This window comes from Streptomyces sp. NPDC048001, from assembly GCF_043203115.1.
In the GTDB taxonomy this organism is placed as follows: domain Bacteria; phylum Actinomycetota; class Actinomycetes; order Streptomycetales; family Streptomycetaceae; genus Streptomyces; species Streptomyces sanyensis.
Window position 1 is genome coordinate 1 of sequence record NZ_JBIDBN010000017.1, and the last position, 57671, is coordinate 57671.

At 72.8% G+C, this 57671-nt stretch carries 47 protein-coding genes (1 of these 47 running past the window's edge); 39 read left to right on the forward strand and 8 right to left on the reverse strand.

Translation table 11 applies throughout. From position 1 onward, the window contains the following. Positions 1 to 283: 283 nt before the first annotated feature. On the forward strand, positions 284 to 1024 hold the full coding sequence (gene ppgK, locus ACGF15_RS26570) for a polyphosphate--glucose phosphotransferase (RefSeq protein WP_345612652.1): 741 nt from the start codon (positions 284 to 286) through the stop codon (positions 1022 to 1024). 39 nt (positions 1025 to 1063) lie between these two features. Here ppgK and ACGF15_RS26575 read toward each other — a convergent pair whose 3' ends face one another. Then, positions 1064 to 1696, reverse strand: coding sequence for a DUF6542 domain-containing protein (locus ACGF15_RS26575; RefSeq protein ID WP_392802558.1), 633 nt, complete (start codon positions 1694 to 1696; stop codon positions 1064 to 1066). Positions 1697 to 1892: 196 nt separating this feature from the next. Between ACGF15_RS26575 and ychF the strand changes: the two genes are divergently transcribed. The 3 genes from ychF to ACGF15_RS26590 all read left to right on the forward strand — a co-directional run bounded on the left by ychF (position 1893) and on the right by ACGF15_RS26590 (position 3716). Next, positions 1893 to 2981 (forward strand): redox-regulated ATPase YchF, encoded by a 1089-nt coding sequence (gene ychF / locus ACGF15_RS26580; protein WP_360644891.1) that lies wholly within the window; start codon positions 1893 to 1895, stop codon positions 2979 to 2981. A gap of 199 nt (positions 2982 to 3180) precedes the next feature. Next, entirely contained in the window at positions 3181 to 3465 is a 285-nt protein-coding gene (locus ACGF15_RS26585) for a type II toxin-antitoxin system prevent-host-death family antitoxin (RefSeq protein WP_345612656.1), read from the forward strand. Continuing rightward, the gene (locus ACGF15_RS26590) at positions 3462 to 3716 is read left to right on the forward strand and encodes a Txe/YoeB family addiction module toxin (RefSeq protein WP_009321768.1); all 255 of its coding nucleotides are present in this window, start codon (positions 3462 to 3464) and stop codon (positions 3714 to 3716) included. Before ACGF15_RS26585 ends, ACGF15_RS26590 begins: the two co-directional genes overlap by 4 nt. A gap of 175 nt (positions 3717 to 3891) precedes the next feature. On the opposite strand, the gene ACGF15_RS26595 is transcribed toward ACGF15_RS26590, so the two are convergent. Next, a complete protein-coding gene (locus tag ACGF15_RS26595) occupies positions 3892 to 5583 on the reverse strand; it encodes an AIPR family protein (RefSeq protein WP_392802563.1) in 1692 nt (563 codons plus the stop codon). A 918-nt stretch (positions 5584 to 6501) separates the two neighbouring features. Next, positions 6502 to 7263 carry a hypothetical protein gene (locus ACGF15_RS26600; protein WP_392802566.1) on the reverse strand — a complete coding sequence of 254 codons (762 nt, stop codon included), beginning with the start codon at positions 7261 to 7263 and terminating at the stop codon, positions 6502 to 6504. 546 nt (positions 7264 to 7809) lie between these two features. Between ACGF15_RS26600 and ACGF15_RS26605 the strand changes: the two genes are divergently transcribed. Both ACGF15_RS26605 and ACGF15_RS26610 read left to right on the forward strand, forming a co-directional pair. Continuing rightward, entirely contained in the window at positions 7810 to 8502 is a 693-nt protein-coding gene (locus ACGF15_RS26605) for a TetR family transcriptional regulator (protein WP_392802569.1), read from the forward strand. Positions 8503 to 9418: 916 nt separating this feature from the next. Further along, positions 9419 to 10090, forward strand: a complete 672-nt coding sequence (locus ACGF15_RS26610; RefSeq protein ID WP_345612666.1) for a ScbR family autoregulator-binding transcription factor — start codon at positions 9419 to 9421, stop codon at positions 10088 to 10090. A 63-nt stretch (positions 10091 to 10153) separates the two neighbouring features. Here the strand turns inward: ACGF15_RS26610 and ACGF15_RS26615 are convergent, their stop codons facing one another. Next, on the reverse strand, positions 10154 to 13531 hold the full coding sequence (locus ACGF15_RS26615; RefSeq protein ID WP_392802573.1) for a BTAD domain-containing putative transcriptional regulator: 3378 nt from the start codon (positions 13529 to 13531) through the stop codon (positions 10154 to 10156). A gap of 208 nt (positions 13532 to 13739) precedes the next feature. On the opposite strand from ACGF15_RS26615, the gene ACGF15_RS26620 reads away from it, so the two are divergent. The 4 genes from ACGF15_RS26620 to ACGF15_RS26635 all read left to right on the forward strand — a co-directional run bounded on the left by ACGF15_RS26620 (position 13740) and on the right by ACGF15_RS26635 (position 17904). Beyond that, complete coding sequence (locus ACGF15_RS26620) at positions 13740 to 14276, forward strand: SDR family oxidoreductase (protein ID WP_345612670.1); 537 nt, start codon at positions 13740 to 13742, stop codon at positions 14274 to 14276. 118 nt (positions 14277 to 14394) lie between these two features. Beyond that, positions 14395 to 15624: an MFS transporter gene (locus tag ACGF15_RS26625; protein ID WP_345612672.1), complete on the forward strand. Its 1230-nt coding sequence runs from the start codon at positions 14395 to 14397 to the stop codon at positions 15622 to 15624. 354 nt (positions 15625 to 15978) lie between these two features. Beyond that, entirely contained in the window at positions 15979 to 17187 is a 1209-nt protein-coding gene (locus ACGF15_RS26630; protein ID WP_345612674.1) for a transposase, read from the forward strand. Positions 17188 to 17214: 27 nt separating this feature from the next. Then, entirely contained in the window at positions 17215 to 17904 is a 690-nt protein-coding gene (locus tag ACGF15_RS26635) for a response regulator transcription factor (protein WP_392802578.1), read from the forward strand. A gap of 67 nt (positions 17905 to 17971) precedes the next feature. On the opposite strand, the gene ACGF15_RS26640 is transcribed toward ACGF15_RS26635, so the two are convergent. Further along, positions 17972 to 18724: an arylmalonate decarboxylase gene (locus ACGF15_RS26640; protein ID WP_345612678.1), complete on the reverse strand. Its 753-nt coding sequence runs from the start codon at positions 18722 to 18724 to the stop codon at positions 17972 to 17974. 237 nt (positions 18725 to 18961) lie between these two features. Here ACGF15_RS26640 and ACGF15_RS26645 point away from each other — a divergent pair, with 237 nt between their 5' ends. The 10 genes from ACGF15_RS26645 (at position 18962) to ACGF15_RS26690 (ending at position 28913) form a co-directional block, all read left to right on the forward strand. Next, positions 18962 to 20113 carry an isopropylmalate synthase gene (locus tag ACGF15_RS26645; protein WP_345612680.1) on the forward strand — a complete coding sequence of 384 codons (1152 nt, stop codon included), beginning with the start codon at positions 18962 to 18964 and terminating at the stop codon, positions 20111 to 20113. A gap of 76 nt (positions 20114 to 20189) precedes the next feature. Next, on the forward strand, positions 20190 to 20375 hold the full coding sequence (locus ACGF15_RS26650) for a lysine biosynthesis protein LysW (protein WP_345612681.1): 186 nt from the start codon (positions 20190 to 20192) through the stop codon (positions 20373 to 20375). Between the two features lies 1 nt (position 20376). After that, entirely contained in the window at positions 20377 to 21228 is an 852-nt protein-coding gene (locus tag ACGF15_RS26655) for a RimK family alpha-L-glutamate ligase (protein WP_345612683.1), read from the forward strand. Continuing rightward, complete coding sequence (gene argC, locus ACGF15_RS26660; protein ID WP_362606966.1) at positions 21225 to 22280, forward strand: N-acetyl-gamma-glutamyl-phosphate reductase; 1056 nt, start codon at positions 21225 to 21227, stop codon at positions 22278 to 22280. The genes ACGF15_RS26655 and argC overlap by 4 nt, the downstream gene beginning before the upstream one ends. A gap of 68 nt (positions 22281 to 22348) precedes the next feature. Then, a complete protein-coding gene (locus tag ACGF15_RS26665; RefSeq protein ID WP_392802701.1) occupies positions 22349 to 23170 on the forward strand; it encodes an acetylglutamate kinase in 822 nt (273 codons plus the stop codon). Positions 23171 to 23182: 12 nt separating this feature from the next. After that, positions 23183 to 23746, forward strand: a complete 564-nt coding sequence (locus tag ACGF15_RS26670; RefSeq protein WP_345612689.1) for a gamma-glutamyl-gamma-aminobutyrate hydrolase family protein — start codon at positions 23183 to 23185, stop codon at positions 23744 to 23746. 70 nt (positions 23747 to 23816) lie between these two features. Continuing rightward, a complete protein-coding gene (locus ACGF15_RS26675) occupies positions 23817 to 24947 on the forward strand; it encodes a Glu/Leu/Phe/Val dehydrogenase dimerization domain-containing protein (RefSeq protein ID WP_345612691.1) in 1131 nt (376 codons plus the stop codon). A gap of 26 nt (positions 24948 to 24973) precedes the next feature. After that, entirely contained in the window at positions 24974 to 26635 is a 1662-nt protein-coding gene (locus ACGF15_RS26680; protein WP_392802586.1) for an AMP-binding protein, read from the forward strand. 31 nt (positions 26636 to 26666) lie between these two features. Beyond that, on the forward strand, positions 26667 to 27983 hold the full coding sequence (locus tag ACGF15_RS26685; RefSeq protein WP_392802589.1) for a pyridoxal phosphate-dependent aminotransferase: 1317 nt from the start codon (positions 26667 to 26669) through the stop codon (positions 27981 to 27983). Between the two features lie 24 nt (positions 27984 to 28007). Continuing rightward, positions 28008 to 28913, forward strand: a complete 906-nt coding sequence (locus tag ACGF15_RS26690; RefSeq protein ID WP_392802592.1) for a fumarylacetoacetate (FAA) hydrolase — start codon at positions 28008 to 28010, stop codon at positions 28911 to 28913. Between the two features lie 145 nt (positions 28914 to 29058). On the opposite strand, the gene ACGF15_RS26695 is transcribed toward ACGF15_RS26690, so the two are convergent. Together ACGF15_RS26695 and ACGF15_RS26700 are read right to left on the reverse strand one after the other, a co-directional pair. Then, positions 29059 to 30060, reverse strand: coding sequence for a TIGR00341 family protein (locus ACGF15_RS26695; protein WP_392802595.1), 1002 nt, complete (start codon positions 30058 to 30060; stop codon positions 29059 to 29061). A gap of 95 nt (positions 30061 to 30155) precedes the next feature. After that, positions 30156 to 31286, reverse strand: coding sequence for a pyridoxal-phosphate dependent enzyme (locus ACGF15_RS26700; RefSeq protein WP_362606953.1), 1131 nt, complete (start codon positions 31284 to 31286; stop codon positions 30156 to 30158). Positions 31287 to 31490: 204 nt separating this feature from the next. Between ACGF15_RS26700 and ACGF15_RS26705 the strand changes: the two genes are divergently transcribed. The 7 genes from ACGF15_RS26705 (at position 31491) to ACGF15_RS26735 (ending at position 39375) form a co-directional block, all read left to right on the forward strand. After that, a complete protein-coding gene (locus ACGF15_RS26705; RefSeq protein ID WP_345612703.1) occupies positions 31491 to 33071 on the forward strand; it encodes a S8 family serine peptidase in 1581 nt (526 codons plus the stop codon). A 207-nt stretch (positions 33072 to 33278) separates the two neighbouring features. After that, positions 33279 to 34142 carry a DUF4190 domain-containing protein gene (locus tag ACGF15_RS26710; RefSeq protein WP_345612705.1) on the forward strand — a complete coding sequence of 288 codons (864 nt, stop codon included), beginning with the start codon at positions 33279 to 33281 and terminating at the stop codon, positions 34140 to 34142. Positions 34143 to 34452: 310 nt separating this feature from the next. Further along, a complete protein-coding gene (locus ACGF15_RS26715; RefSeq protein ID WP_345612707.1) occupies positions 34453 to 35205 on the forward strand; it encodes a GntR family transcriptional regulator in 753 nt (250 codons plus the stop codon). A gap of 236 nt (positions 35206 to 35441) precedes the next feature. Then, positions 35442 to 35612, forward strand: a complete 171-nt coding sequence (locus ACGF15_RS26720) for an SPOR domain-containing protein (protein ID WP_256524720.1) — start codon at positions 35442 to 35444, stop codon at positions 35610 to 35612. An 87-nt stretch (positions 35613 to 35699) separates the two neighbouring features. Beyond that, a complete protein-coding gene (locus ACGF15_RS26725; RefSeq protein ID WP_345612710.1) occupies positions 35700 to 36110 on the forward strand; it encodes a (deoxy)nucleoside triphosphate pyrophosphohydrolase in 411 nt (136 codons plus the stop codon). A gap of 135 nt (positions 36111 to 36245) precedes the next feature. Continuing rightward, positions 36246 to 36662 carry an ATP-binding protein gene (locus tag ACGF15_RS26730; RefSeq protein ID WP_392802602.1) on the forward strand — a complete coding sequence of 139 codons (417 nt, stop codon included), beginning with the start codon at positions 36246 to 36248 and terminating at the stop codon, positions 36660 to 36662. A gap of 148 nt (positions 36663 to 36810) precedes the next feature. Continuing rightward, complete coding sequence (locus ACGF15_RS26735; protein WP_345612714.1) at positions 36811 to 39375, forward strand: SpoIIE family protein phosphatase; 2565 nt, start codon at positions 36811 to 36813, stop codon at positions 39373 to 39375. 25 nt (positions 39376 to 39400) lie between these two features. Here the strand turns inward: ACGF15_RS26735 and ACGF15_RS26740 are convergent, their stop codons facing one another. Continuing rightward, complete coding sequence (locus tag ACGF15_RS26740) at positions 39401 to 41188, reverse strand: TPM domain-containing protein (protein WP_392802606.1); 1788 nt, start codon at positions 41186 to 41188, stop codon at positions 39401 to 39403. 261 nt (positions 41189 to 41449) lie between these two features. On the opposite strand from ACGF15_RS26740, the gene ACGF15_RS26745 reads away from it, so the two are divergent. The 12 genes from ACGF15_RS26745 to ACGF15_RS26800 form a co-directional block, all read left to right on the forward strand. Then, complete coding sequence (locus tag ACGF15_RS26745; RefSeq protein ID WP_392802609.1) at positions 41450 to 43807, forward strand: ABC transporter family substrate-binding protein; 2358 nt, start codon at positions 41450 to 41452, stop codon at positions 43805 to 43807. Between the two features lie 310 nt (positions 43808 to 44117). Next, on the forward strand, positions 44118 to 46025 hold the full coding sequence (gene typA, locus ACGF15_RS26750) for a translational GTPase TypA (RefSeq protein WP_345612720.1): 1908 nt from the start codon (positions 44118 to 44120) through the stop codon (positions 46023 to 46025). Positions 46026 to 46496: 471 nt separating this feature from the next. After that, positions 46497 to 48137, forward strand: a complete 1641-nt coding sequence (locus tag ACGF15_RS26755) for an ABC transporter substrate-binding protein (RefSeq protein ID WP_345612722.1) — start codon at positions 46497 to 46499, stop codon at positions 48135 to 48137. A gap of 97 nt (positions 48138 to 48234) precedes the next feature. After that, positions 48235 to 49161 (forward strand): ABC transporter permease, encoded by a 927-nt coding sequence (locus tag ACGF15_RS26760; RefSeq protein WP_345612724.1) that lies wholly within the window; start codon positions 48235 to 48237, stop codon positions 49159 to 49161. Beyond that, complete coding sequence (locus ACGF15_RS26765; protein WP_345612726.1) at positions 49154 to 50101, forward strand: ABC transporter permease; 948 nt, start codon at positions 49154 to 49156, stop codon at positions 50099 to 50101. Before ACGF15_RS26760 ends, ACGF15_RS26765 begins: the two co-directional genes overlap by 8 nt. An 11-nt stretch (positions 50102 to 50112) precedes the next feature. After that, the gene (locus ACGF15_RS26770) at positions 50113 to 51171 is read left to right on the forward strand and encodes an ABC transporter ATP-binding protein (protein ID WP_392802615.1); all 1059 of its coding nucleotides are present in this window, start codon (positions 50113 to 50115) and stop codon (positions 51169 to 51171) included. Next, positions 51164 to 52264: a dipeptide ABC transporter ATP-binding protein gene (locus tag ACGF15_RS26775; RefSeq protein WP_345612729.1), complete on the forward strand. Its 1101-nt coding sequence runs from the start codon at positions 51164 to 51166 to the stop codon at positions 52262 to 52264. Before ACGF15_RS26770 ends, ACGF15_RS26775 begins: the two co-directional genes overlap by 8 nt. A gap of 126 nt (positions 52265 to 52390) precedes the next feature. Continuing rightward, positions 52391 to 53338, forward strand: a complete 948-nt coding sequence (locus ACGF15_RS26780; RefSeq protein WP_360645054.1) for a GNAT family N-acetyltransferase — start codon at positions 52391 to 52393, stop codon at positions 53336 to 53338. A 68-nt stretch (positions 53339 to 53406) separates the two neighbouring features. Next, entirely contained in the window at positions 53407 to 55032 is a 1626-nt protein-coding gene (locus ACGF15_RS26785) for an ABC transporter substrate-binding protein (protein ID WP_392802619.1), read from the forward strand. 233 nt (positions 55033 to 55265) lie between these two features. Continuing rightward, positions 55266 to 56189 carry an ABC transporter permease gene (locus ACGF15_RS26790; protein ID WP_345612735.1) on the forward strand — a complete coding sequence of 308 codons (924 nt, stop codon included), beginning with the start codon at positions 55266 to 55268 and terminating at the stop codon, positions 56187 to 56189. Continuing rightward, entirely contained in the window at positions 56182 to 57168 is a 987-nt protein-coding gene (locus tag ACGF15_RS26795) for an ABC transporter permease (RefSeq protein WP_256524704.1), read from the forward strand. The genes ACGF15_RS26790 and ACGF15_RS26795 overlap by 8 nt, the downstream gene beginning before the upstream one ends. Positions 57169 to 57180: 12 nt before the next feature. Further along, on the forward strand, positions 57181 to 57671 hold the 5' end (the start) of the coding sequence (locus ACGF15_RS26800) for an ABC transporter ATP-binding protein (RefSeq protein WP_392802624.1). It continues 532 nt past the right edge of the window; the window shows 491 of its 1023 coding nt (coding positions 1-491); the start codon lies at positions 57181 to 57183; its stop codon lies off the right edge, out of view.

Below are 57671 nucleotides of genomic sequence, written 5' to 3' on the forward strand. Positions count from 1 at the left end.
CGGTGCCGGGACGTAGTGTTGGGGCGGGGCCGCGGGGCGGGGGTGGTGCTCCGGGGGGGCCCCCCCCCCCCGGGGGGGGGCCCCCCCCCCGGGGGGGGGGGGGGGGGGCCCCCGGGGCCCCGCGCCCCGCCGCGCTTTCGCGGTCCCCCGTCCGGCCGGCGCACCCGCGGAGGCTGCCGCGCCGGCTCCTCCACGGGCACGGCGATCACCTCCGGCCGACGCACCCGCGGAGGCTGCGCCGTCCCGGCGGTCACCGTCAGCCCCAGCCCGTAACGTTGGGTCCATGAACGTCTTCGGAGTGGACATCGGCGGATCCGGGATCAAGGGCGCTCCCGTGGATCTGCAACGGGGCGCCCTGGCCGAGGAGCGCCACAAGGTCCTCACGCCGCACCCGGCGACGCCGGAGTCGGTCGCGGACGGCGTCGCCGAGGTGGTCGGCCACTTCGGCTGGGCCGGCCCGGTCGGCATCACCTTCCCCGGCGTCGTCACCGGCGGCATCACGCGCACCGCGGCCAACGTCGACAAGGGCTGGGTCGGCCGCGACGCGGCCCGGCTGCTCGGCGACCGGCTCGGCGGCCTGCCCGTCACGATCCTCAACGACGCCGACGCGGCGGGCATCGCCGAGATGGCCTTCGGCGCGGGCAAGGGCCGCGAGGGCACCGTCATCCTGCTGACCCTCGGCACCGGCATCGGCAGCGCCGTCTTCACCGGCGGCCACCTCGTGCCCAACACCGAGCTCGGCCACCTCGAACTCCACGGCCACGACGCCGAGAAGCGCGCCTCCAGCAAGGCCAAGGAGGACCACGACCTGAGCTGGGCGCACTGGGCGCGCAGGCTCGGCAAGTACCTGGCCCATGTGGAGATGCTCTTCTCGCCGGAGCTCTTCGTCCTCGGCGGCGGCGTCAGCCGCAAGGCCGAGAAGTTCGTCCCGCTGATCGAGGGCGTGCGCGCGGAGATCGTCCCGGCGCAGCTGCAGAACAACGCGGGCATCGTCGGCGCGGGCATGGCCGCCGCCGGCCGCTGACGGAAGGCGGCCGCCCGCCGGGGCCGGAGCGCGCCGCCCTCAGTGGCGGCGGGCGCCGGCCCCCGCCGCGCTGCCGTCGCCCGCGGGCCCGTCCGGGCTCCCGGGGCGGACCCGGCGCCGGCGCCGGGTCATCACCCGCGCCTTGCGCACACAGGTGATCAGCCCGGCCACCAGCGTCCCCCCGTACAGCCAGCCCGCGTACACGGCGAGGGACGTCACCACCGCCATGGTCTGGCCGCCGAAGCCGCCCTCGCCGCCCGAGATCGGCACGATCCCGACGGTGAACGCGATCGGGACGATGACCGGCGCCATCACCAGGTCCGCCTCCCGTACCCACAGCGCGGTCAGCGCGCTCACCGGCAGGAACAGCACCCCGTAGACCACGGCGGAGCCGTCCAGCAGCAGCAGGTCGAGGAAGCCCACCACCAGCATCACGGCGCTCGCGAACAACCCGGCCCCCAGCCCGGTCAGCCGGGGCGAGGGCAGCCGGCGCACCGCGGCGACCAGCGGCGGGGCCGGCCGGGTGCCGCCGGGCCGCCGGTCCGGCAGGGGGCGGACGGTCACACCGTCGAGGCGCGGTCCGCCCCGGGCGGCGGCCGGTCCCTTCGAGGGGCCCTGCGTGCGCTGCGGGCCCCGGCGGGCCTCCGGGCGGCGTGTCCTGTGCTGCTCCACCCCCACAACGTAGGTCTCCCGATGCCGCCGCACAGGTACCAGACACGCCCTTTGGCCGACCTTGGCCGTGCGTTCGACCGAGGGCGGGCGTCGATGCCCGCCCCGGGCCGCCCGTAAACTGGTGGATCGGCCCACCCGCCGCGGTCCCCGAGGGGCCCGCGGTCCCCGACCACCCTCCACTCAGGAAGTCGCCAACGTGTCGCTCACGATCGGAATCGTCGGTCTGCCGAATGTCGGCAAGTCGACCCTGTTCAACGCCCTGACCAAGAACGACGTGCTGGCGGCCAACTACCCGTTCGCCACCATCGAGCCGAACGTCGGCGTGGTCGGCGTCCCCGACGCCCGCCTCGCCAAGCTGGCGGAGATCTTCTCCTCGCAGCGGATGCTCCCGGCCACGGTCGACTTCGTCGACATCGCGGGCATCGTCCGGGGCGCGAGCGAGGGCGAGGGCCTGGGCAACAAGTTCCTGGCGAACATCCGCGAGTCCGACGCCATCTGCCAGGTCATCCGCGCCTTCGAGGACGAGAACGTCGTGCACGTCGACGGCAAGGTCTCGCCCGGGGACGACATCGAGACGATCAACACCGAGCTGATCCTCGCCGACCTCCAGACCATCGAGAAGGTGCTCCCGCGCCTGGCGAAGGAGGCGCGGATCAAGAAGGACGTCGCCCCGAAGGTCGCCGCCGTCGAGGCCGCGAAGGAGATCCTGGAGCGCGGCGACACCCTGTTCTCCCAGGGCATCGTCCAGGGCTCCGAGAAGGCCGAGCTCCTGCACGACCTCCACCTGCTGACCACCAAGCCCTTCCTCTACGTCTTCAACGTCGACGAGGACGAGCTGACCGACGAGGCGTTCAAGGCCGAGCAGCGCGCCCTGGTCGCCCCGGCCGAGGCGATCTTCCTCAACGCCAAGCTGGAGGCGGACCTCGCCGAGCTGGACGAGGAGGACGCCATGGAGCTTCTTCAGTCCGTCGGCGCCGAGGAGCCCGGTCTGACCACCCTCGCCCGCGTCGGCTTCGCCACCCTCGGCCTGCAGACCTACCTGACGGCCGGCCCCAAGGAGTCCCGCGCCTGGACGATCAAGAAGGGCGCCACGGCCCCCGAGGCCGCCGGTGTGATCCACACCGACTTCCAGAAGGGCTTCATCAAGGCCGAGGTCATCTCCTTCGAGGACCTCGTCGCCACCGGCTCCGTCGCCGACGCCCGCGCCCAGGGCAAGGCCCGCATGGAGGGCAAGGAGTACGTGATGCAGGACGGGGACGTGGTGGAGTTCCGCTTCAACGTCTGAGCGGATGAGATAACACCACGTCGCTGACGTGGCAAACATGTAGGTCAGAAGGGGTCGACTCCTCCGGAGTCGGCCCCTTGGTGTTTGCCCGTGCTGGGATGGTGCTGGGAAATCTGGCTGCCCGTCAGCCGTATGACCCGCCTGATATGGGCCGAGAGTGGTACGTTATCGGGTACCACTTGAGGGGAGAGGTCAGGTCATGTCCATAACTGCGAGTGAAGCCCGCAAGGAACTCTTTCCGCTGATCAAGAAGGTCAACGAGAACCACGAGGCGATCGAGATCGTCTCCAAGCACGGCAATGCCGTACTTGTTTCGGCCGAGGACTATGCCGCGTTGCGTGAGGGCTCGTACCTGCTGCGCTCCCCGGCGAATGCCCGTCGCCTGCTCAAGGCGTACGAGAACGCCCTGGCGAACGTCAACGTGTCGGAGAGGGATCTGATCGACCCCGACTCGCCGGATGCGGCACGTGAGGGTGCCGCGTGAGGCTCGTCTTCGAGGATCAGGGCTGGGAGGACTACACGTCCTGGCTCAAGAACGACCGGAAGATGCTCGCTCGGATCAACAAGCTCATCGAGGACGTCAAGCGTGACCCCTTCACGGGGATCGGCAAGCCCGAGCCGCTGAAGTACCACTTGCCCGGGGCATGGTCGAGGCGGATCGACGATGAGCACCGCCTCGTCTACCTGGTCACGGACAAGGAAATCGTCATTCTCGCGGCTCGTTATCACTACTGACGTCCGGGACGTTTTCTTATGGGACGCAGCCCGTGCGCGGCGCAGGCCGGCGACGGAAGGCGCTGCCAGGGCCACAGTCAGGGAGTTATGTCGCCCGTGGCTTGCTGCGGTCGGGCGTGGAACCTTGAGTGTGCTGGGGTACCCGGCGGAGAGTCAATCCGCCGGGTACCGCCGGTCAGCCGGAACCAAACTTGGCCTCGACCTGGGTGACCAGGTCGCGGCACTTTGTGGTGTTCTTGAAGAGCGGCGCGAGATAGTTGTTCGAGTAGGTGTTCTCGATGGCCTCGGTCAGGTGCTCGAGAGCGATGCCGGTCACCTTGTGCACCCGCTTGGTCTCCTTGCCCCAGTCGTAGTTCGCATCGTCGACCTTGTCCAGTCTGAGTTGGTTGAAGACCAGCTGCAGCACGAGCCGGTTCCCGTGCGCGGCCACCGCGAACTCCCTGTCGACGAGATTCCTCCGGCGATCGGTCAAGTCTGCCTCGACCGCACGCATCACTTGAACGCAACGCCACACTCGATGCGCGCTGGTTCCGTTGTTGAACAGGTTTGTGTACGGTGCTCGTTCGGTGTTTTCGGACAGCCGGCCAACCGCGCTCTTCGCCAGGACTGTGTAGTACGGATTGTTGTGGGCGCAGGCAAGGGCGACGATTGCGTCTTCGACTGTGCACCCGTCACTCTCTGCGGGCACGTTTTCTCCGCGCTTGACGGAGTACTGCTTGTGCAGTGACAGAAGCATGTCCCGACGAATGCGTTCCTGCTGTTGATCAAGTGCGACGAAGTCGCGATTCTCAACACTGTTCTGCGTGTTCGTCGCCCGGGTCACATCCGTGGCAAAATCGGGTGGACATCCCTCGAGCGAGATGAATCGAACCCAAACGCGGGCCTCTTCGAGAGATTTCTCCTCCTTCTTTGCGGCCCGGTGGATGCTCGCCACGGTCTGTGCCCCATTTACCACGCTCACACCCTCGATCGTGAAGTCCCCGTACGCGTGGGTGGAGCCACCGCGAGGTGCCTTCTTGATGGACTCGCAGAGTGCGGTGATTCCGTTGTTGAAATACCAGAAGTTCTCGCCCTGGGTGAGGAGCGTGTGGGTCAAGCCCTCGTTTACCTCGGTATTGCCGAGCGACTTGCGCAGGTTCTGCGAGAAGAGTCGATCGCCGTGCTGTTCGAACCATGAGGCGATTTCTGTCGCCTGAACAAGTCCGTAGTACGCCTTATAGGGAAGGTCGACCTTGCCCCACTGCTCGATGGGTACGGTCAACTCGATCCGTGGTCCTGCTGTTCCTTCGACCACCATGGAGTGGAATTCTCGTAGGCCAAGTACTTCCAGGGTGACCACTGGATCGTTTTCGTTGGCTTCCGCCAGGAAGTCGGCGAACACATACTGGGCCTCCGCTGGCAGGGTGCTTCGGCCCGTAGTGGCGACAACCACGATGAAGGTGACCGCGGCATCACTCAAAGCTGCGGTGATTTCTGTGCGACGCGCTTGGAGCGTGGGGGAGAAGCGGTCGAACTTCATGTTGAACAGGTCGCTGCAGCCGTTCCGGATCTTGAGGGCGTCGGCCTGGGAGAGCCCAGAGTTTCCTGAACTGTCTAATTTTGACTGAACGATGACGATCCGGCGGTTTTCCTCATCGATGGCCAGAGCATCGATCCCGTTGTCGTGGAACCCGTCGGTCACGGCGGCGCCGGCCTCGTCGAGGGTGCAGCCCGTGAAGCGCTGTACGGCGCGAGCTGCCAATGCCCTGCTCAGGAAGATCGTGTCGGATTGGGCGCGCTGGCTGCCCGTCAGATCGCTCAAGTCGATCAGGCCGGTGAAGTCCTGGCTGAGTGAATCCTTGACGTGGTGAACATGCAGCGTCCGCACGGAGGTCCCGCCCCTCGTCGTCCCGTGAACCAAGATATTCAGCGTAACCCTTGGGAATGGTCCTGCCTTGGCCTTTTCGGTGAGGGTGGCGCAGCTGCCAAGTTCTTGCTGCGATCGCGATCGAAGCCAGGTGTGGGCTGCGTCAGCGGTGGCGGCGCCGAGGGAGGAGACCTGCGCTTGTCGCCACGGCGGGTGGCGACTGCCGCAGCTGCATCAGCTTGCTGATCGCCCGCTCGACGGTGTTGCGCTTCTCGCATCGCGTGGAGCCGAAGCCCGGGGGCGGCCGCCCGGCGAGGCCCGGCGCTGGCGTCCGGCCTTCTGGTCCTTCCTGTCGGGCGGCAGGCGGTGCGGGTGGCGCCTTCTTCGGGTGCTGCGGCGGCGTGTTGGTGCGGCACGCACCTGGGCGGAGTTGATGCTGAGGTCCGAGTCGAGACTCCGTCGGCGTCGGCCAGGGCCTCGACGTGCTGGAGCAACTGGGATGGAGCCCCCGTGCTGGGACCGTGCTGGGATGACGTCCGAGACAGCCGCATCTTCGCAGATGGGAGCTCTGCAGTAGACGTTCCGCTTCAACGTCTGAGCGGACGAAACAGCACCACGTCGCTGACCTGGCGAACATGCAGGTCAGAAGGGGTCGACTCCTCCGCGAACCAGCCTTCCGCGCGCGGCGGGCGCATCCAGTCGGGCAGAGCGGCTTCTCCTGTCGCTGACTGCGGCGCGGTGGAGGCGCCTCGGCCTGGCCGACCGGATTGCACAGCACGGGATCGCGGTCGCGGGCAGACGTCCGGGACTTTCCCCCCGGCTGGTGGCCGGGAGGGAAGTCGCGGTGCGGCGCGGAGGCGGTCCTGGACGGCGGGGTGGTCAGGGTGGCCGTCGAGGTGGTCGGAGGCGAGGGGCGTCGGGGACGGCCGGGTCGCGGGACTAGTGGGTGCCGCCCGTGCTGCGGTCGCCGACGGGCCCCACCGGGAGGCCGTCTGGCAGGGTGGTCGACTCGATCCGGTCGGTGCCGGAAGGGTCGAGTTCGCCGTCGCGGGGCGGGTGGGAAGCGGCCTCCGGGCGCGCGGCGGGGTTGAGAGCTGCGGCGACCGCGGGGGTGAGCGGGCGTCCGGCGAGGACGTGGCGGATGGGGCCGAGGGGGACGGGGCGCTCGTAGTAGTCCTTGAAGTGGGCCTGGACGGCCTCGGGGGAGCGGTCCGTGAGGAGGTGGAAGAGGAAGCCGGAGCCGTCCGGGTCCTCGCTGCCGACGGGAAAGGTGATGCCCGAGCCGGTGCGCCATGCGGGATCGTGGGTCTCGCGCCACAGGCAGGCAGTGACCCGGGGGGCGTCGATGCCCTCGTCGCGGAAGGCGGGCTCGTCCAGGAGCGGGCGAAGCGCGGCAGGCACGTCGTCGATGACTCCGGGCCAGACCTCCTCGTCGTCCGTCCCGTACGGACTCATCTCCGACTCGTGGTCGAACCCGCGTATGAGCACGCCGGCCGGAGTGAAGAGCACGGAGAAGTCGTCCCCCGAGCCGTTGTCCATCAGGGCCGCCTCCACGCCCGGGCCCCATGCGGCGTTGAAGGTGTATTGGCGGAACCGCGGATCGTCGCCGATCGCTGCGTCCAGGACGGCCAGTGCGCGCAGATGGGCACGGAGCTCGGCGGGGTCGGGCAGGAGGGCGGCGGTGTCGTGCGCAGTGCTCATGGCGTCATGGAAGCAGCTGCCACCGACAATCCGGTGAGGTCGGCCCGGAAACCGATGCCACTGCACCCGGCGGATGCCGACCGACCGCACAGGATCCTGACGCAGGGCCAGGTGTCGTGGACGGTGGGGCGATGACCGACGTGAACAGCCCGGACCACCGGTTCTCCGTTGTCGACCGTGTGGACGACGCGGCACCCGCCGACTCGTAGGCGGCAGCGTTCTGGCGGTGAGACGGGCGCCGTGGTGCTGCCCGCGAGGCGCTCGCCCGGATACTGCCCGACGACCGGCTTCCCACAGTCCCCTCCGCGGGCGGCTACCGGACCCGTACCGGCAACGTCGAGACCGACGCCGCGAGGGGGGGCGATCCGGGGCGCGGTCGTCGGGATCGCGACCCCGCCGGCCGGCCCGACCGGTCCGGGGCCGGTTCCTCGTCGTGCCGGGTCCGCGGGTGCGTCCGCCTCTGGGAGTCTGCAAGTGGGCCGACATCGGGAAAAGATTCCCGAGGGACTGTTATTTTCTGTCACGGGGAAACCACGGAGGGACGCCATGCCGAAGCAAGAGAGAGCTGCGAGGACTCATGAGCGGTTCCTGGACGCATCGGCCGACGAGTTCGCGCGGCACGGCTACGCCGGGGCGAACCTGCAGCGCATAGCGGCGACCGTCGGGATGACCAAGGGCGCGCTGTACGCCCACTTCCCGTCCAAGGACGCCCTCGCGGCCACCTTCACCTCGGTGTTCGACCGGGTCTGGCGCGAGTTGCTGCAGGAGGTCGACGACGCCGACCCCCCGCTGACGAACCTGTGCCGCATCACGGTCGGCTTCGCCCGCCTGATGAACACGGACGCGCGGTTCCGCGCCGGACTCCGGCTCGTCCAGGAGGAGGCCGCCACCCGGGGCGGGCTCCCGGAGGTGGTGACGGACCTGTCGGCCACGCTGACCCGGCTCATCTCCGACTCCCAGGCGCGGGAGGAGCTGGTCACGGGGCACTCTCCGGAGCTGATCAGCTCCCTGGTCCTGTCGTCGGTCTTCGGCGCCTACTACACCGTGCCGCCCTGCGGGCCCCGGGACGGTGCCGAACAGGTCTGCCGGCTCTGGCAGTTGCTCTCGCAGCAGGCTGCCCTGGCGGCGTCCGCCGCCCCCTCCGCGGAGGCGCCCCTCGCGCAGGAGGCCCCGTGCTGCCAGGCCTCGTACGGGCCGGCGCCCGATCAGCACCCGGGCGCCGGGGACCCCTGCCGGTAGCTCCCGTCCGCTCCCGTCCGCTCTTGTTCGGCGAGCTGCAGGCCGGGGGGAGCGCCGCTCGGTGCCGTGCGCCGCGCCCCGTGAGGACGGCGGAGCCGTGCGGACCGGGCGGCACGCCCCCCGGGGGACGGCGACCGGCGGAAGCGGCCGTACGGGCGCGGCGCTTTCGGACACGGATCCTCTCGCCGTCGGCGCAGGGCCGCGGGCTCGCGCTGGACGCCCCTGCTCTCAGGGCGGATTCACGCCAGAGCCTTCGGTTTCTCGCCATCCTCCAGTACGGTTCCTTCTCGACGGTAGTCATCGGGCCACCGGCCATGCCCGAGACCGGGGGAGGCGGGGCATGTGTGGTTACGTCGGCGGGCGGCACGACTGCCGCTCCGTGCAGGCCCGGTCGGCGACGGCCGCGGCCGTGAGGGCGCGCCCGGGCCTGGAGCACGGGGCGACCCGGTGACGGGCCGGCGGGATGCGCCGGGCGTCCTGCGGCGACACCGTCCGGGGCAGGTGGCCGGCAGGGTGGTCGTACGCCTCGGCGCGTGCGCGGCCCCTGTGCAACCACCCCCTTCGTGCACGCCTCCCGCGGACTGCGGGCGCCTCCGGCTCTCCGCGCCGGGGCGGTGGTACCCGTGGCCCCGCCGCCACCGGCTCCCACCGGGATGCGGCGGCCGTCCCAGAGTGCCCGGGCGTCCGTGAGGGCGGCCTCCGCCGGGGGCCGACCGGTGAACGAGCGGAGGGGGCGCCGTCTGCCGCAGGAAGGCGCGTGTTCCCGCCGCACCGGGACGGCGGAGGGGCCGGTCGCGGCCCCTCGTGTGCCGCGCACGGCCTCTCCGCCCGGGAGCGGGGCGGCGCCGTGCGGCACTCCACCCCGAAGCCGAATATACCTTCGAGCAGGTTTCAACAGAAGATGCAGAAGTTGACGATGACGGACAGCGCCGGCGAGTTCTTCGAGACGCCTCCCCCGCCCCCTGCCAAGGAGCTGAAGCAGGAACGGGCGGTCCGCACCCGCGAGCGGGTGCTCGCGGCCGCGGCGCAGGCGTTCGCGGCCAAGGGCTATCCCGCGGTCACCATCCTGGACGTGGCCCGGGCCTCGGGAATGACCAAGGGCGCGGTCTACTTCCACTACGAGAACAAGGACGCCCTCGCGGTGGCGGTGGTCGACATGTTCCACCGCCGTCTGTCGGCCGTCGCGGAGTCCGTGGAGGAGTTGCGGCTCCCGCCGGTGAGCGCGGTCGCCGAACTCCTCATCCGGACGGCGTCGGCCTTCCGGGAGGAGACCGTGCTCCAGGCCGGGGCGCGCCTGCAGGTGGAGCGTCAGTTGATCAGCGCCCAGCTCCCCGTCCCCTACCAGGCCTACACGGACCTGATCACCGGCTGGTTGTCGAGCAGGGAGCAGGCGGGCCCGGGGGATCTCGTGCCCCCGGCGACGCTCGCCGGTGTCCTGGTGTCCGCCTTCTTCGGTGCGCAGCACCTCTCGTGGGTGCTCAACGACCGTGCCGATCTGATGGAGCGCACCCTCGCGATCGTGCGGACGGTCATCCCCATGGCCGAGAGCGACCTCAGGCTGTGCCCGTCCGCCCCGAGACGTCCCTGAGGCGGCCCGGGCTCTGACGGTCCGGGTCCTCCCGGCGCCGCCCGCGGGAAGCCGGACGGCGCCTCAGCCCGTCCGGTCCGCGGTGCGGTCGAGTGCCGTGCGGGCCAGGCGCAGTGCCGCCTCGGCGGACAGCCCTGCCCCCTGCTCGAACGCCCGGGTGAAGGCGGGCCCGCCCAGAGTCGCCTCCGCCGCCGCCGCGATGCGGTCGGTGTCGCCGCGCTCGGCCGGGGGGAGCGGCGCCCCCACGCTCCGGCGTGCCGCGTCCGCCGCCCCCAGCAGCAGCCCGGCGCAGCGGGCGGTCTCCGCGCGCCCGTGCAGGGCCGCCGCGCCCGCGAGGCCCTCCAGGGAGAGCGCCAGCGCGCGCGGCTCCGCCAGGGAGCGTGCCACGTCCAGGCCGCGGAGGTGGTGGCGGACGGACAGCTCCGCATCGCCCCGCAGTTCGGCGATGAAGCCGAGTTCGGCGAGGAGCAGGTGGTCGCCCGTCTCCGAGGACACCCCGGCGTAGCCCTCCCGGATGCGCCCCAGGTGGGCTTCGGCCGCGTCGAGGTCCCCGGACCGGCGCGCGCCGAGCGCGAGGCCCATCTCCGAGTGGATCTCGCCGTAGGCGTAGCCCTGCTCGCTGGCGATGCGGCGGGCCTGCTCGTGCAGGTCGCGGGCCCGGTCCCAGTCGTGTCCGAGCAGCGCGAGCCGGCCGAGCCCGGACAGCCTGGCCGACACCTCGGCCTCCAGGCCCAGCTCCCGGGCCATGCGCAGCCCCGCGTGCTGCCGCCGGGTGGCGCCCTCGTAGTCGCCGCGGATCTCGGCGAGCGCGGCGAGCGCCGAGACGGTCTGCAACTCGCCCCAGCTGTCGCCGAGTTCGCGGAAGAGCGCGGCGCTCCGCAGGCCGTTGCGGCCGGTCCCGGCGAGGTCCCCGCGCACGAGTGCCAGCATCGCCCGCAGGCCCAGGGCGGCAGCGGTGCCCCACGGCTCGCCGGCCGCGCCGAAGCGGGCGAGGGCGTCGGTGTTCAGCGCGTCGCTCGCATCGGCCTCTCCCGCGCTGAACATGCCGTAGGCGCACAGCCACAGGGCGCGGGCGCCGCGGACGGGGTCGGGCACGGCGCGGGCCGCCGCGGCCGGGTCCGCCTCGGCGCGGTCGCCGGTGAGGAGGGCGAACGCCGTGTGGAGCAGGACCAGTTCCGGGTCGGGGTCCTCGGTGACCGCCAGTACGGCCGCCAGGCTGCGCCGTGCCTCCGTGAGGCGGCCGCGCAGCAGCCACCACCAGGACAGCTCGGCGGCCAGCCGTTCCGCCTGGGCGGACCGGCCTTCGGCGGCCCGGCGGATCCCCTCGTCGAGCGCGGCCCGGAGGTTGCCGCTCTCGGCGTCCAGCCGGGCGAGCCAGGCCCGCTGGTCGCCGCCGCGCAGCCGCGGCCCCGCCCGCTCGGCGAGCGCGAGGTAGTGGCGCAGATGGCGGTCGCGTACGGCGCCGTGGTCCTCCATCTCGTGCAGGCGCTCCGTGGCGTACGCGGCGACGGACTCCAGGAGCCGGTAGCGGGGGCCGGCGGGCCCGTCCACGGCGACCACCAGGGACCGGTCGACCAGCCGCGTGACCAGGTCGAGCACCTCGTCGGCGGCCACGCCGTCGCCCGCGCACGTCGCCTCGGCGGCGTCCATGTCGCAGCCGTCGCGGTGCACGGCCAGGCGGCGCAGCACGATGCGCTCCGGTGCGCTGAGCAGCTCCCAGCTCCAGTCGATCACGGCCCGCAGGGTCTGCTGGCGGGCGGGGACGCCGCGGTGCCGGGAGGTCAGGACCCGGAAGCGGTCGCCGAGGCGTGCGGCCAGTTCCCGGACCCCGAGGGCGCGTACCCGCGTCGCGGCGAGTTCGAGGGCGAGGGGGATGCCGTCGAGGCGGCGGCAGATCTCGGCGACGGCCTCCCGGTCGGACGGGTCGGAGCCCTCCAGGTCCATCGGGAACCCCGGGGCGGAGGCGACGGCCCTCTCGGTGAACAGCCTCACGGCGTCGGTGGTGCCGAGCGGCTCGACCATGAACACGACCTCGCCCGCGAGCCCGAGCGGTTCCTGACTGGTCGCGAGGACCCGCAGCCCCTGGGCCGTGCGCAGCAGCAGCTCGGCCAGTTCGGCGGCGGCGTCGACGACGTGCTCGCAGTTGTCCAGGACGAGCATGACCCGCCGGTCGCGCAGGGCGGCGGCGAGGCGGTGCGCGGGAGAGGAGCCGCCCCAGGCGCCGGCGGCGCCGGGCAGGGCGGAGGGGGCGTCGTCCTGGATGCCGAGCGCGGCGGTGACGACCTGGGCGAGGTCGGCGGCGGTGGCGCCGGCGCGGACGCCGGAGAACTCCACGCACCAGATGCCGTCGCACAGTTCGGCCGATGGCGTGCCCGTCGCACGGGCGGCGCCGGCGGTCACGGCGAGGCGCGTCTTGCCGACACCGCCGGGGCCGGTGAGGGTGACCAGGCGTGCCTCGGCCAGGAGCCGTGAGAGCTGTGCCAGCGCCTCCTCGCGGCCGATGAGCGGGGTGAGGGGGACGGGCAGGTTCGCATGGAGGCCCGCCACGGGCCCCGCCGTGCCCGGTGACGCCGTCCCGCGGGCCGCCTCGGCGGGGGCGGGTGCCGTACCGGGCCCCCCGGCCGGGGCCCGGGGGGCCGGGGGGCCCGCGGCGGCGGCCGGCCGGGTCCCGGGAAAGGGTGCGGCGGCGACGGCCGGGGAGGGGCCGAGGTCCGGGTCCTGGCGGAGGAGGGCCCGGTGCAGCGCGCCGAGTCCGGGCCCGGGGTCGACGCCCAGTTCCTCGGCGAGGCGGGAGCGCAGGTCCTCGTACGAGGCGAGGGCCTCGCTCTGGCGCCCCGCCAGGTACAGCGCCCTCATCTGGACGGCGCGCAGCCGCTCCCTGAGGGGGTGGCGGCACACCAGGTCGGTCAGCTCTCCGGCCAGCAGCGCGTGGTCTCCCGCCGCCAGACGGGCCTCGGCCTGCTCCTCCACGGCGGAGAGCCGCTGCTCCGTGAGGAGTTGCGCAGGACCCCGGGCGAAGGCCGCGTCCGCGAAGTCGGCGTATGCGGGCCCCCGCCACAGGCCGAGCGCCCGGGTGAGCCCTGCCGCACGGACGGCGGGGTCGGCCTCGGGGCGGGCCTCGGCGAGAAGGGCGCGGAAGCGGTCGGCGTCCACCTCGTCCGTCTCGCGGTCCAGCCGCAGCCGGTAGCCCGCGCCCTGCCGCACCACACGGTCGCGTCCGAGGACCCGGCGCAGCTGGGAGACCTTGGTCTGCAGGGCGCCCGCCGGTTTGCCGGGCGGCTCGTCGCCCCACAGGTCGTCGATGAGGCGGTCGACGGAGACGGGTCCTCCGCCGTGCGCCAGCAGATCGGCGAGCAGCGCCCGGACCTTCGCCTCGGGGACCCGGACCGGCTTCCCCTCGTCGTCCCGCACCGTGAGTGACCCGAGCACTCCAAACCGCATGCGATCAACGGTACATGCTGCCGCTTCGGGCAGGGGGCCGGGCTCCGCGGAGCCTGTTCGGGGCCCGTGGTGATGGGCCGTCAGCGGGCCGTCAGCCGTCCGTGAGCGGCTCCTGAGACTTTCCGGAGCGCCGGGCGGCACAGTCGTGCCAGCCGGGCGGCCCGCGCCGCTTCCGGCGGCGGAGGACGCCCGGGAAGGAGCGGCAGGCATGACCAGATACGCGGGCAGAAGGGCCGTGGTCGTCGGCCGGGCCACCGGTATCGGCCTGGCGATCGCCAAGCGGCTGGTCGAGGGAGGTGCGGAGGTCGTGCTGGCCGCCGGCACCCCCCGGGAGCGGGCGGACGCGTGCGCCGAACTGGGCTCGGCCGCGCGGGTGGTGGCAGCCGGTGCGCCGGGTTCCGCGGTCGCCGACGGCGTGGACTTCGTCTTCGCCGACGGGGTCGGCGCGGCACGTCCGCTGCTGCCCCTCCTCGCACACGGCGGCGCGGTCGTGCTCACGACCGCCGCCCCCTCCTCCTCCGCGGTCCGGGCGCTGGCCGCCGAACTCGCCCCGCGCGGTGTCCGCGTCAACGCGGTGGCACCGGGCTGCATCGAGGCGCCGCCGGGCGGCTCCGCCCCGCTGCCTCCGCTCGGCCGCCTCGGCTCGGCCGAGGAGGTGGCCCGGGCCGCCCTGTTCCTGGCGGAGGAGGCGACCTTCACCACGGGTGCCCGCCTCCCCGTCGACGGCGGTCTGGGCCCGCCGTGACCGGCCGGTGGCGGCGGCACCGCACCGCGGACCCCCGGCCGCGGGCACCGGGCCGCCGCCCGGCCCGGCACCCGTACGAGCACGCGCATCACGTCCCCCGACGATCCGGAGCACTCCTATGAGCACCTCACCCGACGCCGCCGTCCCGGAGGCGGCCACCCGCGCCCGGGACGGACATGCGGAGCAGCAGAAACTCCCGCTCTTCGCCCTCCTGGCGCTGTCCACCGCCGTCTTCATCACCAGCCTCACCGAGACCCTTCCCGCCGGTCTGCTCCCCGCGATGAGCGACGGCCTGCAGGTGAGCGAGTCCGCCGCGGGCCAGACGGTCACGATCTACGCCATCGGCACCGTCCTGACGGCGATCCCGCTGAGCGCGGCCACGGCGGGCTGGTCGCGCAAGCGGCTGCTGCTGACCTCCATGGCGGGCTTCGCCGTCGCCAACACCGTCACCGCGGTGTCCTCCGACTACAGCCTGACGATGGTGGCCCGGTTCGTCGCCGGTGTCGCGGCCGGCCTGGCCTGGGCCCTCCTCGTCGGATACGCGCGGCGCCTGGCACCCGTCCCCCTGCAGGGCAAGGCCATCGCCATCGCCATGGCGGGCATCCCGGTGGCGCTCTCCCTCGGTGTGCCCGCCGGCACCTTCCTCGGCAGCCTGCTCGGCTGGCGCACGGCGTTCCTGACGATGACGGCGCTGACGGTGCTGCTGCTGCTGTGGATCTTCGTGGCGGTACCGGACTTCCCCGGGCAGGAACGCGGCGAGCGGCCGAGGATGCTCTACGCGCTGCGTGTCCCGGGTGTCACGCCGGTGCTGTTCGTGGTCCTCGTGTTCGTCCTGGCGCACACCATCCTGTACGCGTACATCGCCACCTTCCTCGACGACCTGGGGATGGGCGGGGACACCGACCTGGTGCTCCTCGTCTTCGGCGGCGCCTCGCTGCTGAGCATCTGGATCGTGGGAGCGCAGATCCACCGCAGGCTGCGCTCCCTGACGATCACCAGCGCCCTGCTGGTCGCCGTGGCCGCGGCACTGCTCGGCGTGCTCGCCGACAACACGGCGCTGGTGTACCTCGCGTCCGCGCTGTGGGGCCTGGGCTGGGGCGGCGTTCCCACACTGCTCCAGACCGCGGCCGGGGACGCGGGCGGTGAGGCGGCGGACGCGGCGCAGGCGATGCTGGTGACCCTGTGGAACGTCGCCATGGCGGGCGGCGGCGTCATCGGCGGCGTGCTGCTCGACACGGTCGGCAGCGAGGCCTTCCCCTGGGCCGTGCTGGTGCTGATGGTGCCGGTGCTCGCGGTGGTGGCGGCAGCCCGCAACCACGGCTTCCCCGCCAAGCGGCCCGGGGCGTAGCACGGCCGGCGGCGGATCCATGGCCCGGCGCGACGGGCGCCGCGGGTCCGCCGCCGGTCCCGCGCCGGGCTCCCGGCCCCCGGGGTCCGCCCCCGGACCTCCTCGCTGCGGGGCTCCCGTACGGCCGCCGAAGGCATTCCACTCCCCCTGGCCTTCGGCGGCTCGCCCTGCCGTCGGGGCGTCTGCGGTGCGCCCCGTCCGGGATCGCATCACCGCAGGTCAGAGCGGCAACTCCTGAAGTCGTCGCCCTGACCGTGAAATTTTCCTTCGAGAAGGTATTTTTGTTCCTCATACGGAATGTCCACACCGCCATCGAGTGCGGACGGCACAAGTATGAGGGGGGCGCAGCTTTCCATGTCGCCAAGCGAGACGTGTGCAGCCGCGGAGGACGAAGTCGCGTGCAGACAGGCGTTCCTGGAGGACGTCTTCGGGCCACTCCACCGCGCGGAGCAGCGGCGCTGGGCGCGCGCCTACCTGCTGGGCCTGATCCAGGCCTCGGGAAGAAAGACGCCGCGCCGCATAGCGCGCTCCAACCCGCTCCCCCCGGCGGCGGCCCACGGATTACACCAGTTCATCAACGCGAGCCCCTGGGATTGGGAACCGGTGCGCCGCAGGCTCGCCCTGTGGGTTGCGGGACGTACTCCGCCCCATGCCTGGACGGTCACCGAACTCGTCATTCCGAAACGCGGGGAGCATTCGGTCGGCGTGCACCGCTGCCTGGACGCGCAGAGCGGCCGGACCGTCAACTGCCAGCGGGCCGTGGGCCTTTTTCTCGTCACCCAGGCGCACTGCTACCCGGTGGACTGGAGGCTGGTGCTCGACGAGTCCTGGATCCAGGACCCGGAGCGCAGGCTCCGGGCCCGGATACCGGACGCGGAGACCGCGCGCCCCCTGGGGGCCCATGTCCTCGACTACGCGGCCGACATCGCCGCCCGGCCGCGGCTGCCCCCCGTCCCCTGGGTGCTGGACCTCACCCCGTGCACCAGCGCCGGCCGGGTGCTGGCGGGGTTCGCCGGGCTGAGGCTGGACGTCGTGTGCGAGGTGGAGCCCGGCCAGGTCGTGCTCGCCGGGCGCCGTCCCCAGGCCGTGACCACGGTGGGCCGCCTGATGGAGACGAGGTACGCCCGCGACGCGCACCTGACGGCCGCCCAGGCACCGGCCTGCCGCGCCAGGACCGCGCCGATCCGGGCGTACGCCGGGACCGTCGCCCTGCCCCGTCCCGGCGGCTTCCGCGGCGGTGGCGCGAACCGCTACCGGATCCTGGAGGTGCGCGACCCGACCGGCCGGCATCCGGCCCGCTACTGGGTCAGCAGCCTGACGGACCGGAGCGTGGACGAGACCGTCGCCCTGGTGCGCAGCCGCGTCGCCGTCCGCTCGGCCGTCGCCACGCTGCGGGAGCAGTTCGGCGTACTCGACTTCGCCGGCCGCTCCTTCCCCGGCTGGCACCACCACATGACCATGGCCTCGGCCGCATACGCGTACCAGCACCTCCACGCCGCCGCCGGCCCCCTCACACAGGTTCCGGCGCCGGTACCGGCGCATCCGGCCAGAGCCGCGAGCTGACGCGACGTCGAGAGAGGTCCTGGGCACGTGAGAAACGTACTCGTGGTGGAGCGTGAACCCTCCGCCGCCGAATCCATGATGCGCGACCTGCGCCGGCAGGGATATCTCGTACGAAGCGTCGACACGGGGGCACACGCCCTGCGCACGTACCGCGACGCCGACCTCGTCCTGCTCTCCCTGGAACTGCCCGACATCGACGGACTGGACGTCTGCAAGTCCCTGCGGGAGGAGAGCGACGTTCCCGTGATCGCCTTCACCCGCCTCGACGACGAACTGGAGCGGGTCCTCGCCCTCAAGGCGGGAGCCGACGACTGCGTGGCGAGGTCCTGGGGCCACCGGGAGCTGGGGGCGCGCATCGAGGCCGTCCTGCGCCGCTCCCGCCGCGGCACGCCGCTGCCCCGGAGCATCTCCCTCCCCCCGCTCTCCATCGATCCGCGCACCCGGGAGGTGCGCCTGCGCGAGAAGGTCATCGAGGTCACGTCGAAGGAGTTCGAACTCCTCTACACACTCGCCGCCAGCCCCGAGACGGTGGTGTCCAGGAGGACGCTCATGGCCAAGGTGTGGGGGACGACCTGGTCGCAGACGAGCCGCACCCTGGACACCCATGTGAGCAGTCTCCGGGCGAAGCTCGGAGCCGGCGGGTGGATCCTCACGGTCCGGGGGGTCGGCTACCGCATGGGCCACGCCTGGCGGGTGCCGGAGGTGTCCGCCGGCTGAACGGCCGCACGCGAGCGCGGCCCCGGACCGCGCCCCCACGGGGCGCCGTCCGGGGCCGCGCCCCGGGTCAGCGTGCCCGGGCGTCCAGACGGCGCACCAGCGGGTGCGCGGCCTCGGAGCGGTCCCCGGCCAGGCGGCGGGCCCACCACGCGGACGCCAGGTTCGAGGAGAGCAGGACGCGGGAGGCGTCCTGCTCGGCGAGCTCGCCGAGGACGGTGAGCGTGCCCATCCCCGTACCGGTGAACAGCACCGCGCTGCCGTCGGCGAGCCGCCGGCCGCGCAGGCGGTCGCGTATCGCCTCCGCGGTCACCCGGTAGGGGTCGTGGACCTCACCGCCGTCCGCGTCGCGCGCCGCCGGGACGCGGACCACCGCGTCGACCCGGAGGCCGGCCCGCTCCCAGAAGTCGCGGGAGGTCTCGGTGAGCCACGGCTGGTAGGGCGAGACGAGGGTCAGACGGGTCACGCCCAGCGCCTCGCAGGCGGCCAGCGTCGCCTGGGTCGACGACTGCACGGGGTGGCCCGCACGCGCCGACAGCTCCTCGCACAGCGCGCGGTCCCCCTCGGGCGCCAGCAGGTAGTGCGAGGCGCTGCAGGCCACGACGGCGGCGTCCAGGCGCATGCGCCCGAAGGCGCCGAGGGTCTCGGGGAGCACACGGTTGTACGTCTCCAGCATTTCCCTCAGCCCCATGTCCGGCGTCACCGGGAAACGGGAGGTGAATACGTTCAGGCGCCCGTCGAGCAACCGGTTGAACTCGGGTTCCGCAGTCGGGTTCTCCGGAGGTACGACGATGCCGATTCTGGGCAGTGAGAACAGTTCCATATCGGCACACTAAGCCTCTCCCCGTGAAGTGGGGACGGCATGTCAGCGGAATTGACGGGCGTCGGACACGGGCCTTGCGGCACTTGTCCCTCTTGACATTCCCTGACAGTTCCGGACGGAGACCTGACATGCAACTCCTTGTTCTGCCCGGCCTTTTCGGGGGAGGTTGGAGCCCGAAGCCGCCGAGTCCTTCGATTTCGGCTCACCGACCAGATCCAGAAAGAAGGAGTGAAGGCCATGAAAAATCCGGAAGGACCGAAGGGGAAGGCGAGCCCTCCTCGTATTTCCGATGCGACGCTGAGGGACTCCGCGCACATGGCGGGCGTCGAGTTCGGCCCGCGGGACGCCGCACGCATCGCGGAGCTGCTGGTGAGGACCGGCGTCTCCCTGGTCGAGGTGGGCATGGTCTCCGGCCCGGACTCCAAGGACGCCGACCTCGTACTGGCCACCCACGAGGCCGTCACCCCGGAACGGAGCATGACGCTCCTGGTCGTGCGGGACCGCCGCCAGGTCGCGAAGGCCCTGGACGAGGCGGAGCGGCTCGGCGTACGCCACATCATGTACTCCATCCCCACCTCCGAGCAGCACGCCAAGCTCAAGCTGGGATCGCCGAGCGCCAAGTTCCTGCACACCACCGCCTGCTCGGCGATCTCCCAGGCCAAGGAGCGGGGCTTCCACGTCACCTTCAGCGGCGAGGACGGCGCCCGCACCCCCCGCGAGCGGCTCGTGCCCTATGTCACCGCGGGCTTCGAGGCCGGGGCCGACCGCTTCCGCCTCGCGGAGACCGTCGCCTGCCTCTCGCCGTGGCAGATGGAGGAGGTGATCGCCGACCTCACCGAGATCGACGGCTCCGAGATCGAGATCCACTCCCACAACATGCTCGGCATGGCGGTGGCCAACTCCCTCGCCGCCGTGCGGGCCGGTGCCCGGTGGATCTCGGCGACCGTCGGCGGCATCGGCGAGCGCGGCGGGAACGCCCCGCTGGCGGAGCTCCTCACCTCGCTGCGCGTGGTCCACGGCGACACCCGCTTCGACCTGACCCATCTCACCGAGCTGTCCCGGACCGCGCTCCGGGGTGCCGGCCTCGGCGAGGCCTTCCAGCCCGGGCCGACCACCGCGCACGCCTTCGCCTACGAACTGCCGGGCCAGCTGACCCACCCGGAGGCGTACGAGACGCTGCCCGCCGAACTCCTCGGCAACGCACGGGAACTGCGGGTGCGCACCCGCCTCACGCCGGCGCTCCTCCGGTGGGCCCTCGACGGCTCGGGCGCCGAGGTCGACGTCGACGCCTTCACGCCGTGGCTCGTCGAGCGCCAGGAACGGGACGGCGCACCGCTCCTCGACCGCGACGCCGTCCGCAAGGCCGCCATCGACTTCCAGGCCGCCTGATCCGGCGCCCGCCGGCCGGCCGCCTCCAACTCCCCCCGCCCTCCCGCACCACCACCACGACCTACGGAGTCACCCCATGACCACCGCCACCCTGAGCGGCATCTGCCCCGAGTGCGAGACCGACCTGACCGTGCCCCCGATCGTCCGGGGGGAGACGCTCTCCTGCCCCGAGTGCATGCTGACGCTGCGCGTCGAGGACGTCCGGGACGGCAGCCTCACCCTCCAGATGGTCGAGGTCCAGCTCCGCGACTGGGGCCAGTGAGATGGCCCCGCACGTAGCGATCGTCGCGGACCGCATCGGCTGGGAGGAACGCCGGCTGATCGAGACCGCCCCGGAGCACGGCCTGCGCATCGACTGGGTCAACGACGAGTCCCTGTGCCTCGGCCACCCCGAGGCCCCCGCGGTGACCGGCTACCAGGCACTCCTCGTGCGCAGCCGCAGCTACACCCGCGGCGGCCTGGTCGCCACCCTCGCCGAAGCGGCCGGAGTCCCCGTCCTCAACAGCGCGGGGGCCATCAACGCCTGCGAGAACAAGGCGGTCCTGCGCAGCGTGCTGCACGCCGCGGGGGTCCCCGTGCCGGACTTCCGGCTCGTGCTCTCCCGCAAGGACTTCACCGCGGCTCTCGGCGAACTGGAACCACCGGTCGTGCTGAAGCCGGTCTTCGGCGGCATGGGCAAGCGCGTCACCCTGATCCGGCACGCCGACACCGCCCAGTCCGTCTACGACTACGTCGAGGACCTCGGGCACGCCTTCGAGCAGGCGTGCCTGCTGGAGCCCTACCTGGACGGCGGCACCTCGGTCCGCTGCCTCGTGGTCGGCCGGGAACTGGTCGCCGCCGCCGAGTTCGCGAGCGCGGGCGAGGACTGGCGCAGCAACGCGGCCCTCGGCAACCAGAGCCGTGCGCTGGACCACGACCCGGACATCGGCAAGATCGTCGACGGGGTGCTGGGCGCCCTCGGTCCGGGCATCTACGGCATCGACCTGTTCCGGACCGCCGACGGATACGTCGTCAACGAGGTCAACCACGCCCCGGCGTTCAGGGCCGTCACCCAGTCCACCGGGGCGGACATCCCGCGGGCCGTCGCCCGCCATCTGCAGGAGATACTCACGTGATCCGTGTCGGAGTCGTCGGCGCCTCGGGCCTCGCCGGCGGCGAACTCATCAGGCTGGTCACCCAGCACCCCGACCTGGAGCTGGCCTTCCTCGGCGGCTCCTCCAACATCGGCAGGCGCCCGGCCGAACTGCACCCGGGCCTGCGGCTCGAACTCGGCCTGACCGTGGAACCGGTCACCGAGGACGTCGCCGACCGCGTCGACGTCCTGCTGCTGGCGACCCCGGCCCCGGTGTCGGCGGAACTGGCCGGGCTGCTCGCGGACCGGATCCCGGCCGTGGTCGACCTCAGCGGCGCGTTCCGCATCCGGACACCGGAGCTGCACGACCGGTGGTACCCCAAGGTCGCACGGCGCACCGACCTGGCGGACCGCTTCGTCTACGGCGTGCCCGAGCTGGTCGGCGACCGGATGGCGGACGCCGCGCTGATCTCCCTGCCCGGCTGCTACGCCACGGCGATCACCCTGGGCCTGGCCCCCCTCACCCTCGGCCTCGGTCTGGACCTCGGCAACGTGGTGGTGGACGGCAAGAGCGGCTCCAGCGGCGGCGGGCTGCAGCTGCGCACCGCGGACCTGCACCCGCTGCGCGCCGGTGCCATCGCCCCGTACGCCCCGGTGGGGCACCGGCACGCCGCCGAGGTCGGCGACTTCCTCGGCCGCGGCGGGCGGGGCAGCATCGGCAGGCTGTCCATGTCGGCCTACGGCGTCCCCCAGGTGCGCGGACTGCTCACCAGCTCGTACGTGTTCCTCGACGAGCCCGTGGACCAGCGCGAACTCCAGCGGGCGTACCTGCGCTTCTACAAGGAGCACCGGTTCGTGCGGGTGCGGCGGCACACCGAGACCCTGGTCCCGGTGCCCGACCCGCAGGCCGTCCTGGGCTCCAACTACTGCGACGTGACGGTGATGCACGACGAGGAGGGCGGCCGCATCGTCGTCCTCGCCGCCCTGGACAACCTGGTCAAGGGCGCCGCGGGCCAGGCCGTGCAGGCGGTGAACAGGCGGTTCGCGCTGCCGGAGGAGGCGGGCCTGTCGATGCTGCCCGTGATGCCGGCATGAACGGTGACGCCGGCATGAACGGTGACGCCGGCACGGACGGTGGCGCCGGCATGAACGGCGACGTCGGCATGAACGGTGGCGCCGGGACGGACGGTGCGAGGCCCGGACCGGCGCCGACCGTGGTCAAGCTCGGCGGCAGCTGCCTGGAGACCCTCGCCGAAGCCTGGTGGGACGACCTGGCCCGGCACGCGCGGGAGCACCCCGTGGTCCTCGTGCACGGCTGGTCCCGGCCGCTGAAGGCGCTCAGGCCCCGCTACCGCGACGGCTCGGCGATCCTGCGGGACCGGTACGGCAACCAGAGCAGGTGGACCACGCCCGAGGTCCTCGCGGACATCCGCACCGTCAGCGCCCGCCTGGGCGAGGAGATCCTCCGCCGCCTGGAGCGGCGGGGCCTCGCGGCGGAGCGGATCCTCGGCAGCGACGGGCTGGTCACCGCGGGCGAGGGCGAACGCTGGTGGTGGAAGGACCGCGAACTGGTCGAACTGGACAACCTGGTCGGCCCGATCACGGGGGTGGACCCCTCGCTGCTGAAGAACCTGGCACCGGGCCGCAGCTGCCTGGTCACCCCCCTGGCCCGCAACGGCGCCGGCCGGGAGGTGAACACCGACGGCGACCGGGCGGCCGCCGCCGTCGCCGGTGCCCTCGGCGCCGGGGGCCTGGTCCTCGTCACCGACGTCGCCCATCTGCTCGTCGACGGCGAACCGGTGCCCCGGATCACCGCCCGGGCCGCCGCCGAGTTCCGGGACAGGAAGGCCACCGGCGGGATGCGCAAGAAGCTGCGTGCCGCCGGCGAGGCACTGGACGCCGGAGTGGGCCGCGTCGTCATCGGCAGCGCGCCCGTCACCGAACTGCTCGCCGGGAGCACCGGCACCGCCATCACCCGCAACTGAGGAGTACCGAGCATGACGCAGCCCCGAGTGCTCGTCGTCAACAACGGCACGCTGTCCCTGAAACAACTCCGCGCCCGGCTGGAGCAGCTGGGCTCGGTGACCGAAGCGGTCGACGTGGCCTCCGTGCCCGCCCGCCTCGACGGCCGCTACCAGGCCGTCGTCCTGAGCGGCACCAAGGTGCGCGCCCACGACACCGCCTTCTACCGGCCGCTGACCGACCTCGTGATGGGCGCCGGGGTGCCGGTGCTCGGGATCTGCGGCGGCATGCAGCTGCTGGCGGTGGCGGCCGGCGGGCGGCTGGAGGAGGGCCCGCAGCGCGTCGGCGGCCACGAGGCGCAGGTGGACACGGAGGAGCCGCTGTTCACCTACGTCAAGCCGACGGTGACCGTCTTCCACCGGCACACCCTCTACCTCCGCGAGGCTCCCGAGGGCTTCCGCTCCATCGGCCGCTCCGCGCACGCACCCGTGGAGTTCCTCCGCTCCGACGACGGCCGGATCCACGGCTCCCAGGCCCATCTGGAGTTCCGCAGCGACGGCCTCGAGATCCTGCGCGGCTTCGCCCGGCTCTACCGGTGACGCCGCCTCCCGCCCGGGGCGCGCGCACCCCCCTCCCCCCGAACCCACCCCACTCACGGAAGGACCCGCAATGAGCGCCGAGGACAGTACGCAGGAACCCGCGTTCACCGTGCACCTGAACGGCAGCGGCGGCAGCCTCAAGGGCTGGGTGGTCGTCGACACCCTGGTCGACGGCCTCGCGATGGGCGGCACCCGGATGACCCCCGGCGTCACCGAGGAGGAGGTCGCCGGACTCGCCCGCGACATGACCGACAAGTTCACCCTCGCGGGGCTGCGCATCGGAGGGGCCAAGGCCGGCATCGCCTCCGACGGCACCGACCGGGAGACGACCTTCCGCACCTTCGGCCGCACCGTCAAGCCGCTGCTGCACGGCGGCATCCACCTCGGCATCGACATGGGGGTCACCCCGGCCGACCGCGCCGTCTTCTTCGCCGAGGCCGGCTACGACCCGCGCTACCGGCTGGGCGCCCCGGACATGCCCATCGACTGGCGGACGTACTACGAGCCCCTGATCGACTGCACCGGGCACGGGGTCGGAGTGGCCGCCGTCACCGCCCTGGAGGCAAGCGGCGGCACCCGTCCGGCGCGCGTCGTGGTGCAGGGCTTCGGAGCGGTGGGAAGGGCCGTCGCCCGCTACCTGGAGGACCGCGGCCACCGCGTCGTCGGCGTCGCCGACGTGCACGGCACCCTCACCGCGGACCGGCTGCCCGTGGCCGACCTGGTGGCCGTCACGGACCAGTTCGGGCAGATCGACCGCTCCCGGCTGCCGGAGGGCGTCACGGAGTCCCGCGAGCCGGACGCCTGGCTGGACGTCGACGCCGACCTGCTGGTCCTCGCGGCGCAGAAGTACGCGCTCACCGCGGAGAACACGCACCGGCTGCGCGCCCGGCTGGTCGTCGAGGGCGCCAACCTCGCCTCCAGCGACGAGGCCAAGGAGAAGATCGCGGCCTCGGGCTCCACCCTGGTCCCCGGCGTGATCGCCAACATCGGCGGCGCGGCGTCGGCCGCCCTGGCCGTCACCCGGGTCGTCCCCTTCGACCTGGCGGCGGAGGCCCGCAAGGCCTGGGTCTTCGACTGGGTCGCCGACCGGGTGCGACACAACACCCGGGACCTCCTCCAGATCGCCGCCGCGCGTGCGGGCAACCCGCTGCCCGAGCTGCTGGACGCCCGCCGCAAGGACCGCCGCGAGGGCCTGCGATGAGCCGGGCCGGCGGATCCTCCGCGGCTGTGCACGCCGCGGCGGCCACCGCGTCCGCCGAGGAACGGGCGGCGGAGTACCGGCGCCGCGGCTGGTGGCGCGAGGAGACCTTCCTCGACGACCTCTCCCGCCAGGCACGGGAGCGCCCGCACAAGCTCGCCGTCGCGGGACGCCGGGTCGCCGAGTCGCGCACCGACACCCTCACCTACGCCGAACTCGCCCGGCTGACGGAGCGCTTCGCCCTGGCCCTGGGCGGACTCGGGGTCCGCCGCGGCGACGTCGTCGCCGTGCAGCTGCCCAACCGGTGGGAGATGGTCCCGCTGATGTTCGCCTGCATGCGCATCGGCGCCGTCATCTGCCCGATCTCCCCGATCTGCCCGGAGAGCGAGCTGCGCCACCGGCTCGGCCTCACCGGGGCCCGGGTGTGCGTCACGCTCCCCCGGTGGGCGGGCACACCCCTGGCGCGGATCGTCACCGGGCTCCGGGGCGAACTGCCCTCGCTCAACCATGTGCTGGTCGTGGACGGGCCGGTGCCCGAGGGGGCGCTCTCCTTCCACGACCACGTCGCGGCCGAGGAGCGCGAGGCGCACGGGGACCCCGGGCCGCAGGGCCCGGCGCTGACGGCGGACGAGCCCTTCGTGGTCCTGTTCACCTCCGGCACCACCGGGGAGTCCAAGGGCGTGCTGCACAGCCAGAACACGGTCCACTCGGCCGTGCGCGGCTATGCCGGCGCCTTCGGCCTCGGCGACGACTGGGTCGCCGCCGTGTCCACGCCGCTCGTGCACTACTCGGGCTTCGCCCAGGGCGTGCTCGCCGGCGTCATGCTCGGCGGCACCGTGGCCTTCCAGGACGTGCGCAGGAACGATGCGCTCCTGGACCTCGTGGAGCGCTACGGCGCCACGCTCCTGTACGGCCCGCCCGCCACCCTCGCGGACGTGGCCGCCTCGCAGCGGTCCGCCCGCCGGGACACGAGCACGCTGCGCCACGTGGTCATCGGCTCCGCACCGGTCCTGAAGGCGCTGGCCGACGAGGTCCACGAAACGCTCGGCGCGCGCACCTACTCCCTGTGGGGCATGTCCGAGAACGGACCGGTGACCATGACCCGCCCCGAGGATCCCGAACTCCGGGCGGCGGAGAGCAACGGGCGCGCCATCGACGCCATGCAGACCCGCATCGACCCCACGGGAACCGACGCCACGGGCAGCCCCGTCGGCCGGCTCAGGGTGCGCGGCGCCTCGCTGGCCCTCGGCTACTACCGGCGGGAGGAGGCGTTCGCGGCGGAGTTCGGCGCGGACGGCTGGTTCGACACCGGGGACCTCGCGCGGGACGACGGCAGCGGCGGCATCCGGATCGTCGGCCGCGCCCGCGACGCGATCGTCCGGGACGGACGGGTGGCCCCCATGACGGAGCTGGAGGCCGTCATCGGCAGCCACCCGAAGGCCGTCGAGGCGGCCCTGGTGGGGCTGCCGTCCGGGGCGGACCGCGGCGGGACGGAGATCTGCGCCGTGGTCGTGCCGCACGGAGCCGAGGGGCCCTCGCTCGAGGAGGTCCGCTCCCACCTCCGGGAGTCGGGGCACGACTCCGGCTTCCTGCCGGACCGGGTGGAGCTGCTGCCCGCCCTGCCCAAGACGCTGACCGGCAAGGTCCGCAAGGCGGAGCTGCGGCAGCGGTACGCCCCGACGGCCGGCTGACGGCCCCGAGCCCTTCACCCTGGAGCTGGACATGCCCGAGTACACAGCGGTCCCCATGTCGGCGACCCTCGCCGCCGACGAAGCCCTCGCCCGCAGGCGCCGGGCGGGGGAGCGCGTCCTGCCGATGGCGAGCGGGGAGATCGGCCTGCCCGTGCTTCCCGCCCTGCGGGACCGGCTCGCCGCCGCGGCGGACGAGAACGCGTACGGCCCCGTGCCCGGCAGCGAGGCCCTGCGCACCGCCGCCGCCGGCTACTGGGCGCGGCGGGGCCTGGCCGTCGACCCGGGGCTCGTCGTGGCCGGGCCCGGCAGCAAGCCGCTGCTGTTCGCCCTGCTGCTCGCCCTCGGCGGCGACGTGGTCGTGCCCGTGCCGAGCTGGGTGAGCTACGCGGCGCACGCCCGGCTCGCGGGGGCGCGCCCGCTGCCGGTGCCGATCCGGCCGGGCGAGGGCGGGGTGCCGGATCCGGAGCGGCTGCGCGAGGCGGTCACCGCGGCCCGCGCCGCGGGCCGGGACCCCCGCACCGTGGTGGTGACCGTGCCGGACAACCCGACCGGCACCGTCGCCTCGCCCGGCACGCTGCGGCGCCTGGCCGCGGCGGCCCGCGAGCTCGACCTGGTGATCGTCTCCGACGAGATCTACGGCGACCTGCACTTCGACACCCCGGCCCCGGCCGGGTCCCCCGCCCGGCACGCTCCCGAACGCACCGTCGTGACCACCGGCCTGACCAAGAACCTGGCGGTGGGCGGATGGCGCACCGGAGTGGCCCGGCTGCCCGACAGCGACACCGGCCGTGCCCTGCACACCCGGCTCGTCTCCGTCGCCAGCCAGATCTGGTCGAGTCCGCCGGCACCCGTGCAGGCGGCCGCCGCCTACGCCTTCGGCGAGCCACCGGAGATCACCGAACGCATCGCGGCCGCGCGCCGGCTGCACGGGGCGGTGGCGCGCGCGGTCGCCGGCCGCTTCACCGCGGCCGGGGCGCTCCTCGCGCCGGTCCGCGCGACCTGCTACCTGTACCCGGACTTCGAGCCGCTGCGGGACCGGCTCGCCCGGACCCACGGTGTGGAGGGCGGCGAGGACCTGGCCCGGTTCCTCGGCGAGCGCCACGGCATAGGGGTGCTCCCGGCCGGCGCGTTCGGAGAGCAGGGACAGCTCCTGCGGATCCGGGCCGCCACCAGCCGCCTGTACGGCGACTCCGACGCACAGCGCACCGCCGCGCTCCAGGCGCCGGACCCGCTCGCGCTGCCCTGGATCCGGCAGGCGGTCGAGTGGGTCGGCGACGCACTGTCCGACCTCACCGGCGCACGGCCCCACCCGCACCGCCACAGCACCGCCCCCGCCCGCCAGTTCTGACCACGAGGCCAAGGAGGCCCTTCCATGTCTGTCCCGACCCTCTTCGAGGCCATCTACCGGGGTGCGCGCCATGTCGGCTTCGGGCTGCCCGAGCCGGGTGCGCCGCAGACCCTCCACCCGGTGGCCGACGGGCAGCTGGCGGCGGCCGTCGTCGCCGCCGGCGGCTCGGAGGCCGCCTTGCGCGCCGCGGTCACCGACGGCGCCGAGAGCGTCACCGTCACCGCCGGGGACCCGGAGGTGCGTCCGCTGCCGCCGCTGCTGCCCACGGCCTCCGGCCATGCGCTGCTGAGCGGGTTCATGGGCACCCACAAGAAGAAGTGGGGCGGTCTCAGCGCCCCCGCGGACGGGGACTTCACGCCGCCCAAGTGGTTCTTCAAGGGCTTCGGCGACTGGGTGCGGATGCCGGGCGAGGCACTGCACGTCCCCGCCGAGCCGGTGGCGCTGATCGAGGAGCCGGAGGTGGCCCTCGTCTACGTCAACGACGCCGACGGCAGGCCGCACTACGCGGGCTACACCTTCGGCAACGACCTGTGCGACATCGGCCTGCACCGCAGGGACCCCGGCTACAACCCGTACTGCAAGCTGTGCGACACCGCGCTGGCCCCCTGGCTGTTCCTGGGCGAACCGCCGCGCTCGGTGACCGGCCGGGTCACCATCGAGCGGGACGGTGCGGCCGCCTGGAGCGGGAGCTTCGACTGCGGCTCGGACGCCCTGTACTTCCGGGTGCCGGACATGGTGGAGCACCTGTTCTCGTTCCCCGCGGTGCGCCGTCCCGGCCTGGTCAACTACGTCCTCCTGGGCGCCGACGAGGCGAGCTTCCACGAGGGCTTCCGCATCGCCGACGGCGACCGGATCGCCATCGACGTCAAGAGCCACGGCGTCGCCTTCGCCAACACGGTGCGCCACGTCTCCCCGGGCCGCCCCGCCTGAGCACCCCCGGGTGCGGCGCCCGCCGGAATCCGGTGCCCTCCCGCCCGCGGCGGCCGGTCGCGAAGGCCGCCGCGGGCGGGCGCGCCCGGCCCCGCGGCACCGGGCGTCCCGCCCGTCGCCGGGGCGCCGCCCGCTGCCGGCCTCGTTACTGGCCCACCCGCCCGACCTCGACCCGCCTGCCGCGGGTGGACTCCACCACCACCGGGATGCCGTTGGGGATCTGGCCTTCCAGCCGCTCCAGCAGGCCGTCCACCGGAGGGAGGTCGTCCTTGGTGCGGACCTGGATGTAGAGCGTCCTGGAGGCGGCGCTCACCTGGGTGACCGTGGCTCCGGGGTCGTCCGCGAGCCACAGCTCGGCCTGGGTCTTGGCGCGGGCAGTCCAGGTGTTGATCAGCAGGGTGAGCGCGGTGTTGGCGGCCAGCGGTACGAAGACCACGGCGAACAGCAGGCTCATCGCCACGTACACGGTGCGCCGGGGCCGGCGCCGGCCTGCGGTGGGCTCCGCCCCGTAGCCCAGGGTCGCGAAGACCACGATGCCGCCGAAGATCAGGGCGAACAGGTTGGACACGAACAGCAGCACCGCGCCGAGCGCCAGCCACACCTGGCCGTGGCTGAGGCACACCCCGGCCACCACCAGGGGCGGGACCAGGGAGATCGCGATGGCCACCCCGGGCAGGACGGCGGCCACATCGCGGCGGGCGAGCGCCACGGCGCCGGCGAAGCCGGTCGCCAGGGCGGCGATCAGGTCCATCAGCCCGGGGGAGGTGCGGGAGGAGATCTGGCTGTTGGAGAGCAGGTCGTAGTTGTCCGGCAGCACGACGGACAGCAGGGCCCCGATGGCGATCACCAGGAGGCAGGAGGCGAGCACGGTCCTGATCGAGCGGGTCCGGCGGCTCATCACCGACCCGACGGCGATGCTCATGATCGGGGTGGACAGCGGAGCGATGATCATGGCGCCGATCACGGTCGCGGTGGAGTCCGTGAGCACCCCTCCGGCGGCGATGACCGCGGACAGGGTCAGCATGGTCCAGAACGCGGACCGCTTCGCCCCGGTGTCCCCGGACGACAGGTCGAGGTCGTCCGACAGCTCTTCCAGTGAGCGGCGCTGGGAGGCGGGCAGGACACGGTTGCGGACTCCGCTGAGCATCCCCCTCACGTATCACGGGCCGTGCGGGACCCGCGGCACGACACGGGGACCCGCGGCCCGGGACCCCCGCACGGCCCCCTCGCCGCGGGAGCGGCTCAGCGGGCCGGGCCGGACTTCGCGCCCGCCCCGCACAGCGGCACCACCGCCGTGCGGTCCGTCCAGGCGCCCGCGGCGGCCCAGCAGACCGCGGCGGTGGGCTCCACGAACAGCCCGCGGCGGGCGAGGTCGCGCCGGGCGGCGAGGACGGCGTCCTCCGGGACGGTCAGGATCCGGCCCCCCGACTCCCGTACCGCGCGGAGGATCTGACGGGCCCGCGGCGGCGCGGCGACGGCGATGCCCTCGGCGACGGTCGCGGGGGCGGCGGGGGCGCCCGCGGCGGCCTTCGCCCCGTCACCGGCCGCACCGCGGGGTGCGATCAGGTCCTCCGCTCCCGCCCGGTGGGCGGCGGCCAGCGGGGCGACCGCCTCCGCCTGCACGCCCACCAGGGCCGGTGCGGTGCCGATCAGCCCGTGGGCGCGCAGCTCCCCGATCGCGAGGGAGGCGCCGAGCAGCAGGGTGCCGTTGCCCACGGGGAGGACGAGCGTCTCCGGCAGGGTGCCGCCCAGGTCCTCCCAGAGCTCGTACACATAGGTCTTGGTGCCGTGCAGGAAGTACGGGTTGTATACGTGGCTCGCGTAGAAGACGCCTGGCCGGCCGGCGGCCGTCCGGGCGGCCTCGGCGGTGGCCTCGCGGTCGCCGGGCACCACCTCCAGCCGGGCCCCGTGCGCCAGGATCTGCCCGGTCTTCTTCGGTGAGGTGCCCTCCGGGACCATCACCGTGCAGTCGAGTCCGGCCCGGGCGCAGTAGGCGGAGATCGCGCATCCCGCGTTCCCGCTGCTGTCGGCGAGGACGCGGCGGGCGCCGAGGCGCCGCGCGAGTTCGGCCGGCATCACCGCTCCCCGGTCCTTGAAGGAGAGCGTGGGCATCAGGAACTCCACTTTGGCCGAAACCGTACGGGTCAGCGTGACCAGGGGCGTTCGCCCCTCGCCGAGCGAGCAGGTGGGCGCCGTGAAGGGCAGCGCCTCGGCGTAGCGCCACAGCGAGCCGACCCGCGCGCCCAGGTGCCCGCGGGGGACCGGTGCGGCGGGAAAGTCCAGGTCGAGGGCGCCCGCGCAGGACGGACAGCGCCAGATGGCGGCGTCGACCGGCCAGTGGCCCGTGCAGTCCGGGCAGCGGTAGCGCGTCATGGGCCGTTAGCATGGCAGGCCCGTGGCGCTCGTGTTTCCGGGCGTACGGGCCCCCTTGTGTGATTCCTATGGATCGGCCAACCTTTTCGCTCGACGGGCGGACGAGAAGTGCCGGCGCCTCGGTACGGATGTGTTGGCATGTCCCTGACGTCTGCTTGTCATGACCCCCACAGCAACGCACCACCAATGAGGAGGACCCCTCACATGTCTGTGATGCGTGACTCGCGGCGAAGAATCGCCGCAGCCAGCGCCATAGCCGTCGCCGCCCTCGTGGCCGGCGCCGCCTCCGCGCTTCCCGCCGGCGCGGCCGAGCCGTCCCCCGTCGGCGAGATCCAGAACGCCGGTGCTCCCGGCACCATCGAGGGCAGCTACATCGTGACCCTGGACGAGTCCGAGGCCGATGCGGGCTCCACCGAGGGCAGGAAGGTCGCGGCCGAGTACGGCGCGAAGATCAAGCGGACCTACAACGCGGCGCTCAACGGCTACGCGGTGCAGGTCAGCGAGGCGCAGGCCAGGAAGCTCGCGGCGGACCCGGCCGTCGAGTCGGTCGTCCAGGACCGCGTCTTCACCATCTCCGGCACCCAGCCGAGCCCGCCGTCCTGGGGCCTCGACCGCATCGACCAGCGGTCGCTGCCGCTCGACCAGAGCTACACCTACCCGGACTCCGCGGGCCAGGGCGTGACCGTCTACGTCATCGACACCGGCGTGCGGATCAGCCACAACGACTTCGGCGGGCGGGCCTTCAACGGCTACGACGCCGTCGACAACGACAACACGGCGCAGGACGGCCACGGTCACGGCACGCACGTCGCCGGCACGGTCGCGGGGTCCTCCTACGGTGTGGCCAAGAAGGCCAAGATCGTCGGCGTCCGCGTCCTCAACAACCAGGGCTCCGGCACGACCGCCCAGGTCGTCGCGGGCATCGACTGGGTGACCCAGAACGCCCAGAAGCCCGCCGTGGCCAACATGAGCCTCGGCGGCGGCGTGGACAGCGCCCTCGACCAGGCCGTCCGCAACTCGATCGCCTCCGGCGTCACCTACGCGGTGGCGGCGGGCAACAGCGGCGCGAACGCCTCCAACTACTCGCCCGCCAGGGTCGCCGAGGCGATCACGGTCGGCTCGACGACCAGTTCCGACGCGCGCTCCAGCTTCTCCAACTACGGCAGCGTGGTGGACATCTTCGCGCCGGGTTCCTCGATCACCTCGGCCTGGAACTCCAGCGACTCGGCCACCAACACCATCTCCGGCACCTCGATGGCGTCGCCGCACGCCGCGGGCGCCGCCGCGCTCTACCTCGCCGACAACACCTCGGCGACCCCGGCGCAGGTGTCCACGGCCCTCGCCGACTCCGCCACCGAGGGCAAGGTCGGCAACCCGGGCTCCGGTTCGCCCAACCGCCTGCTGTACGTCGGCGACGGCGGCACCACGCCGCCGCCGGACGGGGACCGCTTCGAGAACACCGGCGACTACGCGATCAGCGACAACTCCACGGTCGAGTCGCCGATCACGGTCAGCGGCGTCTCCGGCAACGCGCCCTCGGACCTCGCGGTGTCGGTGGACATCAAGCACACCTACATCGGTGACCTGAAGGTGGACCTCGTCGCCCCCGACGGCTCGGTCTACAACCTGAAGTCCTACGGTTCCGGCGGCAGTTCGGACAACATCCTGACCACCTACACGGTGGACGCCTCCTCCGAGGCGGCCAACGGCACCTGGAAGCTGCGCGTGAGCGACAACGCGTGGTGGGACACCGGCAAGATCGACGCCTGGTCGATGCAGTTCTGACCCGGCGCTGATCCAGCCTTCCCGAGGGAGGGGCGGCCGCTCGCGGCCGTCCCTCCCGCTGTGTGGCGGCCGTCCCTCCCGCTGTGTGCGCGCCGCCCCGGCCGCCGTGGGTGCGGCCCCGCCCCGCCCGCCCCGGCGGCCTGCCCCCGTCGTATGATCCGCGCGTCCGTTCGCACTGGTTCGAACGACGACCGAGGAGCAACGACCGTGGACCCCGCAGCCCAGAACGGGCAGCCGCCGAACCCGCAGCAGCCCTACGGCGCCCCGCCCGGCGCCCAGCCCCCCGCCCCGCAGCCCTACGGCACCCCGCCGGCGCCCTTCGGCCAGCCGGGCGCGGGCCCGTACGCGGGCCATCCGCCGCACCCCGCGTACGGCGCGCCGAGCACCCCCTACCCGGGGGTCCCCGGGCAGCGGCCGGTCAACGGACTGGCCGTCGCCGCCCTGGTGGTGGGCCTGGTGTGCTGCATCCCGCCGCTCGGCCTGGTGTTCGGCATCATCGCGCTGGCCCAGATCAGGCGGTCGGGTCAGCGGGGCAAGGGCATGGCCGTCGCCGGTATCGCCCTCTCCGCCGTCAGCACGCTGCTGACCGTCGCCTTCGTGGCGACCGGCGCCGCGGGCGAGTTCATGCGCGGGGTCCGGGACGGCCTGGACGCCGCGGCCAGCAGCCCCTTCGACCTGGCCGAGGGCGACTGCTTCGACATCCCCGGCAAGGAGGTCCCCGAGGAGTCGGAGGCCTTCTCCGTCCCGACGGTGGACTGCGCCCGGCCGCACGACGCCGAGGTCACGGGCAGCTACCGGCTGGAGGACGAGGGCGGCTACCCCGGCTCGGCCGCGGACGAGCGCGAGATGGAGGGGCGTTGCCACCTCATGAGCGAGGAGTACGTGCCGGACCCGGACGCCCTCGCCCCGCACATCGCCAACTTCTACTACCTGCCCACGCGGGAGAGCTGGTCGCTCGGCGACCGCACCGTCACCTGTGCGCTGGCCGCGACGGAGGGCACGCTCACCGGCTCCCTCAAGGACGGAGCGGGGACCGAGGACGGCGCCTCGGGCGGCGGGACCGGCGTCTGAGCCCGAGGCCGGTCCCGCCGTTCGGGGGCGGGCCGGCTCGGCGGCGGCGCGGCCCCCGGCCGGCCGCGGCGGTCGGCTCGCCGTCCGCCGTGTCCCCGTCCGGGGGGCAGAACCCCGAGGAAGCCATTGGCCTGGACCATCAGGGCCAAGGGGGCGTACCGGTGCGCCTCCCCCGGGGCCGTGCACACGGGTGCCAAACCCCCGCCGACCGGGAAGTCATCACATCGGGTGACACTTTGGCCCGCACTTGCGGACGGCAACCTACGGTTGCCAGGCTGTCGCCGTCTGTCAACGTGTTGGGGAGTGGTCAGTGGCCTTCGGTGAGCAGCCTGCCTATCTGCGTGTCGCGAGCGATCTGCGGGAGAAGATCGTGAACGGCTCGCTGCCGCCGCACACCCGGTTGCCCTCGCAGGCCCGCATCCGCGAGGAGTACGGGGTCTCGGACACGGTGGCCCTGGAGGCCCGCAAGGTGCTGATGGCCGAAGGGCTGGTCGAGGGCCGCTCCGGCTCGGGGACGTATGTGCGCGAGCGCCCGGTGCCCCGCCGTGTGGCCCGCTCCGGCTTCCGCCCCGCCTCCGGTGCCTCCCCCTTCCGGCAGGAGCAGGCCGAGGAGGGGGCGCGCGGCTCCTGGGAGTCCGGCAGCGAGCAGGAGCGCGCCACCCCCGAGATCGCGGACCGGCTGGGGGTCGGGCTCGGTGACCGGGTGATGCGCACCCGCTACCTCTACCGGGAGGCCGGCGAGCCCATGATGCTCTCGACCTCCTGGGAGCCGCTGGAGCTCACCGGCCGCACCCCCGTGATGCTGCCCGAGGAGGGGCCGCTCGGCGGTTGCGGGGTCGTGGAGCGGATGGCGGCGATCGACGTCGTCGTGGACAACGTGGCGGAGCAGGTCGGGGCCCGTCCCGGGCTCGCGGAGGAGCTGCTCGCCCTCGGCGGGGTGCCGGGCCATGTGGTCATGGTGATCGAGCGGACCTACTACGCCTCGGGCCGCGCCGTGGAGACGGCGGACGTGGTCGTCCCCGCCGACCGCTACCGCGTGGCCTACCACCTCCCCGTGCGCTGACCCCGCCCCTGCGGGGGCTGCTCGGCGGGGAGGGGCGTGCCCGGTCGGGCTTCCCGCGCCGGGGGGTGCTTCTCGGGCGTGAAGGGGGCGTATCCGGCCGGATGCGCCCCTCGTTGCTGTCTCTTTGTGAAAACCCGTATCCGCTCAGTGAAGGTCAGGCGTACGCTCAGGCATATGCGCACTGCGGTTTCCTGGCGAAGGTTACGGACACTCGGCACGACCGGGGGAGGAGCCCGATGACGGACGGCACCGCCTCGCTCCCCTGGCAGGTGATCCGGCAGGACGACAACGGCAACCGCTACCGGGTCGGCCGCTACGCCACCAGGGACGAGGCCCAGCGCATCGCGGACGCCCTCGTCGCCCGGGGGCGCGAGCAGCTCTACCGGGTGGAGCCCGTGGGCCAGTAGGCGCCCCGGCCCTGACGGCCCGTCGGTGAGCTCCGCCGGCCCTCCCGGCCCGCCCGCGCGCCCGCTGCCGCCCGCTAGGCTCCCGGGGTGACTGATCGTGTGGTGGTGGCCGGTGCCGTGTACGAGGAGGGCCGGCTGCTCGCGGCCCGGCGCAGCGCGCCCGCGGAGCTGGCCGGGCGCTGGGAGCTGCCCGGGGGCAAGGTGGAGGCGGGGGAGGCCCCCGAGGAGGCCCTGGTGCGCGAGCTCCGGGAGGAGCTCGGGGTGGAGGTCCGCCCCCTGGAGCGGATCCCCGGCGAGTGGCCCCTGAAGCCCGGCTACGTCCTGCGGGTGTGGACCGCCCTGCTGGTCCGCGGCCGCCCCGCCCCCCTCCAGGACCACGACGAGCTCCGCTGGCTCGCGCCGCACGAGGCGGACGCCGTCGACTGGCTCGCACAGGACCGGCCCGCGGTGGCGGAGGCGTTCCGGCTGCTCCCGGGAGGGCGCCCGGACCGGGGGTAGCGCCGAAGCGCCCGGGTGCTCCGCCTTCCCCTGCGCCCCTTCCGCCCCGAGGGTCACGGTAGTTCGCACCCGAAACGGGGTATGGGCCCATTAAACGCCCGAAAACGGGCGTGCGGGCCGTCGGTATCCGGGGAAGTGAGCGGCGTGATCGACACGGAGGACCACTGCGTCGAGTGGAACTTCCCGGCGAGGCCCGACGCGGTGCGGGCCGCCCGCCACGCCGTACGGGACACCCTGGGCGCGTGGGGCGTCGACGCCGCCGTCGGCGAGGTGACGGTCCTCCTCGTCAGCGAACTGGTCACCAACTCCCAGCGCTACACCGCCGGCCCCATCGGTGTCAGGATGCGGTGCGCCGCGCCCGACGGCACCCCGCCCACCCTGCTGGTCGAAGTCTCCGACCCGCTGCCCGACCCGCCCACCGAGCGCGCCCCGCGCCCCGAGGACGAAGGGGGCCGCGGGCTGCGGCTCGTGGCCTGCTCCGCGCGCCGCTGGGGCATACGGCGCGGGAGAACGGGCAAGACGGTGTGGTTCGAGCTGGCTCTGACGGGTTAGGAGTCGGGGAGGGACGACGATCACGGGGAACTCGGCCGGAAATGAACGAGACCTCTCTGTGATCGTGAACGCCGTGCCGACCGGGGCCGTAGTGCTGAATACTGCGGTCATGGCCGGTCCGGTGCGGTGAGCTGGAGGGGACGGTCGCGTGAGCGAGATACCTGGGACGGCGAGCGGTGTCGTGTGGCAGAGCAGCCCGCCTGGCTCGATCTATGACTACATCAAGGTCGCATCCTTCTCGATCGGCCCCGACGGCCTGGTCGACCAGTGGAGCAGGCGCGCCGCGGACCTCTTCGGTCTGACCGCCGAGCAGGTCAGGGGCAAGGACCCGGTCGAGGCGTTCCTCCCCGCCGAACTCCGGCTCCGTGGCCACCGCAAGGTCGCCGAGATCCTGGACGGCAAGGAGTGGACCGGGCTGGTCCCCTTCCGCGCCCCCGGAGGCCGGCGGGCCCACGGCCTCGCCGAGATCTACGTGATGCCGAGCGAGGCGCGGGACGGCCGGCAGGCGGCCCTGTGCATCGTCGTCGACGTGCGGGCGCTGCGCCGCATCGAGAGCGACCTCGCCTCCTCCCAGGCCATCTTCGGCCAATCCCCCTTCGGGTTCCTGCTGTTCGGCACCGACCTGACCGTGCAGCGCGCCAACCGCCGTTTCGCCGCCGTGTTCGGCGGCGAGGCCGAGCAGCACCGCGGCCGCACCGTGCACGACTACCTGCCGCGCGCGGAGGCCGAACACCTGGACGCGGCACTGCGCCGCGTCCTGGAGTCCGGCGAGTCCGTGACCGACCTCCAGGTCTCCGGGACCGTGCCCGGCGGAGGGGGCGAGCGCCGGCACTGGTCCGTCAACCTCTACCGCGTGCACGGGGGTTCGGGACGGCCGATCGGCGTGGCCGGGGTCGGCACCGATGTCACGCGCCGTCAGATCGCCGCCCGGGAGGCCGCCAGCGCCCGGCGCAACCTCGCCCTGCTCAACGAGGCCGGAGCCCGTATCGGCAACTCCCTCGACCTGGAGACCACCGCCCGCGAACTGCTGGACGTCGCCGTCCCCGGCTTCTGCGACCTGGCCTCCGTCGACCTCTACCAGGCCCTGCTCACCGGCGAGGAGGCCCCGCCGGGCCAGTTCGGCCCGGCCCACGAGAGCTACGGCGGCGGCAGCGCCGACCTGCGCCGGGTCGCCTTCGCCAGCGCCGTCTCCGACGCGCCCCTGGCCGCCTCCACCGGCGGGACGCCCCCGGTCGCGCTCGGAGAGGTCCACCGCTACCCCTTCAACTCCGCCTGCGCCACCGCGCTGCGCACGGCCGCCGTCCGGGCGCTGCCGGAGGGGGAGGGCGGCCTGGTGCAGTCCGCGCTGGCCGTGCCGATGGTGGCCCACGACACGGTCGTCGGGCTGGTCCAGTTCGCCCGGGCCAAGGGCAGCGAGCCCTTCGGCGAGCGGGACCGCGCACTCGCCGTCGAACTCGCCGCCCGCGCGGCGGTGTGCATCGACAACGCCCGTCTCTACCGGCGGGAGCACGAGAGGGCGCTCATCCTCCAGCGCAGCCTGCTGCCCCCCGGCGACCCCGAGGCCGCCGGGCTGGACATCGCCTGCCGCTATCTGCCGGGCACCACCGCCACCGAGGTCGGGGGCGACTGGTTCGACGTGATCGAGCTGCCCGGCCACCGCACCGCCCTCGTCGTCGGCGACGTCATGGGCAGGGGCCTGCGCGCCGCCGTGGCCATGGGCGAGCTGCGCACGGCGGTGCGCACCCTGGCCCTGCTCGACCTGGAGCCCGCGGAGGTGCTCTCCGCGCTCGACGAGATCGCCCGCGGTCTGGGCGGGCCCGGCACCCGCGCACAGGTGCGCCGCTCCGGCGCGGCGGGCCCGGACGCGGCGGAGCGGTCGGCCGACCTGGCCGAGGTCTACCTGGCCACCTGCGTGTACGCGGTGTACGACCCGGTCACCCGGCGCTGCACCTTCGCCAACGCCGGCCATCTGCCGCCCGTCCTGGTCGAGCCCGGGGAGGAGGCGCTGCTGCTCGACGTGCCGCCCGGGATGCCCCTCGGGGTGGGCGGCGAGCCCTTCGAGGAGGTCGAGGTCGAACTGCCCGAGGGCGCGCTGCTGGCGCTCTACACCGACGGCCTGGTGGAGTCCCGCGACCACCCGCTCGACGAGGGGCTCCACGCCTTCCGCGCGGCCCTGGGCGATCCGGGCCGTGCCCTGGAGGACGTCTGCGACCATGTGCTGACGACCCTGGACACCCGCCACGGCGAGGACGACATCGCCCTGCTGATGGCCCGTATCCAGGGTCTGCCCGCCGACGCGGTGGGCGACTGGCGGCTGCCCCGCGAGCCGCGCTCGGTCGGCCGGGCCCGCGAGCTGGCCCGTGCGCAACTCGACTCCTGGGGCCTGGAGGCGCTGGTCGACACCGTCGAACTGCTCGTCAGCGAACTGGTCACCAACGCGCTGCGCTACGGCGAGGGGGAGATCCGGCTCCGGCTCCTGCGGGACCGCACCCTGGTGTGCGAGGTCTGGGACGCGGGCCTGGTGCAGCCCCGCCGCCGCCGGGCCCGCGACACCGACGAGGGCGGGCGCGGGCTCCAGCTCGTCGGGCTGCTGAGCGCCGGCTGGGGCTCACGGCGCACCCCGCGGGGCAAGACGGTCTGGTTCGAACTCGGGCTGCCGGACGGGACGGGCCCGGCGGAACCGACCGTGGAGCAGCTGCTCAGCATGTTCTGAGCGAGCCGCGGTCGGGCCCGCCGGTTCAGGACCCGCCCTCGTCCTCCCGGTCCCCCTCGTTCGGCCCGCGGGCGGCCCCGCCGCCGAACCGGGCGGGCCGCCCGCCCCCGAGCACCCCGGTGGCCTCCGGGGGCGGCGGGCCGCCGGTGCCGGACTCCCCGGGCAGGACGATCCCGCCCAGCACCGCGCCGCCCGCTCCACCCGGCCGGGTCTCCGCCGCGCCGTCCCCGGGGACGCGCCCGCGCCAGGCCCGTACGTCGTTCCCGGCGAGCGTCAGCGCCTCCCGGGCGAGGGCGTCGGCCCGCTGCGCCTCGACCAGTGCCGAACGGGGATCACCCGCCAGGCCCCCGGGGGCGCCGGACACCCCGGCTCCGCCCGCCCCGGCGCCCTCCGGCCGGCCCGACAGCCCCTCCGCCCGCCCCAGGCGCCGGCGCGCCTCCGCCGCCCGGGTCCGGGCCTCGCCGCCCACCGCGCCCCGGTGCACCGCGATGGCGTCGTCCGCCGCGTGCACCGCCGCCCGCGCGCCCACCAGCGCGCGCTCCAGCAGGGCCCGGGCGCGCAGGGTGCCCCGGTCCGGGCCCGGGGCCTCGGCCAGCTCCCGGTCCAGCGCGCCGTCCGCCTCCTCGATCCTGCGGAGCGCGTCGAGGGGGTCCAACGGCCCGGCGTCCCGCTCCCGCCGCACCTCGGCCGCCACGGTCCCGGCGACGGCCTCCCTGGCCCGCAGCGGGCCGGAGGCGACCGCTCCGGGGCCGAGGGCGTCGAGCAGGGTGCGCGCCGCCGCCAGGTCCGCCTCGGTGTCGGCCAGTGCCTCCGGCAGTCTCCCGGCGGCCTCGGCGAGTTCCCGCGCCCGCCGGTCGACGGCCTCCACCAGGCGTCCCGCCTGGGCCACCGCGGCCTCGGCCGCCCGCACCCGGTCCGCCGCCGCCGCGGTGTCCCCGTCCCCGGCGGCCCGGTGGGCCTCCGCCAGGGCGCCGGCCGCGAACGCCAGCCGGTCCCGCGCGGTCACCACGACCCCGGCGACCGGGGCCGAGGCGGTGGAGGCGTACCGCTCCCGCATCACGCCCAGGGCGGCCTCGGCGTGCAGCATCCGCCCCTCGGCCTCGTCGTGGAGCCGCTGCGCCGCGGCCAGGTCCCGCAGCGCGTTGCGCCGCGGATCCCGCAGCCGGCGGAAGCCCCCCGCCTCGGCGTCCAGCCTCCGGCCCGCCCGGGTGCACCGGGCCACGATCTCGTCGAGCATCCGCCGCCGGGCCGACTCCCCGTCCGGGTAGGCGTCGTCGAGCTGCTGGCGCAGCCGGTACGCGGCGGTCAGCTCCTCCCGGGCGCGGGCGGCGGCCTCGCGGAAGGGCCGGACGGCCTCCTCGCCGCACAGGTCCGCGGCCGTGTGCAGTTCCTCCTCGCTGCCGAGCAGGGCGTTCTCGGTCCCGACCAGGGCGCGTCGGGCCCGGGCGTCGAGCTCGGGCAGCGGGAGGGGGCCGTCGAGGCCCCCGGGGCCGCCGTGGGGCGTGGTGCGGGTGGCGGTGCGGCGGCGGCGCCGGGCGTAGGCGTAGACCGCGAGCGCGCCCGCACCGCCGGCCACGGCGATGGGGAGCACCAGGTCGCCCGCTCCGGATCCGGCGCCCTGGGCGAGGGCGCCGGATCCGGGGGCGGCGGGCCGGGGCGGCGGATCGGGGCGGAGGGCCTCGGCCGGCCGGCCGCCGGCCCGGTCCGGGCCGGGGCGCGCGCCGGATGCGCCGGCGTCGGCGAGGGCGGGACCGGTCAGCCACCACACCGCGGCCAGCGCCGGGAGCAGGGCCTTCGCGGCGGTTCGCGTCACATTCCGGAGGTTAGGACGCGGCCGGGGCACCCGCGACCGGACGGTGACCCCGCCCCGTTCGCCGCCGCGGCCCGGGGGGCGGCCGCCGCCGCGCCGCGCCCGTCCGGGTGAGGGCGCCCGCGGACGGTCTTGGTCCGCGCGGGTGAGTTCACCGCCGCGGACCGCCGTGTCTGCCGCGGCCCTCGGGGACCGTCCACTTCAGTGGAGGAATCGGTGTGATCATCTCCAGAATCGACACAACAGGACCAAGAGGTGCAAGCCATGTCCCAGGTCGAGGTCCCCCGAGGGCGGACGTGCTCCCGAAGGCTTCGCTCCGTCGCCCTGCTCACCGGCGGCGTTCTCGCACTGCCCACCCTGTCGGCGTGCACCGCGGGGGACGACGGGGCCTCGGCCAGGCCGCCCGCCCAGGACATCGCAGCGGCCGGACGCGGCAGCCTCGCCGACGGCGGGACCGTGCGCTGGGCGGTCGACTCCGTCCCCGTGACCCTGAACGCCTTCCAGGCCGACGCGGACGCCACCACCGGCCGGATCGCCTCCGCCGTCCTCCCCGCGCTGTTCACCATGGACGAGCGCGGGCGTCCCGTGCGCAACCCGGACTTCCTGGAGTCCGCCGAGGTCGTCGAGCGCGAGCCGCAGCAGGTCGTGCTCTACAAGCTCAACCAGCAGGCGGTCTGGAGCGACGGCCGGGAGATCGGCGCACCCGACTTCCTCGCCCAGTGGCGCGCGCTGAGCGGCAAGGAGTCGGCCTACTGGACGGCGCGCAACGCCGGGTACGAGCGGATCGAGCGGATCGAGCGCGGCGACAGCGACCTCGAGGTCAAGGTCACCTTCGCCAAGCCCTACGCGGACTGGAAGGCCCTGTTCACCCCGCTGTACCCCAAGGACGTCACCGCCACCCCGGCCGCCTTCAACGACGCCGCCCGCACCAGGCTCGCCGCGACCGCGGGGCCGTTCAGGATCGGCGGGATCGACCGCAAGGCCAAGACCACCACCCTGGTCCGCAACCCCCGCTGGTGGGGTGAGCGGGCCAAGCTGGAGTCGCTGGTGCTGGCCGCGGTGCCCCGCGCCGAGCGGGTCGCCGCGCTGGCCGCGGGCGAGCTGGACGTGGCGGAGGTCGACCGCTCCGCGGCGGACCGCATCGCCTACGCGGCCAAGGACGCCGGCCGCGGCGGGCGCCCGCTCGCCCACGGTCCCGGTGCGGACCTCGCCCCCTCGGCAGCGCTGCTCTCCTGGGCCCGCGCCAACGGCTCCGACACGAGCGCGGCCGAGGCGGCCCGCGCCACCCGGGAGCGGACGGCCGCGGCCCGGGCCGCCTACGCGAAGGAGCAGTCGGCCCTCAAGGGCTTCCGGGTCCGCAGGTCGCTGGAGCCCGCCTACACCCAGCTCGCGATGAACGGCGAGTCCGGTCCGCTGGCCGACCGCCGGGTGCGCCAGGCCGTGGCCCGGGCGATCGACCGCAAGGAGCTGGCGGAGAGCGTCCTGGTCCCGCTCGGCCTGCCCGCCGACCCGCCGGGCAGCCATGTGGCCCTCGCGGGCCAGCCCGCCTACAAGGACTCCAGCGGTGTGCTCGGCGGCCTGGACACCGAGCAGGCCCAGGCGCTCCTCGCCGACGCCGGGTGGACGCCCGGCGGCGCGGTCCCCGGCAAGCAGGAGGAGCAGGCCGCGGGAGCGGAGCAGGAGAAGGCGGACGGGCAGGGGGCCGGGGCCGGGCAGTCCGACAAGCCCGGCGGCCGGGACGCCTCCGACGCCGCCGCCTCCGACGAGGGCCTGTACATCGTCGGCGACGACGACAAGCCCGCCGCCGACATCCGCGCACGGGAGGCCGGCCGGGCCGACACCCGTGTCCTCGCCCCGGCCCCCGCGGCGCTCCTGCAGAGCCTCGCCATCCGGGAGCAGGCGCGGGCGGTCGCCGCCGGGCCGGACGCCTCGGGCACCACCGAGGCCAAGGGCTCGGGGGAGGGCGTGTCCGGGGCCTACGCCCCCCGCGGCACGGCCGCGCCCTCCCCGGCCGCGGCGGGCGGCGCCGTCGGCAAGGACGGCAAGCCGCTGACCCTGCGCTTCGTGCTCCCCTCGGGCCCGGGCTCGGAGGCGCTGCGCTCGGTGGGCGGCAGGATCTCCGCGATGCTGGAGCGCATCGGCATCCGCACCGAGATCACCAAGGTCGCCGACGAGGGCTACTTCACGGACCACATCGCCTCCGGCGACTACGACCTGGCCCTGTACTCCTGGCCCGCCAGCGCCTACCCGGCCACGGACGCGCGGCCCATCCACGCCAAGCCCCGGCCCGCCTCGGACGGCTCGCTGCTGGTGGAGCAGAACTACACCCGCGTGGGCACCGACTACATCGACCAGCTGTTCGACCAGGCGGCGGCGGAGCTGGACGAGGACGAGGCCCGCGACCTGATCCGGCGCGCGGACGCCCGGATCTGGGCCGCGGCCGGCTCGGTCCCGCTCTACCAGCGCCCCGACCTGGTCGCCGTGAAGTCCTCCCTGGCCAACATCGGCGCCTTCGGCTTCGAGACGCCCCGCTACCAGGACATCGGCTACCGCAAGGACGCGGCACCCGAGGGCGCGGACGGGGCGGAGGGCGCGACCGGGCGGGAGACCGCCGCCGGATGACCGCCGGGGCGGCTTCGAACGGGTGACCCCTTCGTGACGCGGCCCTCGCAAGCTCTGGAACAGCTCAACTCCCTTGCCCGCCGGCCACCCCGGCGGGCAGGGTCGTCTCCGGCCCCCGACCCGGGCTCCCGGGGCCGCGGCACCCCGCGCCCGCGGCGTGATCCTCGTCTCTTCCCCCCGTCCCCTCCCGCCGGGGAAGCCCCTTGCGCGGCAGCCCCGTACCATGGGAGGCAGCCGTGGCGCGTCCGCCCGGCGGGCGTACGAGGAACTTCACGCCGAATCCCCGACCCGAGAGAAGCGCAAGCCACCCATGCCCACGCGCCACGACATCCGCAACGTCGCCATCGTCGCCCACGTCGACCACGGCAAGACGACCATCGTCGACGCCATGCTCAAGCAGGCCGGTGCCTTCGCCGCCCACCAGCTCGACTCCGTCGACGACCGGGTCATGGACTCGAACGACCTGGAGCGTGAGAAGGGCATCACGATCCTCGCCAAGAACACGGCGGTGAAGTACCACCCCAAGGACGGCGGGGCGCCCATCACGATCAACATCATCGACACCCCCGGTCACGCCGACTTCGGCGGCGAGGTCGAGCGCGGCCTGTCGATGGTGGACGCCGTGGTGCTGCTGGTGGACGCCTCCGAGGGCCCGCTGCCGCAGACCCGCTTCGTGCTCCGCAAGGCGCTCCAGGCCCGGATGCCGGTCATCCTCTGCATCAACAAGACCGACCGCCCGGACTCCCGCATCGACGAGGTCGTCAACGAGACCTACGACCTCTTCCTCGACCTGGACGCGGACGAGGACCAGATCGAGTTCCCGATCGTCTACGCCTGCGGCCGCGACGGCGTCGCCTCGCTGACCAAGCCCGAGGACGGCACGGTCCCGGCGGACTCCACCAGCCTGGAGCCCTTCTTCTCCACGATCCTGGAGCACGTCCCCGCCCCGGTGTACGAGGAGGAGGCCCCGCTCCAGGCGCACGTCACCAACCTCGACGCCGACAACTTCCTCGGCCGTATCGCGCTGCTGCGCGTCGAGCAGGGCGAGCTGCGCAAGGGGCAGACCGTCGCCTGGATCAAGCGCGACGGCAGCATCTCCAACGTCCGCATCAGCGAGCTGATGATGACCGAGGCGCTCACCCGCAAGCCCGCCGAGGTGGCCGGCCCGGGCGACATCTGCGCCGTCGCGGGCATCCCCGAGATCATGATCGGCGAGACCCTGGCGGACCCGGAGAACCCGGTGGCGCTGCCGCTGATCACCGTCGACGAGCCCGCCATCTCCATGGTGATCGGCACCAACACCTCGCCGCTCGTCGGCCGCGGCGGCACGGGCAAGGGCGCGGACGCCAAGGCGGCCGTGAAGGACCGCAAGGTGACCGCCCGTCAGGTCAAGGACCGCCTCGACCGCGAGCTCGTCGGCAACGTCTCGCTCCGCGTGCTGGACACCGAGCGCCCCGACGCCTGGGAGGTGCAGGGCCGCGGCGAGCTGGCGCTGGCCATCCTGGTCGAGCAGATGCGCCGTGAGGGCTTCGAACTCACCATCGGCAAGCCCCAGGTCGTCACCAAGGAGGTCGACGGCAAGGTCCACGAGCCGGTCGAGCGGATGACGATCGACGTGCCCGAGGAGCACATGGGCGCCGTCACCCAGCTGATGGGCGTCCGCAAGGGCCGCATGGACAACATGTCGAACCACGGCTCCGGCTGGGTGCGCATGGAGTTCGTGGTCCCCTCCCGCGGCCTGATCGGCTTCCGCACGGAGTTCCTGACCAACACCCGCGGCACCGGGATCGCCCACTCGATCCACGAGGGCCACGAGCCGTGGTTCGGCACCCTGACGACCCGTAACAACGGCTCCCTGGTCGCCGACCGCTCCGGCGCCGTGACCGGCTTCGCCATGACCAACCTCCAGGAGCGCGGTGTGCTCTTCGTGGAGCCGGGCACCGAGGTCTACGAGGGCATGATCGTCGGCGAGAACTCCCGCTCGGACGACATGGACGTGAACATCACCAAGGAGAAGAAGCTCACCAACATGCGCTCCTCCACGGCCGATGTCGCGGAGTCCATCGTTCCGCCGCGCAAGCTCTCGCTGGAGCAGTCCCTGGAGTTCTGCCGCGACGACGAGTGCGTCGAGGTGACCCCGGAGGCCGTGCGCATCCGCAAGGTCGTCCTGGACCAGCGCGAGCGCGCCCGCACCGCCTCGCGCGCCAAGCACGGCTGAGCGGGCACCGCGCCCGGCCGCCGGGACCGGTCCCGGGCGTGAGGACTGACGCCCTTTCAGTCAATTCGGGCAAATAACGCATAGCTCCATCACGGCCCCCCGCGTCCACCGCGGGGGGCCGTGGCGTGCGTCAAGTCGGTTTACCGTGCCGGGTGTCCGCATATCGGCCGTCGCTCTCCGGAACATGTGTTAACGGTCCGTTTCGCGGGTGTCTGTCTGTGCTCGCTTTGTCCGGATTTCGATTCGACGGCCCCGGGTGATGTTGTCAAAACGAGACCCTTTAAGTGTGGTTTACGGCCCGGACGTACTTAATAGTTGGCTCCATTGAGCTCGGGTCAATGGGTCATGCGCTGTGGGGAGCGCCGACTCACGAGCACACTCGGGTCATTGACACGGCGTCGTCAGGGGTGTCGGCGCCACCCACGTCAGTGGCCCTCATGTAGCGACAAGTGGACTCATGAGGAGGAACCCATGCGTGGTGCCAAGAGCGCCAAGTGGGTCGCGGGTGCGATAGTCGTCGCCCTGGCCGCAACTGCCTGTGGCAGCGGAAGTGACGAAGGCAACGGCGACAAGGGCGAGGGGGGCAAGGGCGGCGCGTTCAGCATGAACATCGCCGAGCCCAAGCGCCTCGTCCCGCAGGCGGCCACGGAGTCCGGTGGCTCCCAGGTCCTGTCGGGCCTGTTCACGCCGCTCGTCGAGTTCGACGCCCAGAACCAGCCCGTCCTGGCCGCCGCGGAGTCCATCGAGAGCACGGACAACAAGGTCTGGACGATCAAGCTCAAGGACGCCACCTGGCACGACGGCACCCCCGTCACCGCCAAGGACTACGTGGGCGCCTGGAACTGGGGCGCCTACGGTCCCAACGCCGCCGACGGCAACTACTTCTTCGGCACCATCCAGGGCTACGACGAGATGAACCCCGTCGACCCGGACGGCGAGGAGGGCCCGAAGAAGGCCCCCGAGCCCTCGGCCAAGGAGCTGTCCGGCCTGAAGGCCGTCGACGACAAGACCATCGAGGTCACCCTCAAGGCCCCGTTCGCCGGCTACAAGTCCGTCCTCGGCTACACGGTCTTCTACCCGATGCCGCAGTCGGCGCTGACCGACATCAAGGCGTACGAAGAGGCGCCGATCGGCCAGGGCCCGTTCCAGATGGACGGCAAGTGGGAGCACGACAAGGCCGTCAAGGTCAAGGCGTACGCGGACTACAAGCTCGGTGACAAGCCGAAGGTCGACGCGGTCGAGTTCCGGATCTACCAGGACCAGAACACCGCCTACAACGACCTGCTCGCCAACAACCTCGACGTCGTGGACCAGATCCCGACCGAGGTCATGGGCACCGCCCCGAGCGAGCTGGGCGACCGCTTCAAGTCCTCCGAGGCGTCCACCTTCCAGTTCGTCGCCTTCCCGACGTACGACAAGAAGTTCTCCGACCCGCGCGTCCGCAAGGCCATCTCCATGGCCATCGACCGCGACGAGATCATCAAGGTCGTCTTCCAGAACTCGCAGTCCTCCGCCGACGCGTTCGTCTCCCCGGTCGTGGGCGGCTACCGCGAGGGCGCCTGCGGCGACGCCTGCAAGTTCAACCCGACCGAGGCCAAGAAGCTGCTCGCCGAGGCCGGCGGCATCGAGGGCAACAAGATCAACATCGGCCACAACGCCGACGGTGGTCACGAGCAGTGGATCAACGCCACCTGCGACCAGCTGAAGAAGAACCTCGGCATCGAGTGCGTCGGCCAGGCCGTGCCGAAGTTCGCCGAGCTGCTGAAGCAGGTCGAGGAGAAGAAGTTCTCCGGCATGTTCCGCCTCGGCTGGATCATGGACTACCCGTCGATGGAGAACTACCTCGGCCCGCTGTTCTCCACGGACGGTTCCTCCAACTACTACGGCTACAGCAACAAGGACTTCGACCGCCTGGTCCAGGAGGGCCGCGAGGCGAAGACCGAGGCCGAGGCCATCACCAAGTGGCAGGCCGCCGAGGACATCCTCGTCAAGGACATGCCGGTGATCCCGCTGCGCTTTGGCAAGAACGTCTTCGGTCACTCGACCAACGTCAAGAACGTTGAGATGAACCTGTTCAACCAGGTCGAGCTCACCAAGGTCGAGAAGGCCTGACGGCCCGGCGCCCGAGGGCGCCGCACAGTACATCAGGGCCTGAGCGACGAGGGGTGGCGGTACGAGCCGCCCCTCGTCGTTCCCACGAGGAGGAACCATGGGCCGCTACGTCTTGAGACGGCTGCTCCAGATGGTCCCGGTCATCATCGGGACCACATTCCTGGTCTTCGCGCTCGTCACCGAAATGGGTGGTGACCCCGTACAGAACCTGTACGGAGAGCGTCCGGTACCAGAGAGCATCAGAGTTGCGCTGACCGCGCAGTACCACCTGGACGACCCGCTGCCGGTGAGATACGGCTACTACGTCTCGGGTCTCCTGCAGGGCGACTTCGGAACCAGCCTCAGCGGTTCCCGCCCGATCAGCGAGATGATCGCCGACGCATGGCCGGAGACCCTCAAGGTCGCCGCCATCGCCTTCGTCTTCGAGATGGTCGTCGGTGTCGCGGCCGGCGTGCTGGCGGGCATGAGACGCGGCAAGTTCCTGGACAACCTGGTGCTGCTGTCCACCCTCACGGTGATCGCCGTCCCGATCTTCGTGCTGGGGCAGACGGCCCAGATCTTCCTCGGCGTCAAGGCCGGGATCTTCCCGGTGTCGGGTACCAACGAGGGCTTCATGAGCTATCTGCTGCCCGGTCTGGTGCTCGGTTCGGTCTCCCTCGCCTACATCGCGCGGCTGGCGCGCGCCTCGGTGGCGGAGAACCTGCGGATGGACTACGTCCGCACGGCCAAGGCCAAGGGCCTCTCGCCGTCCCGGATCACGGGCGTCCACGTCCTGCGCAACTCCCTGATCCCGGTGGTCACCTTCCTCGGCGCGGACCTCGGCACCCTGATGGGCGGGGCCATCGTCACCGAGCGGATCTTCAACATCCCCGGTGTCGGATACAACCTCTTCAAGGCGATCCAGATCGAGGACGGACCGGCGCTCGTCGGCTTCGTCACCCTGCTGGTGCTGGTCTACGTGGTGATGGCCCTGATCGTGGACCTCCTCTACGCCGTGCTCGACCCGAGGATTCGCTATGCCTGACGTGACCAACACCGCAGTCACCCCGGAAGCGGCCGCGGCGACCCCCGCCGCACCCCAGCACTCGAAGAAGCCCGAGAAGTCGCGCAGCCTCCTCCAGGACGCGGTCCGCGACCTGGTGCGCCGCCCGCTCTTCCTCATCGCGTCGGGCATCATCTTCGTCCTGCTGCTGATGGCGGCCTTCCCGACGTTCTTCGCCAGCGCCGACCCGCAGCTCTGCGAGCTCTCCCGCTCGCTGCAGAAGCCCAGCGCCGACGCCTGGTTCGGCTACGACGCCCGCGGCTGCGACGTCTACGCCCGCACCATCCACGGCGCCCGCACCTCCATCACGGTGGGTGTGCTCGCGACCCTGGGCTCCGCGCTGATCGCGCTCCTGCTCGGCCTGGTCGCCGGCTTCTACGGCCGCTGGGTGGACGCCCTGATCTCCCGCGGCATCGACATCGTGATGGGCATCCCGTTCCTCGTGGGCGCCATCGTCATCCTCAACACCTTCCGTGACGAGGACGGCTTCCGCACCGGCGGCATCTGGGGCGTGCTCACCGCCCTGACGGTCCTCGGCTGGATGAGCATGGCGCGCATCATGCGCTCCACCGTCATCCAGACCAAGCAGGCCGACTACGTGACCGCGGCCCGCTCGCTGGGCGCGTCCACCAGCCGGCTGATGTTCCGCCATGTGCTGCCCAACGCCCTGACCCCGCTGATCGTGCTCGCCACGATCTCGCTCGGTGTGATCATCTCCGTCGAGGCGACGCTGAGCTTCCTCGGTGTCGGCATCCAGGAGCCCACCATCTCCTGGGGCGTGATGATCAACCAGTCGCTGGGCCGGATCCGTGAGGCCCTGCACCCGCTCCTGTTCCCCGCCGGCTTCGTGAGCGTCACGGTTCTGGCGTTCATCATGCTCGGCGACGCGGTGCGCGACGCCCTCGACCCCAAGCTGCGCTGAGGGAGGCGTACGTGACCATCATCGACAAGACGGCGGACGTCCCGGCCCCCCGCGGCGCCGGGGACCACGAGGGCCCGCTCCTCGACGTGCGCGACCTGCACGTGGAGTTCCACACCCGCGAGGGTGTCGCGCAGGCCGTGAACGGCGTCAACTACACGGTCTCGGCCGGCGAGACCCTCGCGGTCCTCGGCGAGTCGGGCTCCGGCAAGTCCGTGACCGCGCAGGCCATCATGGGCATCCTCGACATGCCCCCCGGGCGCATCCCCAAGGGCGAGGTGCTCTTCCGCGGCCGTGACCTGCTCACCATGTCGCCCGAGGAGCGCCGCAAGATCCGCGGCTCGAAGATCGCCATGATCTTCCAGGACGCGCTCTCCTCGCTGAACCCGGTCCTCACCGTCGGCTACCAGCTCGGCGAGATGTTCCGGGTGCACCAGGGCCTCTCCAAGAAGGAGGCCAAGGTCAAGGCCATCGAGCTGATGGACCGGGTGAAGATCCCCGCCGCCGCGGCGCGGGTCAACGACTACCCCCACCAGTTCTCCGGCGGTATGCGCCAGCGCATCATGATCGCCATGGCGCTGGCCCTGGAGCCGGACCTGATCATCGCGGACGAGCCCACCACGGCGCTCGACGTCACCGTCCAGGCCCAGGTCATGGACCTGCTCGCGGAGCTCCAGCGCGAGTACAACATGGGCCTGATCCTGATCACCCACGACCTCGGCGTGGTGGCCGACGTCGCGGACAAGATCGCCGTGATGTACGCGGGCCGGATCGTGGAGACGGCCCCCGTGCACGAGCTCTACCAGCGCCCGGCCCATCCGTACACCCGGGGTCTGCTGGACTCCATCCCGCGCCTGGACCAGAAGGGCCAGGAGCTGTACGCGATCAAGGGCCTGCCGCCCAACCTGCTCAAGATCCCCTCGGGCTGCGCCTTCAACCCGCGCTGCCCCAAGGCGCAGGACGTCTGCCGCACCGACGTCCCGGTCCTGCACCCGGTGACCGAGCAGGACGGCGGGGAGCTGCCCGGCCGCGGAAGCGCGTGCCACTTCTGGAAGGAGACGATCCATGGCTGAGCTCACGAAGGACGGCGAGGCCGTGGACCCGACCCCCTCCGCCGCGCTCGACGCGCCCGTCGGGCGGGGTGAGCCGATCCTGCAGGTGCGCAACCTGGTCAAGCACTTCCCGCTGACCCAGGGCATCCTGTTCAAGAAGCAGATCGGCGCGGTCAAGGCCGTGGACGGCATCTCCTTCGACCTCTACCAGGGCGAGACCCTGGGGATCGTCGGCGAGTCCGGCTGCGGCAAGTCCACCGTGGCCAAGCTGCTGATGATGCTGGAGACGGCCACCTCCGGCGAGGTGTTCTACAAGGGCCAGGACATCACCAAGCTGTCCGGCAGGGCGCTCAAGGCCGTCCGCCGCAACATCCAGATGGTGTTCCAGGACCCCTACACCTCGCTCGACCCGCGGATGACGGTCGGCGACATCATCGGGGAGCCCTTCGAGATCCACCCCGAGGTGGCCCCGAAGGGCGACCGCCGCAAGAAGGTGCAGGAGCTGCTGGACGTCGTCGGGCTCAACCCCGAGTACATCCACCGCTACCCGCACCAGTTCTCCGGCGGCCAGCGCCAGCGCATCGGCATCGCCCGCGGCCTCGCGCTCAACCCGGAGATCATCATCTGCGACGAGCCGGTCTCCGCGCTGGACGTCTCGGTGCAGGCGCAGGTCATCAACCTGATGGAGAAGCTCCAGGACGAGTTCAACCTCTCCTACATCTTCATCGCGCACGACCTGTCGATCGTCCGCCACATCTCCGACCGGGTCGGCGTGATGTACCTGGGCAAGATGGCCGAGATCGGCACCGACGTGCAGATCTACGACCACCCGACCCACCCCTACACCCAGGCGCTGCTCTCCGCGGTTCCGGTGCCGGACCCGGCCGCCCGCGAGGGCCGCGACCGGATCATCCTCACCGGTGACGTCCCCTCGCCGGCCAACCCCCCGTCGGGCTGCCGCTTCCGCACCCGGTGCTGGAAGGCCGAGGAGAAGTGCTCCATCGAGGTGCCGCTGCTGGCGGTCCCGGCCCCGTTCGTCGGCAGGGACACCCCGGCCGCGCACGAGTCGGCGTGCCACTTCGCCGAGGAGAAGGACGTCGTCCACGTCCGCTGACCCCCTCGCGTGCAACCGGTGCCCGTCCCGCCCTCCGGCGGGGCGGGCACCGTCGCGTCCGGGGCGGGTGCCGGCCGGCGGGAAAAACGTTTGCGGCCGCCCCCGCGCCGCCCGGAGAGTGACCGCATGCCCCTTACCGTGCGCCCCGTGTCGCTCGCCGACGCACCCGCCGTCTGCGCCCTGATGAACGCCGTCGACCTCGTCGAGATCGGCCGCCCCGAGACCGACCAGCACACGGTCGAGGCCGATCTGCGCCACCCGGACACCGATCTCGACCGCGACACCTGGCTCGTCACCGACGGCCCCGGCGACCCGGTCGGCTACGCGGTCGTCTGGAACGACTCGGACGAGGGAGACATCGGCGTCGACCTGTACGCCCTGCCGGGCCGCGGGGACGTCACCGCCCTGCTGCTGCGTCTCGCCGAGGAGCGGGCGGCGGCCATGGCCTCCGGCGCCGCGCGCGCCGTCCTCCACCTGCACCTCAACGCCGAGCCGGCGCTCGACACCGGGCTGCTCGGGGAGCGGGGCTGGGACACCGTGCGCCGCCACCAGGTGATGACCCGGCCGCTGTCGGCCCGGGCGGACACCGCCCCCGCCCCGCTGCCGGGGCTCAGCCTGCGGGACTGCCGGGCCGAGGAGGACCGCCGCCGGGCCCACGCCCTGGTCGAGGAGACCTTCGCGGAGCACTTCGGCCACCACCCGCGCGGCTACACCTCCTGGCTGGACGACATCGACGGCGCGCGCCTGGACTGGTCGCTGGTCTGGATCGCCTCGACCGAGGCGGAGGGCGACGTGGCGGTCCTGCTCACCCGGGACGACCGCGAGGCCATGGGATGGATCCGCAACCTCGGCGTGCGCAAGGAGGTGCGCGGCCGGGGGATCGGCGGCCATCTGCTGCGCCACGCCTTCGGCGTCTACGCCGCCCGCGGCCGGGACCTCGTCGGTCTGGGCGTGGACACCTCCAACGAGACCCGTGCGCTCGCCCTCTACGAGGCCCACGGCATGGCCCTCCACTACGCCGTCGACACCTGGGAGCTCACTCTCCCGGCAGGGGCACCCACCCGGACGCCCTGAAAGTGCGTTAGGTCCCGCATGGGGTGATATTCGGTCCTAAGTCTTGCCGAGGACACGGGAGGAACCCCATGCGTGGACCCACGCGCGTCGGATGGGCCGCCTGCGCGGTCGCCGTCGCCCTCGCCGCCACGGGCTGCGGCGGCGGCGACGGCGGCGCGGGCGGCGAGGACGGGATCGTCACCTCCTCCTGGTCCGACCCGCAGAACCCCCTGGAACCCGCGAACACCAACGAGGTTCAGGGCGGCAAGGTCCTCGACATGATCTTCCGGGGGCTGAAGAAGTACGACCCGAAGACCGGCGCGGCCACCGACATGATGGCCGAGAGCATCGAGACCGACGACTCGGTCAACTTCACCGTCACGATCAAGGACGGCTGGACCTTCAGCAACGGCGAGAAGGTCACCGCGAAGTCCTACGTGGACGCCTGGAACTACGGCGCCGCCCTCCGCAACAACCAGAAGAACGCCTACTTCTTCGGCTACATCGACGGCTACGAGCAGGTCCACCCCGAGAGCGGCGAGCCCAGCGCCACCTCCCTGTCCGGGCTGAAGGTCGTGGACGACCTGACCTTCACCGTGAAGCTGACGCAGAAGTTCTCCACCTGGCCGGACACCCTCGGGTACTCGGCCTTCGCCCCGCTGCCGCAGTCCTTCTTCGACGACCACGACGCCTGGCTCGACCAGCCGGTCGGCAACGGCCCGTACACGCTCCAGTCCTACGACCGGGGGACGAAGGCCGAGCTGCGCCGCTGGGACGACTACCCGGGGCCGGACGGGGCGCAGAACGGCGGCATCGACCTGATGGTCTACACCGACAACAACACCGCCTACACGGACCTGATCGCGGGCAACCTGGACTTGGTCGACGACATCCCGGCCGCACAGCTGCGCAACGTCGGCAGCGACCTCGGCGACCGCTACATCAACACCCCCGCCGGTATCATCCAGACCCTCGCCTTCCCCTTCTACGACGACGCCTGGGACACCCCGGACGGCAACAAGGTCCGCACCGGCATCTCGCGGGCCATCAACCGGGAGCAGATCACCGAGACGATCTTCCAGAACACCCGCACCCCGGCGAAGGACTGGACCTCGCCGGTGCTCGGGGAGGACGGCGGCTTCGACGACACCCTCTGCGGCGACGCCTGCGAGTACGACCCGGCGGAGGCCAAGCGGCTGATCGAGGAGGGCGGCGGACTCCCCGGCGGCCAGATCAAGATCTCGTACAACACGGACACCGGCTCCCACAAGGACTGGGTCGACGCCGTCTGCAACTCCATCAACAACGCCCTCGGCAACGACCAGGCGTGCATCGGCAACCCGATCGGCACCTTCGCGGACTTCCGGAACCAGATCGGCGAGCAGCGGATGCCCGGTCCCTTCCGGGCCGGCTGGCAGATGGACTACCCGCTGATCCAGAACTTCCTCCAGCCGCTCTACTACACCAACGCCTCCTCCAACGACGGCAAGTGGAGCAACCAGCAGTTCGACGACCTCGTCGACCGGGCCAACGCGGAGAGCGACACCGCCACGGCGGTGGACACCTTCAAGCAGGCGGAGGAGGTCCTGCGCGACCAGATGGCCGCCGTCCCGCTCTGGTACCAGAACGGCAGCGCGGGCTACTCGGAACGCATCTCCAACGTGACCCTGAACCCCTTCAGCGTCCCGGTCTACAACGAGATCACGGTCAACTGACGGCGGAGCCCGTCCGGCCCGGCGACGCAGCGCGAGCGCCGGGCCGTCCCCGTTCCTCCCGGCCTCCCGGCCTCCCGGCCTCCCGGCCTCCCGGCCTCCCGGCCTCCCGGCCTCCCGGCCTCCCGGCCTCCCGGCCCCTCGGTCCCGACCCGTTCCTCCCGGCCCGCCTCCGCCCCGCCCCGACCCCGTCCCGCCCCGACCCCGCCTGTCCGCGACGATCCCCGGAGCACCTCATGGGACGTTATGTGATCCGGCGTCTGCTGCAGATGATCCCGGTCTTCTTCGGCACCACGCTGCTGATCTTCCTCATGGTCAACGTCATGGGCGACCCGGTCGCCGGCCTGTGCGGGGACCGGCAGTGCGACCCGGCGACGGCGGCCCAGCTGCGCAAGGAGTTCGGCCTCGACAAGCCCGTGTGGCAGCAATACCTGACCTACATGGGCAACGTCTTCACCGGCGACTTCGGCACCGCGTTCAACGGGCAGGAGGTCACCGAGCTGATGGCCGACGCCTTCCCGGTCACCATCCGGCTGACCCTGGTGGCGATCTTCTTCGAGATCGTCATCGGCATCACCCTCGGCGTGGTCACCGGGCTGCGCCGCGGTCGCCCGGTCGACACCGGGGTGCTCGTGCTGACGCTGGTGGTCATCGCGGTGCCGACCTTCGTCACCGGCCTGCTCGTCCAGCTGCTCCTCGGCATCAAGTGGGGGTGGATCGACCCCTCGGTGTCCTCGGCCGCCCCGCTCGACGAGCTGATCGTGCCCGGCCTCGTCCTCGCCTCCGTCTCCCTCGCCTACGTCACCCGGCTCACCCGGACGTCCATCGCGGAGAACCTGCGCGCCGACTACGTGCGCACCGCCAAGGCCAAGGGGCTGCCGCGCGGGCGGGTCATCCGCCGTCACCTGCTGCGCAACTCGCTCATCCCCGTCGTCACCTTCATCGGCACCGACATCGGCGCGCTGATGGGCGGCGCGATCGTCACCGAGCGGATCTTCAACATCCACGGCGTCGGCTACCAGCTCTACCAGGGCATCCTGCGCCAGAACACCCAGACCGTCGTCGGCTTCGTCACCGTGCTCGTCATCGTCTTCCTCCTGGCGAACCTGCTGGTCGACCTCCTGTACGCCGTTCTCGACCCGAGGATCCGGTATGCCTGAGCAGCAGCCACCCTACGAGGACTCCGCGATCGCGCCCACGGGAGCCGGGGGCGCCACCGACCTCGCGATGAGCGAGGGCGAGACCCTGGAGAAGCCCCTGGGGGACAGCCCCTCCGAGGGCGGCCCCGCCGCGAAGCCGCGCAGCCTGTGGTCCGACGCCTGGCGCGACCTGCGACGCAACCCCGTCTTCATCGTCTCCTCCCTGGTGATCCTCTTCCTGGTCGTCATCTCCCTCTGGCCCTCGCTGATCGCCTCGGGCAACCCGCTCTCCTGCGACCTCGCCAAGGCCCAGCAGGGGTCCCAGCCCGGGCACCCCTTCGGCTTCAACGGCCAGGGGTGCGACGTCTACACCCGGGTCGTCTACGGGGCCCGCACCTCGGTCACCGTGGGCGTCTGCGCCACGCTCGGGGTCGGCATCCTGGGCTCCCTGTTCGGCTCGCTGGCCGGGTTCTTCGGGGGCCTGCCGGACTCGCTGCTGTCCCGGCTCACCGACATCTTCTTCGGCATCCCCGTGGTGCTCGGCGGCCTGGTCCTGCTCTCGGTCGTCGACTCCACCACCGTCTGGCCGGTGGTCGGCTTCATGGTGCTGCTCGGCTGGCCGCAGATCTCCCGCATCGCCCGCGGGTCCGTGATCACCGCCAAGCAGAACGACTACGTGCAGGCCGCCCGCGCGCTCGGCGCCTCCAACACCCGGATGCTGCTGCGGCACATCGCGCCCAACGCGATCGCCCCCGTGATCGTGGTCGCCACCATCGCGCTCGGCACCTACATCTCGCTGGAGGCGACGCTGTCCTACCTCGGCGCCGGGCTCAAGCCGCCCACCGTCTCCTGGGGCATCGACATCTCGTCCGCGTCCCCCTACATCCGCAACGCCCCGCACATGATGCTGTGGCCCGCCGGGGCCCTGGCGGTCACCGTCCTCGCGTTCATCATGCTCGGCGACGCGGTGCGCGACGCCCTCGACCCCAAGCTGCGATAGGCGGTGCCCACCATGTCCACCACGCCGTCCACCACGCCCGACCGCCCCGCCGCATCCGAGCCGCTGCTCGACGTGCGCGACCTGCACGTGGAGTTCCACACCCGCGACGGGGTCGCCAAGGCCGTGAACGGCGTCGACTACACCGTCTCCGCGGGGGAGACCCTCGCCGTCCTCGGCGAGTCCGGTTCCGGGAAGTCCGTCACCGCGCAGGCCGTCATGGGCATCCTCGACACCCCGCCCGGGCGGATCGCCGGCGGCGAGATCCTCTTCAAGGGCCGCGACCTGCTCACCCTCGGGGAGGACGAGCGCCGCCGCATCCGCGGCGCCGAGATGGCCATGATCTTCCAGGACGCGCTCTCCTCCCTGAACCCCGTCCTCACGGTCGGCGACCAGCTCGGCGAGATGTTCACCGTCCACCAGGGCCTGTCGCGCAAGGACGCGCGGGCCAAGGCGGTCGAGCTGATGGACCGGGTCCGCATCCCGGCCGCCCGCGAACGCGTCGG

What these genes read in the sequence shown, in the direction of transcription:
- ppgK (WP_345612652.1), top strand. Translation starts at nt 284, where the DNA reads ATGAACGTCTTCGGAGTGGACATCGGCGGATCCGGGATCAAGGGCGCT.
- ACGF15_RS26585 (WP_345612656.1), top strand. Translation starts at nt 3,181, where the DNA reads ATGTCCATAACTGCGAGTGAAGCCCGCAAGGAACTCTTTCCGCTGATC.
- ACGF15_RS26600 (WP_392802566.1), bottom strand. Translation starts at nt 7,263, where the DNA reads ATGAGCACTGCGCACGACACCGCCGCCCTCCTGCCCGACCCCGCCGAG.
- ACGF15_RS26605 (WP_392802569.1), top strand. Translation starts at nt 7,810, where the DNA reads ATGCCGAAGCAAGAGAGAGCTGCGAGGACTCATGAGCGGTTCCTGGAC.
- ACGF15_RS26610 (WP_345612666.1), top strand. Translation starts at nt 9,419, where the DNA reads ATGACGGACAGCGCCGGCGAGTTCTTCGAGACGCCTCCCCCGCCCCCT.
- ACGF15_RS26615 (WP_392802573.1), bottom strand. Translation starts at nt 13,531, where the DNA reads ATGCGGTTTGGAGTGCTCGGGTCACTCACGGTGCGGGACGACGAGGGG.
- ACGF15_RS26620 (WP_345612670.1), top strand. Translation starts at nt 13,740, where the DNA reads ATGACCAGATACGCGGGCAGAAGGGCCGTGGTCGTCGGCCGGGCCACC.
- ACGF15_RS26625 (WP_345612672.1), top strand. Translation starts at nt 14,395, where the DNA reads ATGAGCACCTCACCCGACGCCGCCGTCCCGGAGGCGGCCACCCGCGCC.
- ACGF15_RS26630 (WP_345612674.1), top strand. Translation starts at nt 15,979, where the DNA reads ATGTCGCCAAGCGAGACGTGTGCAGCCGCGGAGGACGAAGTCGCGTGC.
- ACGF15_RS26640 (WP_345612678.1), bottom strand. Translation starts at nt 18,724, where the DNA reads ATGGAACTGTTCTCACTGCCCAGAATCGGCATCGTCGTACCTCCGGAG.
- ACGF15_RS26645 (WP_345612680.1), top strand. Translation starts at nt 18,962, where the DNA reads ATGAAAAATCCGGAAGGACCGAAGGGGAAGGCGAGCCCTCCTCGTATT.
- ACGF15_RS26650 (WP_345612681.1), top strand. Translation starts at nt 20,190, where the DNA reads ATGACCACCGCCACCCTGAGCGGCATCTGCCCCGAGTGCGAGACCGAC.
- ACGF15_RS26655 (WP_345612683.1), top strand. Translation starts at nt 20,377, where the DNA reads ATGGCCCCGCACGTAGCGATCGTCGCGGACCGCATCGGCTGGGAGGAA.
- ACGF15_RS26665 (WP_392802701.1), top strand. Translation starts at nt 22,349, where the DNA reads ATGAACGGTGGCGCCGGGACGGACGGTGCGAGGCCCGGACCGGCGCCG.
- ACGF15_RS26670 (WP_345612689.1), top strand. Translation starts at nt 23,183, where the DNA reads ATGACGCAGCCCCGAGTGCTCGTCGTCAACAACGGCACGCTGTCCCTG.
- ACGF15_RS26675 (WP_345612691.1), top strand. Translation starts at nt 23,817, where the DNA reads ATGAGCGCCGAGGACAGTACGCAGGAACCCGCGTTCACCGTGCACCTG.
- ACGF15_RS26685 (WP_392802589.1), top strand. Translation starts at nt 26,667, where the DNA reads ATGCCCGAGTACACAGCGGTCCCCATGTCGGCGACCCTCGCCGCCGAC.
- ACGF15_RS26690 (WP_392802592.1), top strand. Translation starts at nt 28,008, where the DNA reads ATGTCTGTCCCGACCCTCTTCGAGGCCATCTACCGGGGTGCGCGCCAT.
- ACGF15_RS26695 (WP_392802595.1), bottom strand. Translation starts at nt 30,060, where the DNA reads ATGCTCAGCGGAGTCCGCAACCGTGTCCTGCCCGCCTCCCAGCGCCGC.
- ACGF15_RS26700 (WP_362606953.1), bottom strand. Translation starts at nt 31,286, where the DNA reads ATGACGCGCTACCGCTGCCCGGACTGCACGGGCCACTGGCCGGTCGAC.
- ACGF15_RS26705 (WP_345612703.1), top strand. Translation starts at nt 31,491, where the DNA reads ATGTCTGTGATGCGTGACTCGCGGCGAAGAATCGCCGCAGCCAGCGCC.
- ACGF15_RS26720 (WP_256524720.1), top strand. Translation starts at nt 35,442, where the DNA reads ATGACGGACGGCACCGCCTCGCTCCCCTGGCAGGTGATCCGGCAGGAC.
- ACGF15_RS26745 (WP_392802609.1), top strand. Translation starts at nt 41,450, where the DNA reads ATGTCCCAGGTCGAGGTCCCCCGAGGGCGGACGTGCTCCCGAAGGCTT.
- typA (WP_345612720.1), top strand. Translation starts at nt 44,118, where the DNA reads ATGCCCACGCGCCACGACATCCGCAACGTCGCCATCGTCGCCCACGTC.
- ACGF15_RS26755 (WP_345612722.1), top strand. Translation starts at nt 46,497, where the DNA reads ATGCGTGGTGCCAAGAGCGCCAAGTGGGTCGCGGGTGCGATAGTCGTC.
- ACGF15_RS26760 (WP_345612724.1), top strand. Translation starts at nt 48,235, where the DNA reads ATGGGCCGCTACGTCTTGAGACGGCTGCTCCAGATGGTCCCGGTCATC.
- ACGF15_RS26765 (WP_345612726.1), top strand. Translation starts at nt 49,154, where the DNA reads ATGCCTGACGTGACCAACACCGCAGTCACCCCGGAAGCGGCCGCGGCG.
- ACGF15_RS26775 (WP_345612729.1), top strand. Translation starts at nt 51,164, where the DNA reads ATGGCTGAGCTCACGAAGGACGGCGAGGCCGTGGACCCGACCCCCTCC.
- ACGF15_RS26780 (WP_360645054.1), top strand. Translation starts at nt 52,391, where the DNA reads ATGCCCCTTACCGTGCGCCCCGTGTCGCTCGCCGACGCACCCGCCGTC.
- ACGF15_RS26785 (WP_392802619.1), top strand. Translation starts at nt 53,407, where the DNA reads ATGCGTGGACCCACGCGCGTCGGATGGGCCGCCTGCGCGGTCGCCGTC.
- ACGF15_RS26790 (WP_345612735.1), top strand. Translation starts at nt 55,266, where the DNA reads ATGGGACGTTATGTGATCCGGCGTCTGCTGCAGATGATCCCGGTCTTC.
- ACGF15_RS26795 (WP_256524704.1), top strand. Translation starts at nt 56,182, where the DNA reads ATGCCTGAGCAGCAGCCACCCTACGAGGACTCCGCGATCGCGCCCACG.